This is a genomic window from Acidobacteriota bacterium, assembly GCA_016184105.1.
In the GTDB taxonomy this organism is placed as follows: domain Bacteria; phylum Acidobacteriota; class Vicinamibacteria; order Vicinamibacterales; family 2-12-FULL-66-21; genus JACPDI01.
In genome coordinates this window covers 1-57,671 of sequence record JACPDI010000007.1, presented here as the reverse complement: position 1 = coordinate 57,671, position 57,671 = coordinate 1, and the positions used below count along the sequence as shown (strand labels likewise).

Below are 57,671 nucleotides of genomic sequence, written 5' to 3'. Positions count from 1 at the left end.
CGAGCTTGGAAACCGCCGGCGCAAACGGCGTCACCGCGCCGGTCCCCACGTCGTACCGCTGAACGGAAGGGGGAGCGGTAAAGGACGTAAACGCGTAGAACAGCTCAGCGTCCGACGGTCTGCCGGACACACCATAGATGGTGCCGATTGGCGTCGTCACGTCCGCGCCGTGGCTGCCGTCGAGGTTCGTCACGCGCAGCCGTCCCGCCGCGCTGTGCAGGTACGACAGCACGAGCCGCCCGCCGGCGATCGTGGCGGTGTTCAGCTTGTCGGCCGCTTGCGCCACGACCTCGGCCGGTCGTGGCCCCGCCGCGGCGCGCGCGGCGTCCACCGCCACGACACGGCCGAGAGGCGCCTGGTCGTCGGTCTGGAAGAACAGGCGATCGCCTGCCGCGTCGATGAAGTTCCACGACGCCGAGAAGCCCGTGAAGAGCGGTGCCGGCGCGTCCGCGGAGCCCGCCGGCGCGACGAACACTTCGCTCTTCTCGCTCGATCCCTTGAAGGCCGTGACGACGAGCCAGCGCCCGTCGTCGCTGACTGACGCGGAGGGGACGATCTCGCGGTCGTCGCGCCGCTCGAACACCAGCCTGTCGCGCGCCTGGTCTTCGCCGAGCCGGTGAAGGTAGACGGCGCCGTAGTAGTTCTCGTCGCCCGCCGGCACGCGTCCCGGCTCGGGGAAGCGCGTGTAGTAGAACGCGGAGCCGTCCTTGAGCCACGCGATGCCGGTGAACTTCGCCCACAGCACGCGGTCGGGCCGATCGCGCCCGGTGTCGACCTCGCGAACGTGGATCTCCTGGCGATCGCTGCCGCTCCTCGACAGCGCGTATCCGAGCAGGGCGCCGTCGTCGCTCGGCGACATCGCGGTGAGCGCGACCGTGCCGTCCGGCGAAAGCGTGTTGGGATCGAGGAGCACGCGGCGCGCGCCGCTCAAGCCGTCCTGCACGTACAGCACCGCCTGCGGCTGCAGCCCCGTGTTGTGGGTGAAGAAGTAACGCGACCCGCGCTTGACCGGCACGTCGGTGCGCGGATAGTCGAACAGCTCGGTGAGCCGCTTGACGAGGGCGTCGCGTTCCGGCCCGCCGACAAACGATCGCGTCAGCGCGTTCTGGGCCTCCACCCACGCGACGGTTTCGGGGTCGCCGGCATTCTCGAGCCAGCGGTACGGATCGGGCACGCGGGTGCCGTGGAGGGTGTCAACGATATCGGCCTTGCGGGCCTTCGGGTACGACATCTGTGTGGATTGGGCCGCCAGCGCCCCCAGGGTCACCACGGCGGATGCGCCGAGCGCGATCGAGCCGGCGGAAAGTCGCGCGAGCATGGCTGCCATTCTATAATCCGTGGATGGTCGTCAAAAAGGTCCTCGTCGCGTCGTTCGTCTGTCTGGCCGCGCTCGCCGTGCTGCCGGCGCAGGCGCCGCTCTTCACCGGCGCGTTTCCGCCCGAGGAATTCGCGGCGCGCCGCGCGCGCGTGATGGAACGCATTGGCGATGGCGCCGCGGTCCTGCAGGGGGCCGCCGAGTCGCCGGCCTACGTCAAGTTCCGGCAGAACAACCAGTTCTTCTATTTGACCGGCGTGGAAGTTCCGCGCGCGATCGCGATCGTCGACGGCCGAACCCGCAGGACGACCGTGTTCCTGCAGCCGCGTGACGAGCGAGCGGAGCGTTCCGAGGGCCCGGCGCTCGTGCCCGGGGCGGAAGCGGAAAAGCTGACGGGCGCCGACGCGGTGCGCCCGCGCGAGGAGTTCGCCGCCGCGCTCGCGGCGCTCGCCGCGGAGGGGCGCACGGTGTACCTGCCGCACCGGCCCGAGGCGCTCGGCGCCGCCACCCCGGGCTACACGCAGATGCACGCGCAGAAGTCCGCCGCCGATCCGTGGGACGGCCGCAAGTCACGCGAGCAGGCGTTCATCGACAGCGTCCGCGCCAAGGCGCCGGCCGTCACGATCAAGGACCTCGACCCGATTCTCGACGAGCTGCGCCTCGTGAAGAGCGCGCGAGAGATTGACGTGATGCGCGAGTCCACGCGGCTCGCGGGGCTCGCGATGATGGAAGCCATGCGCGCGGCACGCCCCGGCTTGTACGAGTACGAGATCGAAGCGATCGGCGACTACATCTTCAAGAAACACAACGCGCAGGGGTTCGCGTACTTCGGGCTGGTCGCGACGGGAACGAACGCCGCCTGGCCGCACTACCACGCCGCGCAGGCGCGGCTGATGGATGGCGACCTGGTTCTGTTCGACTACGCGCCGGACTACAAGTACTACGCCTCGGACGTGACCCGCATGTTTCCGGCCAACGGCCGCTGGAGTGCGGACCAGCGGGAGCTGTACACGGTCTACCTGAAGATGTACCAGGCGCTGATGACGTCGATTCGGCCGAACGCCGAGCCGAGGGCGATCCTCGTGGAGGCCGGCGGCAGGATGCAGTCCATCGTGTCCGCGTTCACGTTCAGCAGCGAGAAGAATCGCGCGGCCGCGCAGCGATTTGCCGCCGGCTTCACGCAGCCTCGCCCCAATGCGATGCTGGGACACTGGATCGGCATGGAGGTGCACGACGTGACCGGGCCGTATACGACGTTGAAGCCCGGCATGATGTTCACCATCGAGCCGGCGCTGACGATCCCGGAAGACCGGGTGTACATCCGCCTCGAAGATGCCATCGTGATCACCGAGACCGGTTACGAGAACATGTCCGGTTTCGTGCCGGTGGATCCCGACGCGATCGAAAAGCTGATGGCGGAGGAGTCGCCGCTGGAGCGGCTCGATCGACGTGGCGCGCCAACCGCGTCGCGATAGGAACGCCGGCGGGTCGGACACTTCGGGTCCGCCCCACCAGTTGCCCGCCGCCCTCGCGGGGATCTTCGCCCTCAAGCTCGTCGTCCTCTGGCAGCTCGCGGATCACCCCCTGCTGCAGCCCGGCGGCGGGCTGGACGCGGACTACTACTTTCACCTGGCGCAACGTGTCGCGGGCGGCGACCTGCTGCTCGCGCCCGGCCTCTATTTCGTCTCGCCGCTCTACATCTACTTCCTGGCTGCCGGGCTCGCCGTGCCCGGCGGCTCGCTCTTCGTCGTCAAGGTCCTGCAGATCGCGCTTGGCGCTGCCGCCTGCGGGCTCGTGTGGCTGACCGCCCGCGAATGGTTCGGCGAGCGCGCGGCCTGGATCGCGATGGCCTTCGCGGCGTTCACCGGCGTGTTCACGTTTTACGAAGTGCTCATCCTCCAGGCGGCGCTGGATCCGTTCCTCACGGCGTTCGACCTCTGGCTGCTGACGCTCGCCCTCACGCGCGGCGGGGCGCGCTGGCCGCTCGCTGCCGGCGCCGCCCTCGCGCTGCACTCCCTGAACAGGCCTAACCTTTTCCTCGTGGGGGCAGGTCTTGGGTTGATGCTTTTTTCACGACCCGGCACCAGGCGGACGGCGCTGGCCGCCGCCCTCGGCGCGGCTCTCGTGTTCTTGCCTGTCTCATTGAGGAACGCCGTGGCCGCGGGTACGTTCATGCCGATTCCGTCGCACGGCGGCCTCAATCTGTACATCGGCAACAACCCGGCCGCAGACGGCACGTACCGCTCCGTCGAGGGGATCACGCCCAACATCGCGGGCCAGGCCGCGGACGCGAAACGCGTGGCCGAACAGGCGGAGGGGCGTCCGCTCACCGACGCCGAGGTGTCCTCCCACTTCACGAGAAGAACCCTTCAGTGGATCCGCGACCGGCCCGCGGATGCGGCCCGGCTGCTCGCGCGCAAGGTCGCCTTCACGCTCAATCATGCGTTCCTCACGCTGAATTACAGCTACCCGTTCTACCGCGATGAGTCAGCCGCGCTCCGGCTGCTCGCCGTCGGTCCGCTCATTCTGGTTCCGTTGGGGCTCGTCGGGCTGTTCACGTACTGGATCCGCGGCGAAAAACCGCGCGCAGGCTACGCCGTCTTCGCAGCCGCCGTGCCGCTGCTGATCGTTTCAATCGCGATCTTCTTCGTCGCGGCGCGGTACCGCGTGCCGCTGCTCGTGCCGCTGTGCGTCACGTCTGGCGCGCTCTTGGACGCGCTGGTTCGCGCGGCGCGTGCTCGACGCACCGCGGCCGTGCCGATGGCTGCCGCGTGCGTACTGGCGGTGGGCGTCATCGCGGGACGGGACGTGAAGCTCGATGATGCCCGCGGCGAGGAGGAGACGCGGATGGCCGTCTGGCTTGCGTCGAACGGGCGCGCCCGGGAGGCCGAAGCGCGGCTTTCGCGCATCCGTCGCGACGATCCCTCGCTGGGCGTCGCGCACGTCCGCGTCGGGCAGGCGCTTGCCGCCGCCGGCCGGCCGGACGAGGCGCTGGAGCACTACGAAGCGGCGGTGAAGATCGATCCGTCGGAGCCGGCGCCACGCACCGCGCTCGCGCGCCTGTCAGGCGAGCGGGGCGTGGCCCTCGCGCGCCAGGGGCGGGACGCCGACGCGCTGCGACACCTCGCGCGCGCCGCACTGCTCGCGGCGGGCGACGCGCCCGCGCAGTTGAACCTGGCCGTTCAACTCGCGCGGATGGAGCGGTACGCCGAGGCGCGTGCCGCCGCGGATCGCGCGCTGAAGATCGATCCCGACTACGCGCGCGCCCGGGAGTTCCTTGCCGCCCTCGACCACGCGCGCAAATAGAAAAGGGCCGCCCCGAAGAGCGGCCCCCTGAAGGCTGACGCCTGGCGCCAGACGCCTAGAAGTCGACCTGCAGCGTCAGCAGGAACCTGCGCGGCGGAGCCCAGTCGTTCGCCTGACCGAACTGCGGGTTCAGCTGGTTCGTCGTCTGCGCCGCTGAGAAGATGTCGGTCGCGCAGGCGTAGTCCGTGCCGCAGGCCGCCAGGATCGCCGCCGCCGCCGGCCGGATGCGTGGATCCCGATACTTACGATCGTTGACGCTCAGGGCTGTGAGATTGTTGAAGACGTTGAACACGCGCCCTTCGAGGCGCAGGCCGGCGCGGCCCGCCAGCGGCAAACGGTACGACGCCAGCAGGTCGAGGTTCGTCCAGAACTCGTTCCGGTTCGTGCCCGCCTGCTCCAGGTACCTGCGGAACCCGCCGTCCCAGTCCACTCCGCGCGCCGCCCACGGTGTCCCGCTCTGGGCTCGCAGGTACCCACCGAGCGTCAAGTTGTTCACCATGGGCGGTATGTACGATGCGAACAGCTTGAGAACGTGCGACCGGTCCTGGCTGAGCGGCCCGTACCGCAGCGGATCCTCCACGAACTCCCCTGGGCCGTCCTGGATCGCCGACGACGTGTTGAAAACCGCACCGGTCGAGTAGTCCAGGTCGAAGTTGCCCTCGAGTCGGCTCCACGCGTAGCTCGCCGACACACTCCAGTTGTTCAGGAGCGGACGCGACAGCTCGATCGTGAACGATCGGTACTTTCGCTCCGCGTTGTCGAGCTGCGCTGCGCGGAATGGGCCGGTCGCTGGCAGCGCCGACGGGATGTCCTCAATGAAGTCGAACGTCTCCCGTCGCATGAAGAAAACGTCGATGCTCCAGTCCGCCATGAGCGGCGTCGCGTACCCGACGAGCCATTCGTCGGTGTGCGTCGGCTCAATCCCGGCGTCGATCAGCTTGCCAGTCGTACTCGCGCGCGGCGCATCCGAGATGAGCGCGCCCGTGGCGCGGTTGAAGAACGCATCGTTAAAGAACAGCCGCTGCGGTGCCAGCGAGCGCGCGCTGCTCTTTTGATCCATGTTGTAGTAGCGCCCGAAGTTCCCGTAGACCTTGTCCCCTTTGCCCTCGCGCAACTGGTAGTTCGCGCCGATGCGAGGCTGGATCTCGTCGCCGAACCCGAAGGTCAGGAACGTGTTCTTCTCGGCCAGGACCTGGGAGAACTCATCCTTGTTCACAAGCAGGCCGGCGTTCACCACCAGGCGTGAGCCAAACGTGATGTCGTCCTGCACGAAGAGGCTGTAGGTTCGGCCCGGCGAGACCTGCGCCGGCTGGTCGGAATAGTAGGTCGACTGCACCTGCGAGCCTCCGGCGCCCACGATCGAGAGCAGCCCCCAGCCGTTCGACAGACGCTGAAGCGTCTCCTGCCCCTCTTCGATCCCGAAACCCGCCTTCAACTGGTGCGACATCCCCGGCGAGTCGAAGAACTGCGTCAGCGTGGACCGGAACTCGTCACGCTTGTAGTCGATGCGCTCCCGCCGGAGATTCCACGCCCCCCGCACCACCGTGATCGTGCCCGACCTGTCCGTGTATTGACCCATGCTGGCCAGGTTGTTGGGATTGAACGCAGGTTGGAATCCCAGATCCCGAACGGGAAGGGTACTGCTGTTCTCCTCCATGTGGATGAAACGGGCATCGATGACAGTGCGGTTCGCCGGGAACCAGTTCCACGTTACGGTCGCAATCCGGCTGTCGCTTTCGGTGTTGCGGGCCACGTCAGGCGAGTCCTGGTTGCCGATTCCGCACAGCTCGCACTTCGAGGGGCGGTAGCGGTAGCCCCCGTTGATGTACATGTTCGCGCCCGGCTGCCCGGTCAGCTTGCCGAAAATCTCCTTCGTGGTCACGGTGCTGTCAGGGACGGCTCCGAGGGCATTGGTCCGCTCCGTCGTCTTGCTGCGCAAGTACTGGCCGGAGCCGTACCAGAAGATCCGATCGCGCAGCAATGGGCCGCCGACGTTGAAGCCGCCCAGATATCGATCGGTGGTGCTGGGCGTTTTCACGATCTGCCCCTCACTGTTGATCGTGTTCGAGTCGGAGTTGAAGCTGCTCGGCCTCAGCTCCGTCTTCACCGATCCGCGAAACTGGTTTGTTCCCGACTTGCTGACCGCGTTGGTGACGAATCCCTGGGCGCGCCCGAACTCCGCGGTGATGCCGCCGCGCTTCACGTTGAACTCGGCGATGTCGAGGTCGTTGACTTCCGTGGACAGGTAGCCGAACCCGGGGTTCGTGATATCGACGCCGTCCATCAGATACTTGTTGTCCTGGCGGCTCGCTCCGCCGCTCGGGGCGAAGCTGTTGTTCTCGGCGACGCCGGGAATCAACTGGAACAATCCGGAATAGTTGCGCGCCAGCGGCAGCGCCTGGATCTCGTCGGCCTTGTAGTTGAACGCCACCTCGGTGGACTTGGTGTCCACCGCGGGCGTCGCGGCCGTCACCGTCACCTGCTCCTGCACGCCGGTCAGGCCAATCGTGATGTCCGTCTGCGTGTCCTTGCCGAGCTGCACTTCGACCGGGCGCGCCGCCTTGCCGAGTCCCGTCTTTTCCGCTTCGACGGTGTATCGCCCCGGAATCACCAACGGGAAGTTATACAGACCCGCATCGCTCGTCGTCGTCGTGCGGCCGGCCGGCAGGTTCTCGCCGGAAATTCGCACCGTCGCGCCCTGGAGCACGGCGCCGGTCTGGTCGAAAACGGCCCCCGAAACCGACCCGGTGGTCTGTTGCGCGGCCGCCGCGCCGCCGAACACGACGGTGAGCAGGGCCGCGATGAAAAAGTACCGCGTTCGCATGTTCCTCCTCTAGATCCTGGCAGAGGTGCCTGGAAGAGTGTGACCGAAGTATAAACGATGAACGGCAGGGCCTGCGGACCTAGGCCGCGCCGTTGGCGTACACGGCTGCGCCGAGCAGCCCGGCCTCCGCGTTGAGGATCACGTACACGGGAATCGCGGCCAGCAGGTCGGACATCGGCGTCTTGTCGCGGAACGCGTCCATAAAGAGGCCGGACTCGAGTGCGGGCATGATCTTCGGCGCGATGCCGCCTCCCACGTACACGCCGGCCGTCGCCACCGACCGCAGCGCCAGGTTGCCCGCCTCCGCGCCGTAGACCGAGACGAAGATGTCGAGCGCCTCGACGCACGCCGGGCACCGCCTGCCCAGCGCCGCGGCGGTCAGCGCGGGCGGGATCGCCGCCGAATCGGTCGGATTGCCGAGCGCCGGGCACGGGCCGCCGTGCGTGAACTTGAAAAGATTGATGAGACCGAGCCCCGATGCCACCTGCTCGTAATCCACGCGGCCGTACGCCCGCATGAGCTCTTCGAGCAGCTCGATCTCGCGCGGCGTGCGCGGCGCGAAATCGGCGTGCCCACCTTCCGACGGCGAAGGGATGAACCGCCCGTCCACGTTGTGCAGCAGCGCCTCGCCGAGCCCGGTGCCCGCGGCGATCAGCGCGGCGTTACCATCCGGCTGCGCCTCCCCCTCCTGCAGCACCGCCAGCTCGTCGCCCGCGAGAACCGGCACGGCGTAGGCCATCGCCTCGAGATCGTTGAGGAGCGTCACCGAGCTGACGCCGAACTCCTGCACGATCTGCGCGCCGTCCACCACCCAGGGGACGTTGGTCAGCCGCGCGATTTCGTCGCGCACCACCCCGGCGACGCCGAACGCGGCGGCTTCGATCCGCCCCGCGCCGGCGTGCCCCTTGAGGAACTCGCGCACCATGGCGCCCAACGACGCGTGTGCCAGCGTCGTGAACTCGCGAGAGGCGATCGCCTCCGGGCGTTCCGGGGCGCGGCGGTAGATGCCGAGCAGCGTTTTCGTCCCGCCGATGTCTCCCGCGAGGATCATCCGCGCCAGCATATACCGACACCGGCGCGCGAGAACCCTTGACATCCCGCGCGGACTTCCGCAAATTGAGCGTCGACAGGTGCCTGCTTCCGCCGAGCCCGCTCAGCCGTTCGTCCGCCACGTCATCGTCTTTTCCGGGAAACTCTCGTCGCTCGGCCGGCGCGAGGCGCAGCAGCTCGTCGAGCGCCTCGGCGGGGAAGTGGACGACGAGGTCACGCAGAGGACGACGCTGCTTGTCGTCGGCGGGTCCGATGCGGCGGGCGCGCGCGCCCCCGGCCACGTGCAGGTGATCTCCGAGGACGAGTTCTGCCGCCGCGCCGGCGTGCCGTCAACCTCCGATCTCCGCAAGCAGTTCCACCGCGTGCGCGACATCCGCGCGATGTACCCGACCATCCGCGAGGATCACCTCCGCTACATGGAGAAATGGGGGCTCGTCACGCCCGTGGCGCGCGCGGGCGCGGACCGCTACTACGAGTTCTCGGACCTGCTCGTGATCAAGCAGGTGAGCAACCAGCTCGAGCAGGGAACGCCGATGCGGACGGTGCTGCGGGCGATGCTCGCCGCGCGCAACGGCCAACTCACCTTCGACTTCCGCAAGGTCACCGATGGCGCCCAGCAGGCGCGCGTGATCGCGCTCGAGCGCCGGCCGGCCGCCGGGCAGAGGCAGGCGCCCAGCTACGCGGCCGATCCCCAGGAGGCGCTTGCCGCGAAGTACTTCATGCAGGCCGCCTCACTGGACGATGCCGGCGATGCCGACAAGCAGGAACAGGCCGCCGCGGCTTACCGCAAGGCGCTGGTGATCGATCCCGACCTCGTGCCGGCCATCGTCAATCTCGCGAACATCCACTACGCGCACGACGAGCTGATCGAGGCCCAGGCGCTCTACGAGCGCGCGATCATCCTCGACCCCGAGTGCTTCGAGGCGCACTTCAACCTGGGCAACATCCACCACGATCTCGGGCGGTACGATGACGCGCTGGTCTGTTACCGGGACGCGGTGGCGCTCAACGGCGGCTACGCCGACGCGCACTTCTACCTGGCAGTCACGCTGGAGAAGATGGGGCACTCGCAGGAAGCGAAGCCGCACTGGAAGGCCTACCAGCGGCTCGCGCCGGACGGGGAGTGGGTGGAGCTCGCGCGCGAGTTCAGCGACTAACCCCTAGTACTGCGAGTACTCACGCTTGCGCGGTGCACGGCGCACCTTGAAGTACTGGCAGTCCGGGCACCACGACTCGGCGACGAAGCCTGTCTTGCCGGCCATCGGCAGGACATCGCGATGCGTGCAGAATTGCCCGTCCTCCGGCTGCGCGCGCCAGCGGCACGAATGGAAGCGCGCGAGCGCCGGGGTCGGTCCCTCGGCGGCAGGCGCTCCGCCGTTGCGGGCAGGGTCGGCGGCCGCGCCGCCACCCGTCGTCTTGGCGGTCTCGTCCGCGGCAGTGCCGGGCGGGATCGGAAGTGGCTCGTCAGCAATCATCGGCATGGCAGTTAACGGGCACGGAACGTGATGATCCCGCGCACCGGGTCATAGGGCGAAACGCCCACGGTGACGCGATCGCCAGGGACCACTTTGATTCGGAAGCGGCGCATCCGGCCGCTCAACTGCGCCAATACTTCGTGGCCGGAATCGCATTGGACACGGTAGAGGCCGCCGCTGTGCACCGCGACCACCGTGCCCTGAACATCGATGAGATCGTCCTTACTCAAGCCGGTTGGTAACCTCGCGCTCTCGGTTCCGCGCACCGCGCGCGTCGCCATTCATCAATTGTGCCACACATCGACACATCGCGTATACCCCTGATTGTCTGCGCGTTATAGGGCGCGAACCGCGTCCTCCACCTTCTGCGCCAGCGCGGCATAATCTTCGCCTTCGAGCTGGAGCGGCGCGCCGAACGCCACCCGCACGAACCCCGGGCGCGCCATCCGGGCCCGCTGGGGCAGCACCTTGTCGAGGCCGTCGATCCGGACGGGCACGACCGGCACGTCCAGTCGCGACGCCATCATGGCCACACCCGGCCGGAACCCACTGATCTCCCCTTCCTGGGTGCGTCGCCCTTCGGGGAAGATCAGGATCGAATACCCCTCACTGACGAGTTCGCCCGCGTAACGCAGCGCCTGGCGCGCGCCGGTTTCGCGCTGCGGCAGCGGGAACGCGTTGAAGAACAACGCGGCAAGGTAGTAGTTCAGGCTGTTGGTCAGGTACTGCGTCCGCGTGTGCTGTGCCGGAAAGAAGTGCGCCTTGAAGAACTCTTTTGCCATCGCCGGCGCCACGCGGTAGCGCCAGCGCGGCGGAAGAGACCAGAGAATGACCGGCGTGTCCAGGTGGCTCTGGTGGTTGGCCGCGAAGACGACCGGGCCCGCCATGTCGCGAAGGTGCTCGAGTCCATCGACGCGCGTCCGCGCGAACACCCGCGCGATTGGGAGAATCCACGTGGGCAGGCTCGCCCGGCGGACGGCGCGCGCCGGCAGCGAGCGGTTCCAGCGGGGAAACGCGATGCCGCGCTCTGCGGCTTCCAATCCCCTGGAAGGCGGAGCCGCCCCGGCCCCCGCAGCCGCATGCGCGGCGCCGGGACGCGCGGCTTCGGCCTCGGGCAGGCGGCGCACCAGCTTCTCGAGCTCGGCGATCGTCCGCGCCTCGGCGAACGCCTGCTCGTCGATCGACACATCGAACGCTTCCTCGAGCGCCATCATCAGCTCGACGCGCTCGAGCGAGCTGAGGCCCAGCTCTTCGACCGTCGTCTCCGGGGCGACGGTGCGCTGCTGTGCGAATCGCGACACGACCTCCGGCACCGCCGCCGCCGCGCCGCGCGTGCGCGATCCCTCCGCCACGCTTGCGCCGCCGGCCCAGCGCTGGATCTCCTTCCGCCGCAGCTTCGCCGTTCCTTCCGTGCGCGGGAGCGCTTCGCCCGGCCACACGGAAAACGACCGCACGCGCTGGTGGTCCTCCAGCATCGCGTTGGCGCCGCGCACGATGGCGTCCGGATCGGCGCCCGGCTGCAGCACGAGCACCGCGTGCACCCGTTCTTCGCGCGCGCCCCCCGCGCTCGTTCCCACGACCGCCGATTCGACGACACCGGCCTGCGCGTCAATCGCGCGCTCGACGTCTTCGGGGAACACGTTCAGCCCCTCCGGGGTGACGATCATCTCCTTCTTGCGCCCGCGGATCGTCAGCCGCCCGGACTCGTCGATCGACCCGATGTCTCCCGTGTGCAGCCACCCATCCTCGAACGCGGCGGAGGTTTCACCCGGCGCGTTGTAGTAGCCGGTCGTGACGTTTTCGCCGCGAACGAGGACTTCGCCGTCTTCGGCGATCTTCACCTGCACGCCGGCGATGGGCGAGCCGACGGTGCCGCGCCGTGCCTTCAGGGGGTGGTTGAGCGTCACGATCGGCGCGGTCTCCGTCAGCCCGTAGCCCTGGATGACCGCGAACCCGAGCCGCGACCAATATTCCTCGAGCGCCGGATCCAGCGGCGCCGCGCCGACCACGAACGCCCAGAACTTGTAGCCGAGGAGCCGGTGCACGCGCCGATACGCCCACCAGCGCTTCGCCCAGTGTCCGGACGGAACCCCCGGCGCTTCCGCCTCCGGCAGCGTCCGCCCGACATGCTCCTTGAGCACCTCCAGCACCTTCGGCACGCACACGAGCACCGAGATGCGCCGCGCCTTGATCAGCCGCGTGATCTCCTGCGGGTTGTAGCTGTGGGAAAAGACGACGAGCCCGGGCAGCATTGGCGGGATGAAGGTCGCCATCGCCTGTCCGAACATGTGGCTGAGCGGCAGGAGATTGAGGAAACGCAGCGGCGAGACGAGCCGGATGGAGCGGCGGTACTTCGCCATCTCGCGCTCGATCGGGACGATGTTCGCGAGGATGTTGCGGTGGGTGATGACGACGCCTTTGGGCTCCGCCGTCGCGCCGGACGTGAAGATGATCTCCGCCGTGTCTCCCGCGCGGATGCCCTCCCTGGCACCCGACCTCTGACCTCTGACCTCTGAAGATGCCAGCTCCCTGATCCGCCACACGTCCACGCCCGGGCGCGCGTCGCCGATCTTCACGTCGTCTCCGGCCAGCACGAGGCGGGCGCGCGTCTTGTCCTGCACGCGCCAGAGGAAATCGACCGACACGCGGAAGTCGATCGGCACGACGACGATGCCCTCGACGAGCGCGCCCCACATCGCGACGACCCACTCCGGGCGGTTCTCGCTCCAGATGATCAGGCTGTCCCCCTTCGCGAGCCCGGCGCCGCGCAGGCGCGCGGCGAACGCCCGCGCGAGCGCGCCCACCTGCGCGTAGGTGAACTCCCGCACGCGGTACCCGTCGTCGTGGACGAGAAAGGTCCGCTCGAGGCTGGCGAAGTCGTCGAAGAAATCGAGAAGCGTCTCGCGACGCATACGTACGGGTATGATACCGGGTCGGTGCCCCGCGCAGAATGGCTTCACATCTCCCGCCCGCCGTCGCCGCTTCGGCGCTTTACGACAGCTTCCTCCAGGCGGCGCTCCGCCAGTTCTTCGCGCGCGCCGCGTTCGAGACCCAGCCGGTGCTGTCGGCCTCTTCCGACGGGCGCCTCTCGATCGAGCCGACCTCCGATCCGTCCGAGCTGACCATTCGCTGGTTCGGCATGCGGCACACGCTGCACGTGCCGGCGCGCCGGCCGTTCACGCCCCACGAGGTGCGAATGGCCAGGGCGATCGGCTCGGTGCTCGCGGCGCGGTACCGCGCGATCTTCGACCCGCGCCTCATGGCGTCGCGCGGCGACCTGTTCCGCGGCGCGATTGAGGACCGTTATGTCGGCGCGTTCCTGACCGGCGAGTACTCGCTGAACGAGCGGAACGGCCGCGCGGATACCGTCGCGACGGCGATCGAAGTGCTGCGCGTGGCGGCGCTGTCGAGCTACGAGAACAAGGCGATCTCGTCCGGTGCGCTGCTGCTCGACACGGAGGCCGACCCGGTCGCATCCGCCCGCACCGCGCCCCCGGGCGCGTCGCCGTACACGCCGGCGCTGACGGCGATCAAGAGCTTTTATCGCCTGTGCGACGGCGTGAACACGGTCTTCCTCGTCAACCGCAGCGGCCTCGTCCTCGACATCGTCGAGATCGCGCGGTGGGCGGGCGTGCGCAGCGAGGCGGCGCTGCAGATTCCTACCGCGCTGCCGTACGTGTCGCACGCCGGGGCGACGCGCCTCGGCGAGTTCTGCATCGTGCTGAGCCCGTCGCACGAGATCAAGGTGTTCGCGGAAGGCGTGCAGATGTTCACGTTCCGCAACGCGAACTGGGAGCTGCTCGACATCGGCGCGAAGTACGAGATGTGGGCGGAGGCGGTCGGCAGCCGCCCGCTCGCCGAGCGCCTCTTCCAGACGGCGCTGGACCTGTCGGACGCGCGGCGCGGCGCGCTGTTCGTCCTGCTGCGCGACCCGCAGCAGGCCGTCGGCCAGCTCGTCGCGCCGGCCGACCGGCTCGACACCATGGCGGAGCCGGTGACGGCCAGAACGTCCCCGTCGCGCCGCGACCTGATGTACCTGCTGGCGGGCCGCACCGCGCTCGACATGGACCGCACCGTCCTCGAGGCGCTCGCGACGATGGACGGCGCGACCGTAGTGGACCGCGACGGACGGCTCCTCGCGGTGGGCGCCATCCTGATGCACCCGACCATTCCGCACGAGGTCATTGTCGAAGGCGCGCGCACGACGGCGGCGATCGCGGCCGCGCAGTACGGGCCGGTGCTGAAGGTCAGCGAGGACGGGGCGATCACGTTTTATGAGAAAGAGAAGATCTGGGAGATCTAGCATGAAGCGTACTGCAGTTGCCTTCGTCGCCGCGCTTGCCGCAATCGGCGGCGGGTCGCAGGTGGTGGCCGAGCGGACGGGGTACCCGGCCGAGGAGTTCACCGCGCGGCGCGAGGCCCTGGTGAACCGCGTCCGGAGCGGCCTTATCGTGTTCTTCGGCGACACCATGCCGGACCTTGGGGTGCGGCAGCGCCAGGACAACGACTTCTACTACTTCACCGGCAACGAGGATCTGAACGCGGTAGTCGTGCTCGATGCGGGCCAGCGGTCCGCACACCTGTTCCTGCCGCGGCAAACCGCGTCGGAGATCCGGTCCGACGGGAGGAACTGGCTGGAGCAGGGGGCGGAGGCGATGGCCAGGGCGCGCGGGTTCGCATCGATCCTGCCGCTCGATCAGCTCACCGAGTTCCTCGCGCGGCGCCGGCAGGATTCGGGGCCGCAGCCGCTGTGGCTGCGCCTGTCGGAGGCGGACGAGGTCGATCAGAGCCGCGGCAACAAGACGCTGTACCTGAGCCGCCGCTTCAAGGGACCGTTCGGCGGCCAGCCGTCCGAAGACGCGTGGCGCGTGGAGCAGATCCGCGCGCGCTTTCCGTACTTCGAACTGAAAGACGTCACGCCGGAAGTCGATCGCCTGCGCATGATCAAGACGCCGCGCGAGATCGAGATCCTGAAGCGCAACGGCCGCATCAGCGCCGAGGCGATCACGGCGGCCATCGAGCTGACGGCCGCGGGCCGCTACGAGTACGAGCTTGAAGCGGAAGCCAGCTACGTGCTCTTCCGCAGCGGCGTGCAGGGAAACGGCTATCCGGCCATCGTGGGATCGGGCCCCAACGTCAACGTCTGGCACTACAACGACAACGGCAAGGCGCTCGGCGACGGGGAGCTCGTCGTCATGGACTACGGCGGATCGCTCGATTACCAGGTGGTTGACATCACGCGCACGTGGCCCGTCTCGGGCCGGTTCGACGACCTCCAGCGCCGGGCGTACCTGTGCTCGCTCGAGGCGGAAAAAGCGATTATCGCGATGATGAAGCCGGGCGTGACCCGAAACGACACGCGTGCCGTGGCCGAGGCGATCTACCGGAAGCACGGCTTTCCGGGGGGATCGTCGGCCGGGCACTTCGTGGGAATGAGCGTGCACGACGTCGGGGACTCGGGCGCGCCGTTCGAGCCCGGCATGGTCATCGCGGTCGAGCCGATCGTGGAGGACGCGACCAAGCAGCTCCACGTGCGAATCGAGGATACCGTGCTCATCACCGCCGGCGAGCCGCTCGTGCTGAGCAGCGGAGTGCCGAAGGAGATGGACGAGGTGCTGGCGCTCGTCGGCGCGCGGAGCGGCGCGCGTGTCACGCCGAGCACGCGAGTACGTTAGGTTAAGAGGATGAAGGTCTTCCTGACGGGTGCGACAGGGTACATCGGCAGCGCCGTGCTGGACGCGTTGCTCAAGGGCGGGCACGCGGTGACCGCGCTCGTGCGCGACCGCGAGAAGGCCGCGCGCGTCGGCGCGCGCGGCGTCGAGCCGATCGTCGGCTCCCTGAGTGCGCCGGACGGCTGGCGCGACGCCGCGGACGGACAGGACGCGATCATCCACACGGCGCTGGACTACTCGGGCAACGGGCCGGAGTCCGATCGACTCGCCGTTGACACAATCCTGTCGGTTGCGCCCCCGCTGTTCATCTACACCTCCGGCGTCTGGGTGCTCGGCGCGGCGTCGTCCGCCGCGGACGAATCGGCGCCGCTCACGCACCCCGCGCCGTTTTCGGCGTGGCGCGTCGAACAGGAGAGAGCCGTCCTTTCTGCGAACCGCGCCGGCCACCGCACCCTCATCGTGCGTCCCGGCATCGTGTACGGCGGCGCGCGCGGCATCGTCTCGGACATGCTGCGCGATGCCACCAACGGCATCGTCCGCGTGATTGGCGACGGCACCAATCATTGGCCGCTCGTCTACGACCGCGACCTGGCGGAGCTGTACGCGCGCCTGCTGGTGGCCCCGGAGGCGGCTGGCGTGTACCACGCGACCGATGACGCCGACGAGACCGTGAACGAGATCGTGGAGGCGATGCGCGCGGCGGTGCCGCAGCCCGCCTCGCTGCGGCACGTGCCGCTGCCGGAGGCGCGCAAGAAGCTGGGCGCGTTCGGCGACGCGCTCGCGCTGGACCAGATCGTCCGCAGCACGCGCTCGCGAGCGATTGGCTGGGCGCCGGCGCTGCGATCGGTGTCCACCAACATCCCGCGGCTGCTGGAGGAGTTGCGAAGGGGTGACGCGCAGTAGGGGGATCCGGAGGAAATCGGAGCAGGAGGAGCTGCGATGACGAAGATGGTTCTTGCCGTGTCTGTGATGTTCCTGTCTGGCGCCGCGCCCGGCTTCGCGCAGTCGGACCCGCACGCCGGTCATGCCACGCCGGCGCAGGCGGCCGCCGCGCCGGCGCAGCCCGCGCCGTCCAACCCGGCGCTGCCGCCCGGTGCGAACGCCGCGGCCGAGGCGCTGAAGCAGTCGCCGCGCCACGGCGAGTACGTGGACATCAGGGTGCCGGGCGCCAGCGCGCCGATCACGACCTGGGTGGTGTACCCCGAGCGGAAGGACAAGGCGGGTGTCGTGATCGTCATCCACGAGATCTTCGGGCTCACCGATTGGATCCGCGGCGTGGCGGACCAGCTTGCGGAGGATGGTTTCATTGCGGTCGCGCCCGATCTGCTTTCGGGGAAGGGCCCGAAGGGAGGTGGCACCGCGGAACTTGGGGAGGAGGCGACGAAAGTCATCCGGACGCTCACACCCGAAGAAATCACGAACGCGCTGAACGCCGTCCGCGACTACGCCGCGAAAGTGCCGGCCTCGAACGGGAAGAGCGCCACGGTGGGCTTCTGCTGGGGCGGATCGACCAGCTTTACGTACGCGACGAACCAGCCGGCGTTGAACGCGGCGGTCGTGTACTACGGGACATCGCCCCAGGACGCTGCCGCCTACACGCGCGTCAAGGCGCCCGTGCTCGGGCTGTACGGCGGCAACGATGCGCGCGTCAACGCGACGATTCCGCTGGCGCAGGACGAGATGAAGAAGGCGGGCAAGACGTACGAGCCCCACACATTCGACGGAGCCGGCCATGGCTTTCTGCGGCAACAGGATGGCCAGGGCGGCGCGAACATGAAAGCCACCGAGCAGGCCTGGCCGCTCACGCTCGGGTTCCTGCGAAAGCATCTCGGCTAGGTCACGCGGACGCCCGAGGCCCGGAGGACATGGCGAAGCGGACTCCCAACGTCACGTCCACCCGCACGCCGCCGCGCGATAGGGCGGTGACGGTGAAGCTGTCGCCGCAGGAGTATCAGCTCGTCTCGTATGCCGCTTCGCGGAGTCGTGCCCGCGGCATCCAGGTGTGGATGCGCGAGCGGCTGCTCGAGGCGGCACGCGAGAAGGTGCCGGAAAAGACGGCCGCCAGCATCATCGAGGGGCGCGCCACGGCGGACCTGCTCAGAGAGTCACTGAAGGAAGCGCGCGCCGCGAAGCGCTCGGGCGGCAAGGTGCTGGAGTTCGCCGGGCGCCCGCGCGAGGAGAAGTAGGAGAGTGTCCACCGCAGCGCTGGTCTCCCTCCACGCCGTCCGTGCCGCGGCGCGCCGCATTGAAGGCGTCGCGAGGCGAACACCGCTCGTGGACGTCACCGACATCGCCGGGCAGTCGCTCCTGCTCAAGTGCGAGAACCTCCAGCCGATGGGCGCGTTCAAGATTCGCGGCGCCTACAACATGATCGCGCAGCTCTCTCCCGACGAGCGTGCGCGCGGCGTCATCACCTACTCCTCCGGAAACCACGGCCAGGCGGTCGCGTACGCCGCCAGGCGGCTCGGCATTCCCGCTGTGATCGTCATGCCAACCACGGCGCCCGCCGTCAAGGTTGACGGGGCGCGCGAGCTGGGAGCGGAGGTGCTCTTCGAGGGCACGACGACGCTGCACCGGAAGGCGCGGGCGGAGAAGGAACAGCAGGCGCGCGGGCTGGTGATGGTGCCGCCCTTCGACCACGAGCGAATCATCGAAGGGCAGGGCACCGTGGGGCTCGAGATCGTCGAGCAGCTCCCCGAGGTCGGCACGGTGGTCGTGCAGGTGGGCGGCGGCGGGCTCATCGCGGGCGTTTCCGCCGCGGTCAAGCTCCTGAAGCCCGCCGTCCGCGTCGTCGGCGTCGAGCCGGCGGGCGCGCCGAAGATGACGGCATCCCGCCGCGTGGGCCATCCGGTCACGCTCGACTCCACGACGTCGATCGCGGACGGGCTGCTCGCCGTGCGCCCCGGCGAACTGACGTTCCTTCACGCGCAGCAGTTCGTGGACGATGTCGTGACCGTCGATGATGCGGCGATCGTGAAGACGACGCGCTGGCTCGTCGAGCGCGCGCACCTCGTCGTGGAACCGAGCGGCGCGGTGGCGGCGGCGGCCGTGTTCGAGGGGCTCGTGGACGGGCCTGCGCCGGTCGTGGCGGTGATCAGCGGCGGGAACGTGTCGCTGGCGATGCTCGCGTCGCTGTAAGACGGAAATAAGTGGGACAGTCACACTTTCCCAGGCTCTGCTGCGGAAAGTGTGACTGTCCCACTTATTTCCGTCCGACGAGCTCCCGCGCGACTGCGAGGCCCTCCTCGGAGGTCGCGATCTCCCCGTCGAGCTGCTTCTCGTAGATCTGCTTCAGGATTTCACCAACCGCCGGCCCAGGCGTCATGCCGAGCGCGAGCAGGTGCCGGCCGAGAACCAGCGGCGTCGGCGGCGCGTGCTCGACGCCGAGCGCGCGTGCGCGTTCGAGAAACCAGTCCATCGCGCTGCAGTCGAAGAGGCCCGTACGGCCCGTGCAGTCCGCCTTTGCCATGCGGGCGAGCAGTTCCAGATCCACCTTCTGCGCGAGCCGCCGGAAGGCGCCGTCGCTCACCGTATCGCGCGCCTTGTAGAAGGCACCGGGCTTCAGGTGGTGCGCCACCATGCCGAGCACCTGCCGCCGGACGTCGTAGCCGTCGATCGTGTTGACGTTGAGGCGATCGAGGACGGCTGACGCCGGCGCCACGCCCATCGCCTCGTGGTCGAGCGATCGAATCCGGCCGTCGATGTGCGCGGTCGTTGCCGGCTTGCCGAGATCGTGGCAGACCGCTCCCAGCATCAGCGCCACCTTGCACGCGTGCGCGAGGTCGTCGATCCTGGCGCGCGCCTGGTCCACTACGAGCAGCGTGTGCGCCCAGACGTCCCCTTCCGGATGCCACTCGGGCTCCTGCTCGCATCCGGCGAGCGCGTCCAGTTCGGGAAGCAGTTTTGCGGTCACGCCGAGATCGCGCGCGTACGCGAGGCCGATCGACGGGCGCCCGGCACGAAGCAGGAGCTTCTCGACCTCTCCCCAGATTCGCTCGCTCGGCAGGTCGTCGAGCGCGATGTCGCGGCACAGGCCGGCGGTGGCGGGCTCGATCGCCAGCGAAAAGCGCGCGGCGAACTGCAGCGCGCGGAGCACGCGCAGGCTGTCGTCGCCGAACGTGTCGGGATCGACGACGCGCAGGACGCGTCGCTCGAGGTCGACGCGCCCGCCATAGGGATCGACGTACCGATCGGCCAGCGGATCCCACCCGATCGCGTTGACCGTGAAGTCACGCCGGCGAAACGCCTCCTCGCAGGAGAGGCCGGGGTCGCCGGTGACCGCGAACCCCTTGTGACCGCGGCCGATCTTCGACTCGCGCCGCGGCAGCGACACGTCGAGGCCGCCGACCTTGTAGACGGTGAAGCTCTCGCCCACCGTGTCCACGCGCCCGAACGAGGAGAGCAGCTCGCGCAGCCTGGGGGCGGGGACGCCGTAGACCTCGATGTCGATGTCCTTGGACGCGAGATTCAGCAGCCGGTCGCGCACCCATCCGCCGACGATCAGCGCGCGAGGCGCAGTCGACTGGCGAGGAGCCCGCGGTGGCTCCGCGGCGACGGCCCGCGCGATTTCCAGCGCGAGGGCGAGGGATTGTTCCGTCTCGGTCACGCAGTCTCCCCTCTGGGGCGAGCGCCGTCTCCCCCTTGGGGCGGACTTTCAGGTCCGCCGCGCGAGCCTGCGAAGGCTTGCGCCACGTCAGCGACGCCGGCCGTACTTCTGCACGAGGCGATCGGTCAGGCCCGGCGCGATCGCGTTGAGGATCACGAGGCCGCGCGACATCGCGTGGGGATACACCTCGGCGCGCGGCCGCTGCAGGCAGGCGGCGACCGATCGCGCCACGTCCGCGGCGTCCTGCTTCGGGCCGAGGCCCGACACGGCGTGCCCGAAGTCTCGCTTCATCGCGTCGTGGAACTCGGTCCGCGTGGAGACCGGGATGATCACGCTGACATGGATACCCGTGCCGTGCAGCTCCGCGCGCAGCCCCTCGGCCAGGCCCACCTGTGCCGCCTTCGTGGCGGAGTACGCGCTCGTGAAACCGATGCCGCGCTTTCCGACAATCGACGACACGATCAGGATGTGGCCGGAGCCCTGCCGGCGGAACACGGGGAGCGCCGCTTCGATCGCGTTGAACGTGCCCATGAAGTTCACGTCCATGAGCCGGCGCATGACGTCCTCCGGCGTGTCGTCGATGGCGCCGTGAAACCCGATGCCTGCGTTGCAGACGATCGCGTCCAGGCGGCCGAAGGCCGACATCGCGCGCGTGACGAGCGCGTCCATGTCCGCGCGCCGCGTCACGTCGCCCGGGACGATTTCCGCGCGCCCGCCCGCGGCGGCCACGCGCGCGGCGATCTCGCCGAGCCTGTCGGTCCGCCGCGCGCTCAACGCGACCGCCGCCCGCTCCCGCGCGAGCGCCTCGGCGCAGGCGGCGCCTATCCCCGCCGAGGCTCCCGTGATGGCCACGGCGCGTCCAGCCAGCCCATGCATCCCGCGATGATATACGCCGCCGCACGCGACGGTCGACGGGAAGAAAGCAGAAAGGCCGGGGGTCGCTCCCGTCGGAGCCACCCCCGGCCTGTGGCAGCAGGGTACAACCGTTTCCGCGCTTATGCCGTGCGCCGCAGCCCCATCTCCTCGGGGCGCAGCAGGTGACGCTCGGCGTCACCCTCGAAAACCACGCGGGGCCGGGCCTGTCCCACGTCCCAGCCCGGCGAGTCGTGCCCGCACGAAGTGCAGCGCAGCATGACTTTGTTCTGCTCGAAGTGCAGTACCGAATCATGTCCGCGCAGCGAGCAGAACGCCTGCCGCATGGATTCCACCATCCGCCCGAGGAGCGAATCGTCCTGCGCCTGGCCGCTCTCGCCCGTCATGCTCGACGCCGTGAGTTGCTGAGGATAGTTGGTGACCATCTGGGCGTGACCCGGTGCTCCCGGTTCCTTCTTTCTTTGCGGCCTGTTCAGTTGGACGCGCCAGACACCTCGCGCGGTTCGTCCCACAGCCGGGCCGCGGCGGCTGCCGACGGGCCGATAATCCAAAGCGTGTGCCACGGCTGTATTGGTCCAGGCGAACTACCGGGTGGGAAAGGAGTTAGGACCGGGTTGCTGACGAGCTACGCGACCTCATCTGGGTAGATTTCGCCACACCCCGGCCCGGCCGGGGCGTTCAATTACATATCAGCGACCGTCCAGCTACCCAACACTCAGGGGGACAGTCACACTTTCCTGGGCGGCTGCTTCGGAAAGTGTGACTGTCCCCCTTTCTACCGCTCCGCGACGATTCCCTTCAGCACCCAGCCCACGTTTGCGGGGCGCTCGCCGAGGCGGCGCATGAAGTAGGGGAACCACTCCGGTCCGAACGGGATGTAGATTCGCATGCGGTACCCCTGGGCGATGAGCGACGCCTGGAGGTCCCGCCGGATGCCGTACAGCATCTGGAACTCGTACTGGTCCTTCCCGATGCCGAGGCGCGCCGCGATCTCGTTTGTCGCACGGATCATCGGCTCGTCGTGGGTGGCGATGGCCGGGTACGCGCCGTCCTTCAGCAGGATTTCCGTGATGCGCACGAACGCCGCGTCCACCTCGTGCTTCTGCTGATACGCGACGGTCCGCGGTTCCTTGTAGGCCCCTTTCACCAGGCGCACTCTCGCGCCGAGCGCGTTCACGCGCCGCGCGTCCTCTTCGCTGCGCCTCAACGCCGATTGCAGCACGACGCCGATGTTCCGGTGGTCGTGCTGCCAGAGCGTCTCGAAGATGCTCAGGGTGACCTCGGTGTACGGCGAGTTTTCCATGTCGATGCGCACGAAGAACCCGAGCGCGCCCGCCTTCTCGAGGATCTTCCGGAGGTTGTCGACGCAGGTGGCGCGGTCGATGTCCAGCCCGAGCTGCGTCAGCTTCAGCGAGATGTTCCGCTCGATGCCTGATTCGGCCACGCGGTCGATCACGTTGAGGTAGGCGCGTGTCGCGGCGGTGGCCTCCGCCGTGTTGCGCACGCTCTCCCCGAGCTGGTCGAGCGTGATCAGCATGCCCGCGCCCTCGAGCGCGCGGGCGGCGGCGATGCCTTCCTCGAGGGTTTCCCCGGCGATGAAGCGTCGGGCGAACCCGGCGCCGTTCGGGCGCACGCCGTAGCGCGACGCCATCTTCTTCAGGGTATGACTGCCGGCCAGTGCATGGAAAAAGCTCTTGGAAACGACGTCTATCATCAGTGTGTCGCTGACTTTCTCGACGCGATCAGGTGCTGGATCGTTCGGGCGTAGTAGCGAAGGACGGTCCGGTCGCGAACACGGAACCGCGAGCCCCGCTCGATGACGATGACATTGCGCGCGGCCAGGAGGGAGGTGCCCTCCGTGACGGCACGCGCCGGCTGCGAGATGAGGAGATTGGCGCCGTTGGCGCGCAGCACCTCGATGACCGCGGCCGCGCGGTCCTCGAGCTGCCGGCGGCCGATCGACGGGCGCATCGCCGCGGCCACGATCGCGGTCGGCAGCACCTTATGAAGCCGCCCGATCGAATCACGGATGCGATGCGCGAGGTCGAGCACGTCGCGGCGCGAGTGAGGGTCGTAGTCGCTGAAGCGGATCGCCGGCCCGAACGACACGAAGGCCCGCGACTCGTAGCCGACCGCGTAACGGACCATGTCCGCCAGCGCGCGCGTGAACGGCTTCGACCGCCGTTTCTGCGCGAGGTGCGGGAGGATGTGGTCCTCCAGCACCAGGTCGTACGCGACCGCCGTGGGCACGATCACGATCGAGTCCACGTGTGCCTGCAGCGTCGCGTGCAGCAGTCCCGTTTTCGGCGGCTTCAGCTCGCCGGTATAGCTCCGCCCCCCCTCGATATAAAAAAGCAGGTCGTGCTGCCGCAGCAACTCCGAGACGTACGCCTTCAGCGTGACGAGGTACGCCGGATCTTTCATGTTGCGGCGAATGGGGATGGCGCCGGTGACATGCTTGTGCAGCAGCCCGAGCGGGCCGCCGAACAGGTTGATGCCGGCCGCGATGACCGGCGGCCGGATGTCATGATCGTCGAGCACGAGCGGCTCGACCAGGTAGTCCAGGTGGCTCTTGTGGTTGGAGATGTAGATGACGCGCCCGGCGGCGGTGGCCGCCTGGACGATCTGAATGTTCTCGTGCAGACGCTCGACCTTGCGCAGGATCGGGTAGAGCGGGTGTTTCAGCGCGCGGTAAAACGAGTAGCGCTGCGTCGTCCGCAGCTCGTCGAGATACGCCTCGACGCGCTCCCTGACCTTCGCGTCAGGCTCGCCGCTGGCGTCCCGGAGATACCGGGCCACATCTTCGCGCGCCAGGACGGCCTGTGTGATGTCGTCCAGCTGCATGGGCGTGAAATGCGACTATACCACGCGCATCCGCCTGGTACCTGGCCTCTGCTACCCCGTCTCTACGCGGCCTTGTCCATGGCGCGGCAGATCGCGTCGGTCAGCTCGGAAGTCGTCGCCATGCCGCCCATGTCGCGCGTGAGCACCTGCCCCTGCTCGAACACGCGGTACAGCCCGGCGCGGATGCGCGCGGCGGCGTCACGCTCGCCGATGTAGTCGAGCATCAACAGCGCCGAGAGCAGCAGCGCCGTCGGGTTCGCAAGATCCTGCCCCGCGATGTCGGGCGCCGAGCCGTGCACCGCCTCGAACATCGCCGCCTCCAGCCCGATGTTCGCGCCGGGCGCGAACCCGAGCCCGCCGACGAGCCCCGCGCACAGGTCCGATACGATGTCGCCGTACAGGTTTGGCAGGACGAGCATGTCGAACTTCTCGGGGAACATCACGAGCTGCATGCACACCGCGTCCACGATCCGCTCGTCATAGCGGATCTCGGTGTAGTCGCGCGCTATGGTGCGGACGCTGTCGAGGAACAGGCCGTCCCCGAGCTTCATGATGTTGGCCTTGTGGATCGCGGTCACGCGCTTCCGCCCGTTGGCTTTCGCGTATTCGAACGCAAATCTGCCAATGCGCGTGGACGCCTTCTCGGTGATGATCTTCAGGCTCTCGACGATGCCGGGGACGATCTCGTGCTCGAGCCCCGAGTACAGATCCTCGGTGTTCTCGCGGACAATGACGAGGTCGATGCCCTGGAACCGGGTCTTCACGCCGGGAATGTTGGTGATGGGCCGCAGGTTCGCGTACAGATCCAGCGCCCTGCGCAGACCCACGTTCACGCTCGTGAAGCCTTCGGCGATGGGCGTGGTCACCGGCCCCTTGAGCGCGATCTTGTTCCGGTGAATGGACTCGAGCAGTTCGGCGGGAAGCGACGTCCGGTACTTTTCGAACGCGGTCACGCCCGCGTCCATCCGCTCCCAGTCAATTCGGACGCCGGAGGCGTTGAGGACGCGGACGACCGCTTCGGTCACTTCAGGCCCGATGCCGTCGCCCGGGATCAACGTAATGGTATGCGTCATGAGTTACGTATTTCGTAAAAAGGGGTCGGGAGCCATTTTCCGCGCGAGCGCGGCGGCGACGCGCTCCAGCAGCACCCGATCGCGTTCGCCGAACGCCGCGCGGCGGTCGCTGTCGATGTCGATCTCGCCGAGCACCCGCCCGTCGCGCATGATCGGCACCACGATTTCCGACTGCGTCTCGATGCTGCACGCCAGGTACCGCGCGTCCGCGTTCACATCGTCGACGATGATCGTGCGCTCTTCGGTGGCGGCCGCGCCGCAGATGCCGCTGCCGAGCGGGATGCGCGTGTGCGGCGACGGCTTGCCGAGAAACGGCCCGAGGACCAGCTCGTCGCCCGCGAGAAGATAGACGCCCACCCAGGTGTAGTCAGGCACGTGCGCCTTGAGCAGCGTGACCGCGCGCTCGAGCGCCGCGGCCGCGTCGGGCTGCGCGAGCACCTCGCGCTCGATGAGTGCCGCACGATCAGTCATGCGCGCGCGCCTCCCAGAACAACAGCGCGAGGCCCCCGGCCGCCGTCACGCCAAGCAGAATGGTCGAGAGCCCGTGCAGCCGGCCGAAGGTTGCGCGGCGCGGGTCCGTCTCGGGCAGCGACGCGACCGGCCCGCCGACTTCGCGCTGCATCCGCGCGATGCGGGGGCTCACGACCAGGCCGGAATAGGCCGTCAGCGCAAGCATCGCGACGACGATGCCGAGCCGCACCGCGAACCGCACCGGCCGCGGGCCGAGCGCGGCGATCGCGACGAGTGAAACGATCATGATCGCGGCCGAGACGTACGCGGCGAGGTGAAATCGCCGCAGCATCGCCCCGAACGCCAGCCCGGCCATTTCGCGACCGGCCATACCGTGTGCGCCGGTCAGCGCCGAAAACGTGGCCGGCGCCGCGACACCGCCAAGCGCCAGCAGCCCGCCGACCCAGAAGACCAGCGCCAACAGGTACGCGTACCGCAGCGTGACCATCAGATCATTATAATTTGCCCCCGTGCATTGGCGTCCATGGTCTGAAGAGGCGTTCCGCGCGTCGGCGGAAAGCGGCCGGCCGATCCTGCTCTTCATCACGGTGGGATGGAGCCGCGCGTGTTCGAGCATGGCGCGCACCACATTCGGCGACTCGAAGGTGTCGGCGCTCGCGGATCGCGAGTGCATCCCCGTACGCGTGGACGCCGACCTGCGGCCTGACGTCGCGGAACGCTACGCGCTCGACGGCTGGCCGACGACGCTCCTGCTGACCGACGACGGAGAGATTCTCCAGGGGGGCACCTACTTCGAGCCCGAGCCGCTGGCGCAGCTCCTGCAGCGGACCAGCGCGTCCTACCGCGCCGCCCGCGCCGAGATTTCGCGCCGCGCCGGCGTCGCGCGCCTGGACCGGGAGTCGCATTCGGGACCGGCACACGCGCCGGGATCCCCGGACCCTGTCGAAGACATCGCGGCCTTTCTCCTCGGACGGTCCGACCCGACGTTGGGCGGATTTGCCGGCGCGCCGAAGTTCCTCCACGCGGACACCGCCATCTTCTTCCTTCGCTGCGATGCGCCGGAGACACGCGCCGCCGCGCGGCTGGCGCTCGACGCCGCCGATCGCGCGCTGTGCGGACCGGACGGTGCGATGTTCCGCTTCGCCCTAGGCGAGGACTGGTCCTCCGCCGTGAGGGAACTGACGGCGGAGAACCAGGCGGCGGCGATCCGGGCGTTCGCCGAGGGCTCCGTCAGGCTCGACCGGCGGTATCTCGGTGCGCTCCGCCGGGCGTCGGACTTTGCGCGCCAGGCGTGGTTCGAGGAGGCGGGCCGCAGGTCGCACATGGCACGTCGCACGCCGCACCTGGCGCATAGCCCCGCGCTGCAGACCGATTCGGGCGCGGACCTCGCGGGCGCGTGCCTGGCGGCCGCGCGGGTTCTCGACGACCCGGAACTCGGGCGCGCTTCGCTCGCGCTGCTCGAACGCATCGCGCTCGAGACGTACCTGCCGGGGCGTGGTGTGCGGCATTTCGACGATCCGAGCGCGCCCGTCCTGCTGGCCGACCACGTCGCGACGGTCTCGGCATTACTCGACGCGCACGACGCCACCGGCGAGCTGCCGTATTCAATGCTGGCCGAGGAACTCGGCCGTTACCTCATCGCCGCGTTTTTCGACGAGGAGCGCGCCGCATTCCGCGATCGCGTGCACGACGCGCACGATGTCGGCCGGCTGTCCGAACCGGCATATCCGTACCGGCTCAACGCGCGCGCGGCACAGGCGCTCGGCCGGCTCGGAGCCGCGTCGTCGGACCCGGCTCTGCGCGAGATGGCCGGGCGCGTGTTGACCTGGACCGCAGCCGGGTGGCGCGAGCACGGGCTCGATGCAGCTTCGTGCGGGATCGCCGCGCTCGATTTGATAGACTGGCCCAACTCATGAACTCGATTGATACCCTGAGAAATATCGCCACCGAGCTTCGGATCGATTCGATCCGTTCAACGACGCAGGCCGGCAGCGGTCACCCGACGACGTGCCTGTCAGCAGCCGAAATCATGGCGGCGCTCTTCTTCGCCGAGATGCGCTACGACCCCCGCAACCCGCGGGACCCGCACAACGATCGCCTCGTGCTGTCGAAGGGGCATGCGGCGCCGATCCTGTACGCCGCATGGGCGCAAGCGGGGCTGTTCCCCCGCGAGCAGCTGAAGACGCTGCGCGAGATCGGCTCCGATCTCGAGGGACATCCGACGCCGAGGCTGAGTTTCGTGGACGTGGCGACCGGCTCGCTCGGCCAGGGGGCGTGCGCGGCGGTGGGCACCGCGCTCAACGCGCGCCGCATCAAGTCGGATTACCGCACGTACATGCTGCTCGGCGACGGTGAGTCCTCCGAGGGTTCGGTCTGGGAGGCGGCGCAAGCCGCAGCGCACTTCAAGCTGGACAACCTGTGCGGTATCACCGACGTGAACGCGTACGGCCAGAGCCGCCCGACGCCGTGGGGCCACGACCCGCGCCCGCTCGCCGAGCGATGGCGCGCGTTCGGCTGGCATGCCCTCGAGGTGGACGGCCACGATCTCCAGGCGTTGCTTGACGCCCTGCGCGACGCGCGCGCGCAGAAGGGCCGGCCCACGATGATCCTGGCGCGCACGCTGAAGGGCAAAGGCGTCAGCCTGTTCGAGGACAAAGACAACTGGCACGGCAAGCCGCTCAGGAAAGGCGACGAGGCGGACGGCGCCGTGAGAGAGCTCGAGGCGCAGCTCATCACGGGAGCGCCGAAGGCCGAACCACCCGCATCGCCGGCCGCGCCGGCCGCGCCCGCCGAGAAGGTTGGCAATCCGGGTCTGATGCCGCCGCCCGCCTACAAGATGGGGCAGGAGGTGGCGACGCGCGAGGCCTACGGCACCGCGCTGGCCGCCCTCGCCCGCATCGATTCGCGCGTGGTGGCGCTCGATGCCGACGTCAAGAACTCGACATTCAGCGATCGCTTCGAAAGGGAAAGCCCGGATCGCTTCTACCAGATGTTCATCGCCGAGCAGGTGATGGTGGGCGCCGCCATGGGGCTCGCCGCGCGTGGCGCGATCCCGTTTCCGTCCACGTTCGCGTGCTTCCTGTCGCGCGCGGCGGACTTCGTCCGCATGCTCGGCATCTCGGACCTCAACGTGAAGCTCGCCGGCTCGCACGCCGGCGTGTCGATCGGCGAGGACGGGCCGTCGCAGATGGCGCTCGAGGACCTGGCGATGATGCGGGCCGTTCCGAATTGCCACGTGCTGTACCCGTCCGATGCCGTCAGCACCGAGCGCCTCGTCGCGCTCGCCGCATACACGGCGGGCCCTGCCTACATCCGGACGACCCGGCCGAAGACGCCGGTCATTTATGAATCGGGCGAGACGTTCCCGATTGGCGGGTCCAAGGTGCTGCGCGAATCCGGCGATGATGCGATCACGATCGTGGCGGCCGGCGTGACGGTCTTCGAGGCGCTCAAGGCCCACGACGTCCTCGCGACGGAGGGGATTCGCGCGCGCGTGATCGACGCCTACTCGGTGCAGCCGATCGATGAGGCCACCCTCGTGCGCTGCGGCCGCGCCACGCGCAATACGATCGTGACGGTCGAGGATCACTACATTCATGGCGGCCTCGGCGACGCGGTGAGCGAGGCCGTGTCTCCCGAGGGCATCACCGTCCACCGCCTCGGCATCCGCGAGGTGCCGCGCAGCGGCAGGCCCGACGAGCTGCTCGATCGCTTCGGCATCTCGGCGCGGGCGATCGCCGACAAGGTCCGCAGCCTTGTGGCGGTGCAGGCCCCCTGACATCATGCTGGCCGCGATCGCATGGTGCGCGCTCGGGGCCGTGCTCGTCATGCCGGCCGAGGCCTCCGGCCAGGAGCCGCCGCCGGCAACGCGCGAGGCGGCGCTCCGCGCCACGCGCGAAGCGAAGGCGCAGCGGGTCACCCCCTACAAGCCGGGCAACCTGGAAACGTGGATCGAAAAGCTCGAGAACGATCGCATCCTCGAGGACTGGCTCAGCATCGGTAACGGGCGCTACTACTTGAAATTCGGTGGCATCACCACCGGCGCGGGATTCGGGCTCGGCCCGGGCGTCCGCCTGCGGCGGCTTGCCGGCGGCGCCATCGACGTGAACGGGTTCGCCGTGTTGTCGCACCGCCGGTACCTGCTGGCCCAGGGCTCGGTTGTCGCGCCGCGGCTGGCCGACACGCGCGTGCAGATAGGCGCGCTGGTGCGGCGGAAATATTTTCCGCAGGAGGACTTTTTCGGGATCGGGCCCGGCTCGCACCGGCCGGATCGCGTCAACTACACGTACAAAGAGGGCGCCGTGGGCGCGTTCGCCGGGTTCGACCTGGTGCCGGCGCTGCACGGCGAGGCGCGGGTCGAGTACCTCATGCCGGGCGTCGCGGGCGGCAAGGACACGCTGATGCCATCGATCGAAGCGCGCTTCGACGATGCGACCGCGCCGGGCCTGGCCGCGCAGCCCGATTTCCTGATGTCGCGGGCGTCGCTGGATCTGAACTACGCCACGCCGTCCGGCAACCCCCGGCACGGCGGCCGCTACACGGCGGCGGTCTCCCGTTTCAGCGATCGCTCCACCGGCCGCTACACGTTCAACAGGTTCGACATCGACGTCCGCCAGTACGTCCCGTTCCTCAAGGACCGCCGCGTCCTGGTGTTCCGCGCGCTCGCGTCGCTGTCCGATACGCCGCCGGGCCGCGACGTGCCGTTCTACTTCCAGCAGACGCTCGGCGGCAGCACGACGCTGCGCGGCTTCCGCGATTACCGCTTCCGCGATCGCAACCTGCTGCTGCTCCAGGCGGAGTACCGGTGGGAGATCCTGCCCGCGCTCGACGCGGCGTTGTTCTACGACGCGGGCAAGGTGGCGCCGCGCCCGTCCGGCCTCGATATCGACGACCTTCAGAGCGACTACGGGTTCGGGTTCCGCTTCGGCACCAACCGCGGCGTGTTCCTGCGCGTCGACGCCGCGTTCGGCAGCCGCGACGGCAAACGCTACTTCATCAAGTTCGGCCATGTGTTCTAAGCGCGCCGCCCTCCTCCTCGTCGGCGTGCTCGCCGGATCGATGGCGGCCCGTGGCGCCCCGCCGGTGTTCTATCCCGACGATCCCATCGCGCGTGACGACGATCGCGCGGTCGACGTGGCGATCGCGGCGGAGATCGAGGCGAGCGACTACTACGACTTCGTCGAGAACACGTTCTTCACGCCGGGCGAGGAAGCCGACGTGAAGGCGGTGAACGTCAACACCATCGACGAGGTGCCGGACTCGAGCTGGTTCACCAACCGCATCGGCGTCCGGCCGATGGATGACGAGGAAATCGTGCGGGGGCCGGACCGCGTGGCGCGCCTGTCGATCGACGGCTGGCCGATCGTGCGCGACAAGGGTGAGGGGCTGCAGCCCGGATTCCGGGTGGCCGATCCCGCCAGCGGGAAGATTTACCAGATTGAATTCGATCCGCCGGCCAATCCGGAGATGGCCACCGGCGCCGAAGTGATCGGCACCGAGTTCTATCACGCCTTCGGCTACAACGTGGTGGACGTGTACGTCGTGGAGTTCGATCCCGAGCGGGCGACGATCTCGCCGAAGGCCACCATCATGGATCTCGGCGGCCGGCGGCGTGCGTTCAGGCGTGCGGACCTGGACGACCTGTTGCGCCGCGCGGCGCGGCTGCCGAACGGCCGGTACCGCGCGCTCGCGAGCCGGTTCGCCGACGGCAGACCGCTGGGGCACTTCCGCTACTACGGCACGCGGCCGGACGATCCCAATGACATCTTCCCGCACGAGCACCGTCGCGAGCTGCGCGGCGCCGCCGTGTTCGCCGCGTGGCTGAACCACGACGACTCGCGCGGCGTGAACAGCCTCGACATGCTCGAGACCGCGAACGGCCGCCGCTACGTGAAGCACTACATGTTCGACTTCGGGTCGATCATGGGGAGCGGCACCGCCTTCGCGCAGACGCCCCGCGCCGGCAACGAGTACATCCTCGACTGGAAGCAGGCGTTCCTCACGCTGTCCACCCTCGGGTTGTACGTCAGGCCGTGGCTGCTGATTGACTATCCGGGCGTCCCTCCGTCGGTAGGACGATTCGAGGCGTCGGCGTTCAACCCCGAGCGCTGGAAGCCCGAATACCCCAACCCCGCCTTCCGCAACCTCCGTGATGACGATGCGTACTGGGGGGCGAAGATCGTGTCGAAGTTCTCGGACGCGACGATCCGGAAGATCGTGGAGAAGGCGCGCTACAGCGATCCGCGCGCCACCGAGTACATCACGCGGACGCTGATCGAGCGGCGCGACAAGGTGGTGCGCGCGTGGCTCACGAAGGTGCTGCCGGTCGATCGGTTCGCGATGGCCGCGGACGGGTCGCTCACCTTTGAGAACACCGCCGCCGCGGCGGGGCTCGTGTCTCCGGGGATGCAGTACCTGCTGTCGTGGTATCGCTTCGACAACGCGACGGGGGAGCACGCGGAGGTGGGGGGCGAGCAGACGTTGAGCGCCGGGCGGGGGATGCTGCCGCAGGAGCTCGCGGGATCCGAGTACGTCGCGCTCTCGCTGCGCGCCGTGTCGCGCGACTATCCGGGCTGGCGGCGCCCGACACGCGTGTACTTCAGGAAGAGCGGCGCCGCGTGGCAGACGGTCGGCATCGAGCGGCTGGGGGAGCTGCCGGGGGCGCGGAAGTGAGGACGGGAAAAGGGGGACAGTCACACTTTCCGGGACTGTTGCTACGAAAAGTGTGACTGTCCCCCTTTTCCCTCTCCGCGATCGATCAGATCGAACAGCGACGCGAACACCTGCTGCGCCAGCGCCGGATGATGACCGAGCTGATCGATCAAGTCGTCACGGTCGATCTTGAGCGCGACGCCGTCGCGCGCGGCGTGCAGCGTGCGGCCGATCGGCCGACCGGCGAGCGTCTCGAAGATCCCGACCGCGTCCCCTGGAGCCGCGGGCTGGGGCAGGCTCCGCGCCCCCGGATCCCGCGGGTCCTGCGCGGAGGGGACCGCGGACAGCTCGCCGTCGAGCACGTAGTAGATCGCCGGGGCCTCTCCTTCCGCCGCCACCTCCTTGCCCGCCTCGAGCGCCCGCTCTTTCGCGATCGCCGCCACGTACAGCATCTGGTCGGCTGACACCATCGAGAAGAGCGGCAGCCGCTGCAGCAGCAGCACCTTCTCCACCGGCAGCACGCCACCGGCGCCAAGCGCCAGCAGATCCGCGGGCGCGCCGCCGCGGACGATGAGGCGGCGCGTGTCGCCGGTCAGTTCCTCGCCTGCAAGCGTGCGGAGCAGCCCGTCGATCAGGTCCTGGTTGTCGGCGATGAGCGTGCGCACGTCCTCGGGCGGCAGCACCAGCGTGACCGCGGCGCTTTCCGTGCGGACGGTTGCCGCCGCCGCGCGTCCTTCGAGGGTTTCGCGCAGGCCGAGCGCGGCCGGCGCCTGGACGGCCTCGTCCGGCGCGCCGCGCCGGCGGCAGACGACCTGCCCCTCCAGGAGGATGTGCACCGCCTCGGGCGCGCTGCCTTCCTGCAGCAGCGTGCGCGCCGCCTCCTGGCGCAACTGCCGGCCGGTGCTCGCCAGCCGAAACAGCTCGTCGATCCAGACCGATCCAAACAACGGCAACTTCCGCAGCCGCGAGGCCAGTACCGTGGCGGGCAGCGGCTCGCGCCACAGCTCCTGCCGCCGCGCGTTCCCCACGCGGTGGACCGCGAGCGTCCACGAGGCGGACTCGAACACGTACCAGTCGCGCACGTCGCGGTGCGCGAGCACGTGCTCGATGTCGTCCTTCAACCTCCATTCGCCGATCTCGCTGACGAGATCGATCGCGCAGGCAGCGATGACCGGGTCCTCGTCGTTGATGAGCTCGAGCAGCGTCTCTTCGGTGGCGCGCGGCCGGGAGCGCAGCAGCACGTAGCCACGGCGGATGGTTTCCTCGCGCGGCAGCGCCTCGAGCGCCGGCATCACGGCCTTCCGCACGGCGCCCGTCAGCACGTTGTCCAAGTACTCCGACGCGCTCGACTTCGCGCGGGCGTCGCCGTGCGCCAGCGCCCAGCGCACGGCGTCCACGTCCTTCCACGGGTAGAGGAGCGACAGCAGGCGGTAGATGCGGTCGCGCGTCCGCTGCGCCCTCTCCTCGAGCGCACGCGCCAGGATCGGGAGCCCGTCGCCGGTCACGTGCTGCCGCACGAAGAGACTGTCGTGCGCGGTGAGCGCCGCGAAGTAATGACGCGCCTCGCGAACGAGCAGCTTCTCGACCGGCTCCCGCGGGCACGCCAGGCCGGGCCGTTCGCGCCGAAGCCATTCCAGCGCCTGTATGGCCTTGTAACGCAGGAAGCCGTCCGGGTCGTCGAGCGCCCTGACGAGAATCTCCACCGCGCGCGGTGTGCCGATGCGCGCGATAGCCGCGGGCAGGTGCCGGCGCACCCACGGATCCTCGTCGGGATCGGCGAGGAAATGCGCCAGCGGGTCGAGCGCCTCGGGGCCGTAGCCGACGAGCACGTCGCGTGCGGCCGCCTTCAGGCGCCGGTTCCGCAGCAGCGCGACGAGCGTCGGCAGGTAGATGAATTCGCTCGTGCCGAGCGCGCCGACCGAGCGCATCGCCTCTTCCGCGACGGACACATCGCCGTCGTAGAGGAGCGGCACGAGCAGCGGCCGGAAGCTGGTGTTGGCGATGTGGCGGAGCGCGACCGCGACGTCGCGCCGCGCGCGCGCCGCTTCCGCGCGCGTGTCGGCGGCGACAGCGGCGAGCGCGCTTTCCGCCGCGCGCACGTCCGCCGGCTCGTCGCTGTCGGCAAGGACCGTCGCGGCCGTGACGACGAGGTGGCGGTCGGGATCGGTCAGAAGCGGCCGGGCGAAGTCGGCGGCACATTCGCCCCGGCCCGCGGCGAGCGCCGCCACCGCCGCGGCGCGCACGTCCGCGTCGGTGTCCGCGAGCATCCGCTCGACCGACGGCTGCCATCGCCGCACGGTCTCCGGCTTCGTCCGGGCCAGCGCGCCCAGCGCTCGCGCGCGCACCGCGGGAGACTCGTGCCGCAGGAGCAGCGGGGTGACGAGATTGCGCTTGTCGAGCGACTCGAGCACGTCGATCGCGTACAACACGCGATGCTCGTCGGGGTGCGCCAGCTCCTCGACGAGCGTCTCGACCGTCGAGAGGTCCGCCGCCACCAGGCGCTGCTCGGCGGTCTCGACCTCGCGCCGCTCGATGCTGCGCCGGAACGCCGAGAGGTACTCCCGCTTCGCCCGCAGCGCCATCACGATCCACAGCGCCATGATGGCGAGGCTCGCATAGGAGAGACGCTGCCAGTCGAGGGCGAAGCCCCACGGCTTGATCAGGACGAGCAGCAGCGCGGCGGAAATGCCCTTGGCGAACCGGTCCACGGTGACGTCCACAAACGGCTTCGCCCGGTACTTCACCTCCCCCGGCAGCGGCAGGAACAGGATCTCGCGCGTCGTCTTGTCCACGGTGTACCGGAACGACTGGTCGAGCACGCGCGCGAAGCCGGGCGCCCACAGCGAACGGTTGAACAGCATCACCAGCGCGCTGGTGCCGAGGCCGACCGGCAGGATCATCAGCGCGAAGCCGATCCCCAGGAACCGGTGGATGCGGCTGGTGAGCGAGACCTGAATGACGAAGCCGATGAACGAGGTCCAGAGCTGGACCTTCCCGAGAAACACCGTGATGGCGTCGGTGGCCTGCTGTCCCTTGGCCACCTCGGCGGCCATGTTCAGCTGCTGCTCGATGATCGCCGCACCGATCGCGGCAAAGCTGATCACGAGCGCGATGATCTGGAGGTGACGCGAACGGCGAAGCAGGCGCAGCGCCTCGCCGCTGCTGACGGTGTCCTCCTCGCTCGAGAGGTCGATGGCCTGCCTGCGCTCGCGGCCGATGATGATCGCGGCGACGATGGCGGCGATGCTCAGCGTGACCCCGCTGACGATCAGCAGGTTCGTCGTCCCGATCCGTCCCGCGTAGCGCGTGAGGATGAACGAGCCGAGAATGCCGCCAAGCGGCGCGCCGCCGCCGATGAACCCGAAGAGCCGCTTGGCCTGCCGGGCGTCGTACACGACGTTGGCGAGCGTCCAGAACTGGCTGATCAGGAGGATGCCGAGCAGCAGGCCGAGGAAGTAAAACGCGATCGACACCCACTCGGCGTCGGTCCGGAACAGGAACCAGAACGCGACGAGCACGACGGCGAGGGAGAACTGCACGATCGGCAGCCCCCATCGCTTCGGCATCAGGCCCATCAGCCGCGTGTAGCCGGCCATGATGACGCCGATGAGCACCGCCGCGCCGATGAGGACGTACGGCAGGTTGTCCGCGCCCAGGTCGGAGATGAATTTCGACCGGGTGATCGGCTTGAGGATGTTGTACGCCGTCATCACGAGCAGCGCGTAGGCGAACATCAGCACCGCGGTGGTGCCTTCCTCCTCGCGGAGCTCGGCCACGGGCGAGAGCAGTCGCGTGAGCATGGAGCACGCGCAGTCTATCGCAGGCGTGGTAAATTGCGGGCGCCGCCTCTATGGTGCCACGGATACGGCGGTTCTTCGACATCCGCCGCGGAGAGCTCGCCCCGGTCGTCTTCAGTTTCGTCTACGTCGCCGTCGTCGTCGCGTCGTTCCTGCTGGCCAAGCCCGTTCGAAACGGCCTGTTTCTGCAGGATTACGGCCCGTACGCGCTCGTCTACGTGTATGCGGCCGTGCCGGTCGTGCTGTCGCTGCTGGTGCCGCTGTCCGCCCGGGTCGCCCGGCGCATCGGCCAGCGCGCGATGATCGTCTTCAGCCTGTGGTTCTTCTGCGGCAACGTGCTGCTGTTCTGGGCGCTGTTTACCTTCGCGCGCATCTGGAGCCTCCCGGCGATCTTCTACGTCTGGGTGAACTGTTTCGGCGTGATTGCGCCGGTGCAGGCGTGGAGCTTCGTCAGCACCCTGTTCGACACGCGGCAGGCGAAGCGGCTGTTCGGCCTGGTCGGCGCGGGCGCGTCGCTGGGAGGGATCGCCGGCGGCGCCCTCGGCCGGCTGCTGATTGGGCCGATGGGGGGCACGGTCAACCTGCTCCTCGTGCTCGCCGTCCTGATTGCCGCGGCCGCCCTGATCGTCAGCGCCGCGGTGCGTCGCATGCCCAGACGGCCCGCCGCGAGCGCGCTCGGGCAGGCGCTGCCGTCATTCCGCGGATCGCTCCAGACCATCGCCTCCAGCCGGTATCTGCGCCTGATCGCCGCGATGGTGTTCCTCGTGGCGATCGCGACCCAGTGGATCGGCTTCCAGTTCAGCATGGAGGCGACCGCGCGCTATGGCGGCGACGCCGACCGCCTGACCGCCTTCTTCAGCGGGTTCAACGTGTCGCTGGGCGTCGCCGCGTTCGCGATGCAGTTGTTCCTGACCGGACCCGTGCTGCGCCGGTTCGGCATGACCTACACGCTGATGCTGCTGCCGCTCGCGCTCCTCTCGGGCAGCGGGCTGATCCTGCTCGTCCCGGTGTTCTGGCCGGTCCTCTTCACCTTCGGCGTGGACCAGGGGCTCAGGTTCTCGGTCGACAAGGCCAGCTACGAGCTGCTGTATCTGCCGCTCGCCGGGCGCGGCCGATCGCAAATCCGCGCCGCGATCGACATCGTCGTCAACCGGGTGGCGGATGCGATTGGCGCCGTCATACTGGGCATCGCGACCAAGGGGTTCTTCGGGCTCGGTGGGTTCGGGTGGGGCTTGCGCGGCACCGCCGCGATCAACGCCGTCGTGCTGGCCGCGTGGGTGTTCGTGGCCTGGCGGCTCCGGTCGGAGTACGTGGCGGCGATCGGCGAGAGCATCCTCCATCACCGGATCGAGACGGAGCGCGCGGCCGCGGCCGCGGTGGAGCGGACCGGGGCGCTCGCGATCGACGGCCAACTGCGATCGAGGGACGAAGCCCGGGTGCTGTACGCGCTGGGCGCGCTCGAGGCGCAGCGCGACGCCCAGTCGCTGCCGGCGCTCCGCGCGCTGCTGCGTGCCCACAACCCGGACATCCGCCGCCGCGCGCTGCGCCTGCTCAACGAGTCGGGGGACACGGGCGCGGCATCGGACGTGGAGCTGCTGATGCACGACGCGGACCTGGAAACGCGAGCCGAGGCGCTGCTGTACCTGAGCCGCCATGGACGGCTCGATCCGCTCGCCGCGATCTCAAACCTGGAGGAGTTCCCCGACCTGTCGATCCGCGCCAGCACCGCCGCCTTTCTGGCGGCGCCCGGACCCGCGCAGAACGTGGATGCCGCGCGCCTGATCCTGCGCGCGATGATCGACGAGACCGGCGCGGACGCGCCGCGGGTGCGCCACGAGGCGGCGCGGCTCGTCGAGCTGCGGCCCGAGGCGTTCGAGGACGAGCTGCCGCTGTTCCTCGCGGCGCAGGAAGAGGACCCCGACGTCCTGTCGCATGCCGCCCGGGCGGCGGGGAAGCTCGGGAGCGCCACGCTGGCGCCGTCGCTGATTCCGCACCTGGCCAGCGCCGGCGCGGCGCCGGCCGTCATCGACGGCCTGTCGCGCATCGGCGATCGCGCGCTGCCGTACATCAAGGCAGGGCTGCACGACGAGCGCCTGCCGCTCGAGGCGCGCCGCGAGCTGCCGATCGTGCTCGCGCGCATCGGCACGCCGGCTGCCGAGCAGGTCCTGGTCGATGCGTTGCTGCAGGGAGACGCGGCGCTGCGCTACCGCATCATCGCGTCGCTCAACAAGCTGCAGCTGGCGCATCCGGACGCGACAGTCGATCCCGGCGTGATCGAGCTGGTGCTGGCCGCCGAGATTACCGGGCACTACCGGTCTTACCAGGTGCTCGCGGCGATCGAACAGGCGAAGGAGAGCGAGGAGGTGGTCAGGGGGCTGCGGCACTCGATGGAACACGAGGTCGAGCGCATCTTCCGGCTGCTCGCGCTCCTGGCGCCGGCCGTGGATTTCGAAAGCGCGTACGTCGGCGTGAGCGCCGCGGACCGCGCCGTGCGCGCGAACGCCGTCGAGTTTGTCGAGAGGTCGCTGCCCCCGGCGCTCGCGCAGCTGCTGCTGCCGCTGATTGACCCGCAGGTCACCGCGGACCAGCGCGTGAGGCTCGCGGACCGCCTCGTCGGCGCGGAGATTGATTCGGTGGAAGCCGCCATCACGACGCTGCTCGCGAGCGACGACGCCTGGCTGCGCGAGACCGCGCTCGCCGCCCGCGAACGCCTCTGGCGCCCGGCACGGGAAGCGCTCGCCGGACAGGAGACCGAGCCCGCCGTCCTTGGCGCGGGGTTGTGAGGGGGCATGGGCGGTGGGCGTGAACCGAACGTGTCTACTCCCCCGGCACCGGTGTCGGCGCGCGCTTGTGATCCGACGCGCGCGCGAGCCGCTGGATCTTCACCGCCACCGCCGGGGGGACAGAGCTGGCGCCGTCGCTGAGATACCGCTCGAGATCGGCGTACGTGAAGCCCATCTCCGCCTCGTCTGTCTGCCCGAGCCAGAGCCCTGCACTCGGCGGCTTGTCGATTACGCGCTCGGGCACTCCCAGCTCGCGCGCCAGCGCGCGCACCTGGCTCTTCACCAGATTCGCGAGCGGCAGCAGGTCCACGCCGCCGTCGCCGTATTTCGTGAAGTACCCGATCGTGAGCTCGCTGCGGTTCCCGGTGCCGACCACGAGGTGGTTGAACGTGTTGGCCACGAAATACAACGTCGTCATGCGCAGCCGCGGCTTGAGGTTGGCGACCGGCAGCCGCGCGCGGATGTCATCCGGCGGATGCTGCTCGTGCTCGAGCGCGAGGAGCGGGGCCACGCCGTCGCGCGCGCCGCGCAGCAGCGCGTCGTAGGCCGGCGCGAGATCGATCCGGACCGCCGGCAGCGCGAAGTGATCCGCGACGTGCCGTGCGTCCGCCTCGTCCTGCGGGTCGCTGTGACACGGGAGCAGCACGCACACCGTCGTGTCTGGCCGCACCAGCTGGCACAATCGCGCCACCACGGCCGAGTCGATCCCGCCGCTCAGTCCCACCACGAACCCGCGGGCGCCGGAGGCGGCGAGCTGCGTGTCCAGCCATTTCACGAGACGTTCAGCTGTGTCGGTCATCAGGAAGTCACCGGCGACCGGCTCGATTCCATCACGCGAAGGAACGCCTCCGCGACGCGCGGGTCGAACTGCAGCCCGCGCTGCCGCTCGATTTCGGAGATCGCCTCGGACAGCGGCCAGGCCGGCTTATACGGGCGCTGCTGCATGAGCGCGTCGAACACGTCCGCCACGGCGACGATGCGGCCGGGCAGCGGGATGGAGTCCTGCTTCAGCCCGGGCGTGTAGCCGCCGCCGTCCCAGCGCTCGTGGTGCGACAGCGCGATCTGTTCCGCCATCTGCAGCAGCGGGAAGCGGCTGCCCGATAGAATGCGCGCGCCGATCAGCGTGTGGGTCTTGATCAGATCGAACTCGTCTTCGGTGAGCTTTCCCGGCTTCAGCAGGATCGTGTCGGGGATGCCGATCTTCCCGACGTCGTGCAGCGGCGCCGCGCGCCGGATCAGGTTCACCTGCGTGTCGGGCCACCCGAGCTGCTGCGCCACGAGCGCCGAGGTCTGGCCCACGCGCTGCGTGTGCTGGCCGGTGTTGTCGTCGCGGAACTCGGCCGCCATCGCGAGCCGCTCGATGATCTCGATCTGCGCGTCCTCGAGCGCGCGCGTGCGCTCGCGCACCTTCGCCTCGAGAATGTGGTTCTGCGACTGGATGCGCAGGTAGAGGAAGCGCGTCTCGAGCAGCGTCCGGATGCGGAGCTGCACCTCGATCGGGTCGAACGGCTTGTAGACGAAGTCCTTGGCGCCCATCGACAGGGCGCGCTGCTTGGTCTCGGGGTCGAGGTCCGCCGTCATCACCAGGATCGGCAGGTAGGTCGCTTCCGCGATCTGCGACAGCTGCTCCATCACCTCGAACCCGTCCAGGTGCGGCATGTGGAGGTCGAGCAGGATCAGATCCGGCCGCTGCCGGATGTAGAGCTGGCGGGCTTCGCGCGAGTCGCACGTCGAGAAGAGGTGGCGGTATCCCGCCTGCACGAGCGTCCGCGACAGCACGCGGATGTTCGGCTCCTCGTCATCGACCATCAGGATGCGCGCGTTCTGCACGAAATCCGGCATGGAGACCAGCAGGATAACAAAAAAGTCGCCGGCCCGTGCCGGCTCGGCCGGCGCCCGTCCTAAATTTAGACCCGCGGCGGCGGGGCGGGCGCGGGGCCCAGCGCCTCGACGATCGGCGGTTCCAGCGCGCGCTGTTCGGGGAGCGCGGCGTAGCCCGCATGCGCCAGGCGCGACTGGAACAGCGCGATTTGGGACGCCGCGAACACGAGCTTCGCCCACACGCGCGCGACGATGTACGCCTGCGCGATCGCGAAGGCCACCCACATGCCCGGGCCGCGCCATTCCGCGCCGGGGGCGGCGAGCCGATACGCGACGAGCACGGCAACGAACACCAGCGTGTTGAGCACGTACAGGCCCACCGCCGCCCGCGGGTGGCGGGCCACGAACCGCGCGCCTGCCGCGATCGCGCCGATCATCGACCGCCGGTCCTCCACGACGGCGCGCACCTTCGCGTAGTCGATGACGATGTTGACGAGCGCGAGGAGCGCGGCGAAGACGAGATAGAGGCCGAGGCGGATGAAGAAGGCGTCGCGCTCGACCGGGAGGTCCCTCGTCCAGCGCGGGTACACCGACACGAACAGCCACCCGTGCACGAAGCGGAAGAGCAGCCAGTAGGCGAAGGCCGCGATCGCGCCCAGCCGCAGGAAGCGGAAAAAGAAGACGCCGCACGCCGCGAAAAACGCGGGCGTGTGCGTGGTGCGGGCGCGCGCGTACCGGTCGAACACGCCGCCGGCGATGAGCGCCCACACGACGAGCCACGCGACGACCACCGAGGTCAGCGTGGCCGCGAGCGGCACGTTGTCCATCACGTCACTGAGGTTCCGGAGCGGCGCGGCGAAGCCGATGATCGACGGAACGAACGTCGTGCCGATCCCGCCGGTGGCCTGGAGGAATTCGTTCCACCAGTCGTAGTTCACGCCCTCCGCCGCCGCATCGGCGGCGAGGCTGCTGCCGAGCGAATCGCGGATCAAGCCGCGGAGGACGACGCCGAGCGGAAGCGCGAGCAGCAGCGACAGCGCCCAGACGCCGAAGACGATTGACGGCGCGCCGGTGACCCGCCGCGCGCCATCCCGCCAGCACGAAAGGATGCCGAACCTGGCCTCCAGCCTCTGGCCTCCGGCCTCTGTCATACGAAAAACCCGTACGTCATGAGCAGATCCTGCGCCCACGCCACCCACGTGAGCATCCACTTCCGCGACGCTTCCCCGGCGCGCGGCACCAGCGTGCGGCTGTTGTTGGTGTAGTTGAGATCCAGCAGCAGCACGCGATCCGGATCCACCACCGCCTGCTTCGCCTTCGCCGCCCGCGTGTAGCGATACATCGTCCAGCGGTCGCGTCCGTCCCAGCGCTCGCGCGCCGTGCTGCCGTCCTCGAACGTCACGAGCACGTCAACGGGGAAGATCGCCTCTCCATAGCGGCGGACGGCGACGACCGTGTCGTGCCGGTCGCGCTCCCGGTCGTGCTCGCTCCTGAGCAGCTGGATGCCGTAATCGAACACGTGCGATCCGCGCACCGCCTCATCGAAAAACCACGTCAGGTCCCGCCCGCTCACCTCGTTGGCCACCGCGAAGAAATCCTCCGGAGTGGGGTGCCGGAACGCCCAGCGCTGGAAGTAGGTCGTCATGATCGTCTGCAGCGTGTCCCAGCCCAGGAGCCGCTCGAGCGTGTGCAGCCAGGTCGCGGTCTTGTTGTACGTGATCGCGCCCGCGGTGGGCGGCCAATAGCGAAACGTCGGCGTGATCTGCGCGTCCATGCGTGCGGCCGAACGATAGCCGCCGAGGCGGTTCCCGTCGGTCGCCCGCGAGATCGCGATGTCGCGGAACACCCACGGCACGAACCCGCCGAAGTAGCGTTCCGCCAGGTAGTTGGGCGTGAAGGCCTGCTCGATCGCGCGCGCCGTGGAGAAGGTGTTGAACCCCTCGTCGAGCCACGCGTGCTCGAACTCGTTGTTCGCGACAATGCCGTACCAGAACTGGTGGCCGGCCTCGTGCACCGTCACCCCTTCGGGCGAGGCCACGCCGCGCGGGGCCATCCACCGCGACCCGGCGGTGAAGAGCGTCGGGTACTCCATCCCTCCGGCGCCGCTCTGCCAGGCCGGATCGATCACCGTCACGTGGCCGTACGGATACGCGCCGTACCATTCGCCGTAATACCGCAGCGCGGCGATCGTCGCGTCGAAGTGACGCTGCTCCTGCCCCTTGTGTTCGGGTTGCAGCAGGAGGCGCATCTCCACCGCGGGAAGCGTCGCGTGCCGGAACGTCTGCCTGAACTCCACGTAGTCCGGGCTCGTCGTCCAGGCGAAGTCGTGCACGTCGTCCTGGCGGTAGCGGTGCGTCGCGGTGCCGTCGCCGTTCGCCTTGCGGCTCTGCTCTCGCCCGGTGGCGCCGACAATCCAGCCGTCTGGCACCGTGAGGCTCACGTCGTACGTGCCGAAGTCGGAGAAGAACTCGGTCGCGGCGTGGAACTGGTGACAGTTCCAGCCGGTGTCCTGCAGGACGCCAAGTTTCGGAAACCACTGCGCGAGGAAAAAGTAGTCCGCGATGGCGCCCGTGCGCGCGTACGTGCGCGGCACGTGGGCGCGCCAGGTGACGCGGATGTCCGCCGCGCCCCCCGGCGGTACCGCGGCCGGCAGGGCGACACGAATCACCGTCCGGTCGTCCGTGTTCCCGTCGCCGGGCGCGATGTAGGTGAAGGGGAGCGTGGTGCCGTTGACGGCAATCGACGAGATGTCCATCGACGCGCGGTCCTGCGGCGGGCGGTCTGCCAGGTCGCGTCCGCCGGCAAGCAGGCGCTCGCGCATCCAGCTCGAACGCGTGTCGCGCCAGGCGTTCCAGTACAGGTGGAACTGCAGCTCGCCTGTTGCAGACGCCGTGATGTTGCGCCACGCAATGCGCTCGGTGCCGTCGATCGTCCGTCGCGCGGGATCGAGCCGCGCGGCGATCGTGTAGCTGGCGTTACGCGGCGAAAGCGCCCCGGGGGCCGCCTCCTGCGCGACCGGCGCCGCCACGGCCAGGATCACTCCACCGCTCACCAGCAGTCGCTCAATCATCGTACCTGGCCTCTGGTCACTGCCCACTGCCCACTGCCCACTGCCCACTGCCCACTGCCCACTGCCCGCGCATTATAATGGCGTGTTCATTCCGTTACAGGAGTCTTTCTCGATGGCATTCAAGAAGCTGCCGATTCGTGTGCTGCACTATGGTCTCGGCCCGATCGGGCAGGCGGTCGTGCGCCAGGTCGCCTCGCGCGACGGGTTCAAGATCGTGGGCGCGGTGGACATCGATCCCGCGAAGACCGGCCGCGACCTCGGCGAGGTGGCCGGCGTTGGGCGCCGGCTCAGGGTGAAGGTCGGCGCCGACGCCCGCAAAGCGATCAAGGCCGCGAAGCCCGACGTCGTCGTGCACTGTACGAACTCGTCGCTGAAGACCGTCTGGCCCCAGCTCGAAGGCATCCTCAGCCTGAAGGTGCCGGTGGTGTCGACCACCGAGGAGCTGTCGTATCCAGCAGGCGCGAACCTGAAGATCGCCCGCAAGATTCACGAGCTGGCGAAGAAGAAGAGGGTCGCGATCGTCGGCACCGGCGTCAACCCGGGCTTCGCCATGGACGCGCTGCCGATCGCGCTGACCGCGATCTGCGAGCGAGTGGATTCGATCCGCATCGACCGCATCCAGGACGCGCGAATCCGTCGCCTGCCGTTCCAGCAGAAGATCGGGTCCGGTCTCACGCGCGAACAGTTCCAGAAGAAGGTCGATGAGGGCACCGTCCGCCACGTGGGGCTCACCGAGTCGGTCAACATGATTGCCGACGCGATGGGATGGAAGCTCGATCGCGTGACCGACGAGATCCAGCCGAAGATCGCCGACCAGCCGGTGGCGAGCGAGTTCCTCGCCGTCGACCCCGGCTACGTGTGCGGCATCGTCCAGGATGGCTACGGGGTCAAGAACGGCAGGACCATCATCCATCTCCACATGGAGGCGTACCTCGGATCTCCCGAGACCTACGATTCGGTGACCATCGAGGGCTCGCCGCGCATCCAGCAGAAAGTGGGCGGGGGCTTCCACGGCGACGTCGCGACGGCGTCGATCGCGGTGAACTCGATCCCGAAGGTGCTGGTCGCCTCGCCGGGGTTGCACACGATGCGCAGCCTGCCGCTGCCGTCCTACTTCGGCGGGAAGATCTGAAACGGCCGAAGCATCGATTCGATAATCCGCCCACGATCCACGCGACAAACGATCAGACGCGCGGATGGCTGTACTTCAACCTCGTGCTGGAAGGGGCGGGCATCGCCGCGTCCGACCGTACGGACGCGGCGCTCGAGGAGCTGAAGGTCTATCACACGCAGACCAACCTCTGGGAGGCGGTGACGCCCGGCGCGCGCGACGCCCTCGCGCTTCTCCGGGAGCAGGGGCTGACGTTGATCGTCACGTCGAACGCCAACGGGCGGCTTCATGCGCTGTTCGATCGCCTCGATCTCAGCCGGTTCTTCGACGTGATCGTGGATTCGTACCTCGAGCGCGTCGAGAAGCCGGACCCGCGCCTGTTCCGGATCGCCGCGGAGCGGGCCGGAGCGCGTCCGGAAGAAACCCTCCACGTGGGGGACCTGTACCACGTCGATGTTGCCGGTGCCCGCGCGGCCGGTATGTACCCGTTGCTGGTGGATGCCGCCGACCTCTACCGGGACGCCGACTGTCCTCGCGTCCGCGCGATATCGGATCTTCCTAAACTGCTGCGCTCGGGACACTTACGATTCTGAACGCCCCTTGAGGGGGGCACACGTTGTGCAGTCTGCGGTCGCCGCCGGGGCCTGTGCCTGCGAAATGTGCCCCAAGGGTGTAAGTTTGGGATCCGAGAATCGTATTCAAGAACTCAACCGCGAGTTGCGCGAGCTGGCGATCGCCACGCGGCGCGAGCGCGAGGAGTTCCGCGATTCGACGACGCGAAACCGGCGCGGCCGGTACGTTTCGCAGCCGCGTACGAAGGCCGACGACCAACCCGCCGATCGTAAGTCCGACGAATAGCCGCCCTCAGAGCAGCCACCAGACGGCGAGCGCGACGGCGTACCCGGCGAGCGCGTCCGCCGCATAGTGATACCGTCCGAATACCGCGCCTGCTGCAATCGCCGCGGCATTGAGCAGCATCCACGACACAACCGGCATCGGCGCGTCGAGCATCAGCAGCGCGACCGCAAGCGCCTCAGCCGCATGGCCGCTTGGAAACGTGTTCACTCCGATGCTGGCGGCGCCGAGCAGCGCCGTGTTCAGGCGGCGGACCGACGACCGCCAGGGCGCCCCGTCCTCGAGCGCCCTGGGTGGCCGCGTTTGAATCAGCGGCAACATCGTGAAACAGATGAAGTCGGTGATGAGAATCACCGTCCAGAATCGGTCCGGGTCCGGCCGCGGCGTCATCGTCAGGTGCAGCGCGAGCGCGACCGGGATGAGCGGGTAGACGCCGGCATACGCGATTTCGAGCAGTTCCGCGACCACGCGGGGCGCGCGCGCGGATCGACCGCGAATGTCGAGCGCCTGATCCAGCGCCATCAACCGCGCTTCCCAGCGGCGCGATGGAGACGTGAACAGCGCGCCGCTCGTCCAGTACGCCACGAGCAGCACGATCGGGGGCATCAACCAGTCGTGCGGGATCGTCCATGGTTCGACCATCGCCCACGCCCACACGCACAGGAGGCCGACGGCCGCCCCCGCCAGGACACGATTGCGGCGGCGAGGTCCCTGCGCGGCGGCGGTGGCCGCGCAGTAGACGAAAAACAGGACGCCGGCGACGAGCGCGGGAGCGGGCCGCATCACTCGGTAATGCGCAGGATACCCGCTCGCGGGCTCAGCCGGCGCCGGGCGCGGGCGTGTGCTATTCAGCCCTGAGTGTTTCCGAGGGATTCAGCCCCAGGATGCGCAGCGCAGGGACCGTGCTGGGATGGCCGTGAACGCGAAACCTGGGCTCTTGCGCAGGACACGCGTCGCGTACCGGAGATCCCGCCAGAGAACGTCTGCCATGCTGATTTCATCAGACGAGACGAAGGGGCGATTGGTCGACTTTACTAAGATATGGGGATGCCCGAGACCCACGACGCCCGCATCGCCCGGGCCACCGGCGATTTCGATCGTGCGATGGAGCGGTTCCTGGAACGCCTGTCCCGCGCCGGCGCGCGGGGCGAGGCGGTGCCGGGAGACGGGGACTGGAGCGCGGCGCAGATCGCCTGGCACGTGGCGCTGGTCAACGAGACGTTCGCCGGGCTGATCTCGGGCGCCATCAAGGGCCCGGTGCCCGCGGCCGCCGGCTTCGTCGAGCGCGACTGGGGCACGATTCGGAGCGGCGCGGCGCCAAAACTCAAGGCCCCGGCGCAGCTGCAGCCGCCGTCGCACGTGACGATGGCAGCGGCGATCGAAAAGCTGCAGGCGTCTGCAGAATCGATCCGGAGTGCGCTCGCCTCGCTCGCTCCGGAGCGCGGCGGCTACACGCTGAAGACATCCGCCGTCGGCGAGATCTCGGTCTACCAGATCGGGGAATGGGCGACCGTGCACGTCATTCGCCATAACGCGCAGGCCAAGCGCGTGCTGGGAGGTTGAGCTTTTCCATGTTCGCCATCCGCCGCGCCACCACCGCCGAGGAATTCGAGATCGCCCGGCAGCTCTTTCGCGAGTATCGGCGCGCGATCAGCCAGTTCGGCCCGGACATCTGCTTTCAGTCCTTCGATCGGGAGCTGGACGTTCTACCGGAAATGTACGGGCATCCGCGCGGCGCGCTCTTCCTCGCGACGCGATCCACCGACGGTGAGACGGTCGGCTGCGTCGGGTTGCGGGCCCTGGAGCCCGGCGTGTGCGAGATGAAGCGCCTCTACGTGCGCGAGTCGGCGCGCGGCCATGGCCTCGGACGCCACCTCGTGGACGCTCTGCTGGCGGAGGCCCGCAAGCTGGGGTACAACCGGATGCGGCTGGACACGCTCGAGCCGATGACGGCTGCGCGCGCCCTCTACGCGTCGCTCGGCTTCAGGGAGATCCCTCCCTACAACGAACATCCAGTCAACGGCACGTCGTTCCTCGAGCTGACGCTCTGAAGACACAAGCGGTGCACAGGTTCTGGGTGCTGGCCTTTCAGGTCCGCCGATGCAACCGCAGCTTCACGGGTCACCAATCCGTTCAAACACCCATGCCGGATCGTTCGGGTCCGGAAAACGGCCGACGCGCCGAAGCCTCGGGTGCAGCTCGAGCCGCTGCAGCGCGTCTGCGGCGCGCGCGGCGGGCATGTCGCGCTCGTGAACGACGATGTAACGCGCGCCCCGGCCGAGCAGGATGTCGATCCAGTGGCCCCCGGGGAACACCGAGATGTAGAAGAGCAGGGCGTTGTGCGAAATCGGGTAGTAGCCGCTGTAGCCGTTGAGGAGCGGCTGCCAGTGCACCGACGAGTAGTACTCGCGTTCGGCATCGCGGCCGGGAAGCTTGTCGATGAGCGGCATCGGCAGCTCCGCGACCGGCCCGCGCGGCTGCGTGGCGAGCCATCGGTACACGGTCCCCGGCGGCTCCACCGCTTCGAGCCGCACGGCGGTGCTGTACTCGACGAGCATGGCCGCGCCGAAGGCGAGCGCGATGGCGCGGCGCAGGCGCGACGACCCGATCGAGGAAAACAGCGATGCGGCGCCCATCGCCGCGAGCACCGCCAGCGCACACAGCACGACGGCGCCGAATCGGGCCGGCACGCGCAGCATCGTCACCAGATCGGACGCGCCGCGTATCGCGGGGAAGAACGGCGCGTTGGTGCCGAGCGACGCGGCGAAGGCGAAGGCCAGGATGGCCGCGTACACGAGGGCGCAGCGACGCGGCCGCAGCAGCGCGCCGACGACGAGCACGAGTGAGGCGAGCCCGGGAAAGAGGCGAAGCTCAGGGCCGCCGACGCCACTTGTGAGCGATCCGTATACACGGTTCTCGGGCGGGGCGGCGAGATAACTTGAAAGCGCGGCGCTGTAGCGCCCGGCCTCCGCCTCTTCGCGCGGGACAACCTCGTTGCGTATCGTCAGCAGCGGCTGCACGTACACGGCGACCGACAGCACGGCCGCTGCCGCGCCGAGCGCGAGGCCGGTGAGCGTGCGCGCCCGATCGCGATCCCGCCACCGCACCAGGAGCGGCCCCGCCAGCATCAGCGTCATCCCCAGGTACACCGCGTAATACAGGCACGAGAGCGCCTGCGCCATCACCACCAGGCCCGTACGCAGGCCGTCCACGAGCCTGCCGCGCTCGCACGCGCGGTGGAGCGCCAGGAGCGCGATCGGGATCCAGAAACCCCAGAGGATCTCCAGGTGGAAATAGTGCTCGAATCGATACGGGGCGAACGCGTAAATGATCCCCCCCAGACATCCCGCCGCCGGCGATCCTGTGAGCCGCGAGGCGAGCATCCACATCGCGACTCCCGACAGCACGAAGCTCAGCAGGATCAGCAGGTTGTATGTCGTGACCGCCTCAACTCCTGCCCAGAGCAGCGGAGCGGCGACGACGCCGGGCAGCAGGATCGGATCGGACAGCGCGAGCGCGAATCGCTGAGGGTAGAAAATGTTGCCCTCGAACAGCTCGGTGGGAGCGAGCGGCAGCTGGTGCGCGATCCACGCCAGCCGCCACATGCTGAAATACGAATCGAAGTGCGCGCCCACGTGCGTCCCCAGCTTCGCCGCCTGTGGCCAGGTCATCACGACGGTGAGCAGGGTAAAGACGAGTACAGCCAGCAGGGTTTCGCGCGCGCGGGACATCCGACCGAGCGTAACACGTAGGCGCGGGAATATTTACGGCGCGCCCCGAGTCTCATCCGGTAAGCGCCCTCACGGGCGGATGACTGAAAGGGGAAACGACATGAAGCTCGTTCAGACGTGGCGCGGCCGAATGCAGGCAGCGGCCCTCGCGGCGGTTGCCGTCGCGCTGGTCTCTGTCGGCGTATCAGCCCGTCAGCCGGACCAACAGCCTCGCGGTCCGCGCATGCGCGGCTCGATGCCGTTCGCACATCTCAATCTCAGCAACGAACAGCGCGAGCGCGTGAAGGCGATCGTCACCGAGACGCGCGAAAACCACGAGGCCACGCAGCAGGCGCTGCGTGCCGCGCACGGCGAGTTGCGGAAGGCGATCTTCGGCGCCGCAACGCCGGACGCGGGCCAGATCGAGGCGCTCACCACGCGCATCGCCGGACTCGAGTCTGACGCGCTTCGCGCCCGCGTGGCGACGCAGGTCAAGCTGGCGTCGGTGCTGACCGACGAGCAGCGCCAGCAGATGGCGACAATGGATCCTCCGCGTCGCGGCGGCGGTCGCGGCCGGATGCGCTGAACACGCTGTTCGAGCAGGCGATTGCGGCTGCGCGCGTTCTCCGACGGCCGCCGGCCCGACCGGCCGGCTCGTAACACTGGCGGCAGCCTCCAACAGGCCGGTTGCCGCCAGCCTTCACTCCCGCTGACGCCGCCGACGCGCGACGAACGCCCGCCGGCACGGGAATAGACTCGGCCGCGCCGCGGTCTGAAGTGACGAGGGCCAATCACGCATGAAAGCCATCGCGGTTCTTCTGGCCACGGCACTCGCCGGGCCGCTCATCCTGGCCTCTGAGGCGTCCGCACAGGGCGCGCCGGTCGATCTGACCGGGCGCTGGCGCCTGAACCCGGAACTCGGCGACGCCGCGCCGAAAGCGCCCGAACCCGGGGACAGCGCGCCGGACGAGGATCAAGGACAGGTCGGCCGTCGTGGCGGTCGGCCTGGCGGCAGGGGTGTTCCCGGTGTTGGCGGCGGGCGCGGCGGTGGCGGTGGCATGCGGGGCGACCGGCCGAATCCCGAGGACATGGCGAAGATGCGCGGCGCCATGCGCTTCGTGATGCAAGCGCCGGACGGGATGATCGTCACGCGTCACGACGACGAGCTGGTGTTTACCGCCGACAACGGCGACATCACTCGCGTGCTCGTGACAGGAACGACGATGAAGACCACCGCGGGCGGCGCCGAGCACGAGGTGAAAGCGACGTGCAGAGGCGGCGCCCTGATCATCGAATCCACGTTTGGGCCTGCGAAGGTGTCAGACACGTACCGGGTGAGCCCGGACGGGTCGCGGCTCGAGCGCGTCACCAGGGTGGAGGGGTCTCGCGGTCCGCGCGGCGCGGGTGAGCCAAAGCCACTCCGGCGCGTCTACGAGCGCGTGCGGTAGCGGATACGCATACACTGAAGGTCTCCGGAGTCTGTACACTTCGGGAGCCTTCACCGGTGCCGCTTGGCTGACTTTCTTTCCGGCGATCCTGACGCCCCTCTCGTGACGGCCGCGGCGGAAGGAGATGCGGACGCGTTCGAGGCGCTGGTGCGGCGCTACCAGGCGCGCATCATCGGCCTCGCGCGCGGCCAGACCGGCAAGGCCGCCGACGCCGAGGACCTGGCCCAGGAGGTGTTCGTGCGCGCCTACCGCTCGCTGGGAAAGTTTCGCGGCGAGAGCACGTTCCGGACCTGGCTCTACCGGATCGCGCTCAACGCGTCGCGCTCCCACCGCGCGCGCAGCGCCAGGCATCAGCCGGTGTGGGGTGACAGCGGCGCGGACGCCGTCACGCCGTTCGACCCGCCGGACGCAAATCCCGATGCGGAAACCACACTGGTGCGCCGCGACGCGATCGCGCGCGCGATGGGCGAGCTGCCGGACGATCTGCGCGAAGCCGTGACGCTGCGCGACGTGCACGGTCTCGACTACCGCGAGATTGCGGAGGCGACCGGCGTGCCGATGGGCACCGTGGAATCGCGAATCTTTCGCGCGCGGCAGCGCCTGCGGCGCGCGCTTGCGCCGCTGCTGAACGACGCCGGATGATGGAGGGCACACCATGGACGACCTGAAGGCCTGCGACCGGATGGTGCCGCTGATCGTGCGGCGCGCGGACGGCACGCTTGCCGCCTCCGATCGCGCGACGCTCGACGCGCACGCCGTGTCGTGCCCCGGGTGCCGCCAGGCCATCGCCGGCCAGTCGGCGATCGCGGCGCTCCTCGGCGAGCTGCCGATGGGGGAGGCGCCGCGGGACTTCGCCGCCCGCGTCCGCGCGCGCGTCGCCCCGGGCGGCGGCGTGCTGGATCTCCTCAACTGGCGCGCGTGGACGCTCCGGCTCGCGCCCGCGGCCGCGCTGCTCGCGCTCCTCGCGTGGCTGCCCTCACGGATATCCGTGACGGCAGCCAGCCCGATTGACGCGCTGGCTTCCGCCACCGCGCAGACCGACACCGAGGCGATGCTGGTCAGCTCCGAGACGAGCGGGGCCGACCTGCTCGCGGCGGCTTACGAGGAATACGTGCGATGAAGGATCTCACCACGCGTCGGATCTGGTTCGCGGTGTTCGTGCTTGCCGTGTTCTCGGTAGGGCTGACCGCGGGCATCGCCCTCGATCGGCACCTGATCTTCGCGCGCCGTCCTGCGTTCGCCCGCGGCGGCGGCCCGGGCCCCTTCGGCGGCCCAGGCCTCTTCGGCATCCGGCGCCCCAGCCCCACGGACATCGCGGATCGCCTGGCGCGCGAGCTGGATCTGAACGGGGATCAGGAGCGGAAGCTGAAAGAGATTCTCACCCGTGGCACCGAGCGGATGGAGGCGTTTCAATCCGGCAACCGCCGCCAGTTCGACGGATTGCGGCAGCAGCTCGATGCGGAGATTTCCGCCATCCTCACGCCGGAACAGCGCGCGAAGTTCGAGAAGCAACAGGAGAAACGGCGCCGCGAGCGCCCTCGACCGGGCGGAAGCGGCCCCGGCGTGCCGCCGGGGCCGCCACGCTGAGACTACGATCCCCCCAGGCCGAACTGCACCATCACGCTGCCCGTCGCGCCGTTCAGGCGATCGCCGAACCCGGATCGACCGCCGTCTCCGGTGAATCGATACCCGGCGCCCACGCCGAACCGGATCCGGTTCGTGGCCTTCCAGGTCACCGTCGCCTGCGGCTCGAACACGAAGAACGCGTCGGTCAGCTCCACGCGCGGGTCGCCGGGAAGCAACGGCATGTTCGTGTCGAACGATGGCCGCGCGCGGAATGGCGCCACATTCATCGTTGGCCAGTCGCGATGCCCGGTCAGCCCGGTGATCGTCGCCGTCCGCGTCGCTTCGCCGATACCGACCAGCCCCTTCACGCCGAATGCGATGCGCCGGTCCTGCGGCATCTGCATCCCGAGGACGACGCCGCCGTAGTGAAGGTCCCACTCTGACGCGCCGCTGGCGAGCCAGTAGAACGCGCCTCCGAGGTAGAACAGCTCCTCGCTGAGCCATCCGCCCGATACAACCGCGAGGTGGCCGGTGTCGCCGTCGAGCTCCGTGATCTTGTAATCAGGACCCGCGACGAACCGGCTGTACACGCGTTGCACGGTCGGCGCCTGCTGCGCCCCCGCCGTCGTGGCGGTCAGAAGAAGTGCGGCGATTGCCGCGATCGCGCGCATCGCTACTCCTCCCTCGATTGCAGCAGGACGTTGACCGGCGTCGTCTCGCCGCCGCGCACGTTCACTTCGGTGGTGTAGGTGTCGTAGCCGTCGCGCCGCAGCTCGATGCGGTGGCGCCCGGCCGGCACCTGGATCAGGATTTCTCCGTCATCATCCGCCGCGCCGCGCCACTCGGTGCCGTCCACCACCACGACCGCATCGGGCGGCTGCACACGGATGGCAATTGAGCCGAAGCGCGACTCGCGTGCCGGCCTGTCGCGATCGTCACGATCGCGACCGCGCGGCCGCGCCGGCGGCACGCGCCGGTCGTCCACGTACGGGTCGCGATCCCCGCGTTCCGGCGACAACTCCTCCACGCGCCTGGCGGCTTCGGGATCCGGCTTGGGCAGCGGCTCCTCGGGCGCGCCCGCCGCCAGCGGCTCCATGCGGTGCTTGATGTTGTACGTCGATCCGACCGGGACGTACAGCTTCTGCGTCACATTGCGATGCCCTGGGAGGTGCAGCACGATCTCGTGCCCGCCCGGCGCGACGCGCAGCCGCTGGAACGTTCCGTCGAAGTCGTCGACGATGCCGACGAAGTAGCCGTCCAGATACACCTGGGTGTGCCGCGGCTCCACCTGGATGCGCAGCGCCCCGGTGGCCGGCAGATAACGCCGGTACGGATATCCGTCGTACCACGGCCCGTACCAGTACGGCCACGGGCCATACCAGGGCGACCAGTACGAGTAGTACGGCCGGTGCGAGTAATAAGGTGTGACGTACACGTGGCCGTAGGCGGCCGTGCGCCGCACGCGCACGCCACGTCGCTGCGCGTGGGCGTCGCCGATCCACGTGCCGGTCAGGATCGCGACGAGCCCGGCGATGAGAGTTACCTGTCTGATGCGGGTCATACGTGCCTCCGAAAACAGGCCAACGGTACGGAGGGCAACGGTTGTGCCAAACGCCAGAGCTGGATTCAGGCTGCGATTCGCGAACGGCGCAGCAACAGGGAAGGGACACCTGTCCGCGGTACTGGACGGTGCCCGAGAGCTGTGCGCTATGCTGTCGCGCATGGCAACACAACGCCCGCAGACGTTCGCAAACCACGCGCGCATCGTGCCGCTGTACCACGGACTGACCTTCGGGCTGCTCCTGGTGAACCTGTTCTGGTGGGTTTACCGAGTGGTCACCGGTCTCTCAGGGGACGCGCTCGTCAGCCTGCTGCTGGCGATCGCCTTGATCGTCCTCTACTTGTTCACGCGCATCTTCGCGTTGACCGTGCAGAATCGGATCATTCGCCTGGAGATGCGGCTCCGGCTGCGCGAGGTGCTGCCCTCGCCGCTCGCCGCGCGCATTTCCGAGCTGTCTGTGCGGCAACTGATCGCGCTCCGCTTCGCCAGCGACGCGGAGCTTCCCGCCCTCTGCTCGAAGGTGCTCGACGATCGCATCACCGATCAGACAACCATCAAGAAGATGATCCGCGACTGGCAGGCGGATTACCTGAGGGTCTGAGCGCGATGCGACACGTCGTCCGTGCACTCTCCACGATCCTCCTGGTTGCCGTCACGGTCGGCTGCGCGAGCGCGCCGGCGCCCGCCCGCCCGGCGGGCGCAGCGGCCGCGCCCGCGCTGCCCGGACCGTCTCACGTCATCCTCGTGTCGTTCGACGGCCTCCGCGCCGACTATCTCGACCGCTACGCGCTGCCGGCATTCGAGCGCGCCATGCGCGAAGGTGCGCGGGCGAGCGCGCTCGTCCCGGTGTTCCCCACCAAGACGTTCCCGAATCACTACACGATCGTCACCGGCCTCTACACCGAGCACCACGGCATCGTCGCGAATGTGTTCTGGGATCCGGCGCGCCATGAAAGCTATGCGCTGGGAGATCAGAACGCGGTGACCGACGGCACGTGGTATCGCGGCGAGCCGATCTGGGCAACGGCCGTGAAACAGGGAGTGAAGGCGGCGTCGTTCTTCTGGCCGGGATCGGAAGCGGCGATCGGCGGCGTCCGTCCGACGTATTGGAAAACGTACGACGGCCGGATCCCGAACGCCGATCGCGTGGACGCCGTGCTCGAGTGGCTGCGGCTCCCGCCCGACACGCGCCCGCGCCTGGTGACCTTGTACTTCAGCGACGTTGACGGCGCCGCCCACCGCTCCGGTCCCTGGGCTCCCGAAGTGCGCGACGCGCTCTCGCGCGTGGACGCGTCGCTCGGCCGGCTGCTCGACGGGATCGAGACGCTGTCGATCCGCGACCAGGTGTACGTCGTGCTGGTGTCGGACCACGGCATGGCGGAATCGAGCCGCGACCGCACGGTCGCCCTCGAGACGCTCATCGACATGAAGGACATCATCGCGCTGGACGCCGGCCCCACCGCGAGCCTGCACGTGAGCGGCGGCCCCGAGCGTGCGCGGCAGGTGCGCGACGATTTGAACGCACGCCTGCGGCACGGCCGCGCGTACCTCCGCGAGGACGTGCCAGAGCGGCTGCACTATCGCGCCGATCCGCGGATCGGCGACCTCGTCGTCGTGATGGAAGAGCACTACATGGTGTCCGCGCGCGAGCGTGACGGAGAACGGTTCCCCGCCGGCATGCACGGATGGGATCCGGCGCTCCTTTCGATGCACGGCATCTTTCTCGTCACGGGACCCGGCATCCGCAAGGGAGCCAGGGTGGATGCCGTTGAGAACATCGACATCTATCCGTTTCTCGCCGAGCTGCTGGAGATCGAGCCGGCAGGAGAAATCGACGGAAGGCGGGGCCGGATCAGGAACGCCGTGAGCGAGCCCGCCGTCGCCACCCGGCCCACGCGGCGCCCGCGCATCCCAGCGATTCTCATGCGCCGGTAGTGTAGGCAGTCGTCGCGCCGGCGTGCTTGTAGGACGAACACCGACAACGCGGCTTTTGCTTGCGGCCGAGGTGTCCGGGGCCATATCCTCTTGCCCCTCGATGAAGCGCGTTCGGAAGAAGGTGAAGTACGCGGTCGGCCGGGGTGACGTGCGGCTCGCCGTCACGATCGGCTCGGGCCAGATCGGCTCCATCGCCGTATTTCGCGACGACGCCGAGCTGGCGGCCGGCGCGTCGATCCTGTCGGTGCCGCTCGGGCCGGGAGCGGCGCTCGTCGGATCCACCGTCACGATCGAGTCGTTCGTGCAGGATGTTCTCGCGACAACCAACCGCGTGTCGGTCGAGTACGTGCTGACCGGCGGCGCGGAGAAACTCACCATCGCGTCACGGGCGGCCGTCGCGAGCCACCTCGATGCGGCGCGCTTCACCACAACCGTGACGTTCGTGAAGCCGTCGTGAGCCGCAGCGCCTCGCTTCCGCCGTGCGCCTGCCTGCTGCTGTTCGGCCTCGCGGCGCCGGTTTCAGCTCAGGCGGTGGCGCCCGCGCCCGCACTGGACGACCTGAAGGCGCCCACCGCGGCCGCGATCACGCTCCTCGGCGTCTCGCCGAGCGCCATCGAACGTCCCGACAGCCCGCAGGCCTTCGTCGTCAACGTGGTTTCTCAGCTCGCAAAAGACGACGGGCTGCCGAAGAACTTCGGCGTGTTGCTGACGCCGTACTGGATGCGATGGCACCCGCGGCTCACGTTCGACTCGTACGCGAAGCCGACGTTTGCGCAGCGCCTTGCGCGCACCGTCGCGGTTTCGATCGCGTCGGCGGACTGGAAGGCGGGCGAGGGGAAAACGGCAGAGGACAGGGGCAGCCGCCTCGCGCTCGGCTTCAGCGCCACGGCGTTCCAGGGGGCGATGGATCCGAAGGGGCTCGAGCTTGCCAGGGAGCTCGCGGCCGCCTTGAGGGAACTTGGCGACGCGGTCATCGCGAAAGAGGAGGGGCCGGCGCTCAAGGCCATGCGCGCGCGCCGCCGCGAGCTGGCGCGTGCGCTCGCATCGGCGGCCTCGCCTGACGAGATCATCGCGGCGTGGCGCGCGCTCGACGATGCCGACGGTGCGTTGAACGCGCTCGTCGCAGCGGCCGACGAGGAGATCGCGCGGCTGGAGGTGAGACGGAAGAGCCTGGCGAGGGAGATCGAGCAGATCGATACGGACCGCTACGGCGCGCGCCTGGCGGTGGCGGGCGCCTGGTCGTGGGCGGTGCCGTCCGACGTCCTCGGACAGGCACGGTTCGATCGCGCGGCGTTCTGGATCACGCCGTCGTATCGTGTCCGCCTTGGCGGCGGCGATGTTGGAGATGCGGGCGAGGAGCAGGACGGCGTGGCCCGATCCGTCATCGAGCTGGTGGGCGTTGCGCGGTATCTTCGCGAAAGCGAATCGTCGATCGGTGTTTCGTCGCAGGCCTGGGATCTCGGCGGCCGTTTCGTCTGGCAGATCGGGGCGGACGTTGCGGTGTCCGCCGAAGCCGTGCGCCGCGCCTGGGAGGCGGGTGACCGCGAAGACACCTACCGCGCCGCGGGCATCTTCGAAGCGCGGCTGGGCAGAGGGCTGCACTTCTTCGCCGCGTTCGGCCGCGACTACGAGGAGAGGACCTCGCGCAGCACGCTGCTGTCGCTCGTGGGCGTCAACGTCGGCCTCGGCCCCAGGCCGCTGCTCACGTATTAACCTGAATAATTCATCACGGACTGCGATTCAGTAGAAATACAAACGCCCCCGCGTGGTACAAAGGCCGTGCTTATGGACCTTTCCCCACGACGGAGGCGTTTGCGTTGAGCGACGACACGATACCACAGACTGTTCTCTTTC

At 68.9% G+C, this 57,671-nt stretch carries 51 protein-coding genes (1 of these 51 running past the window's edge); 28 read left to right on the top strand and 23 right to left on the bottom strand.

All coding sequences use genetic code 11. The features are described from left to right. Positions 1-1,327 carry the 5' portion of a S9 family peptidase gene (locus tag HYU53_01755; protein ID MBI2219915.1) on the bottom strand. 824 nt of this gene lie to the left of the window's left edge, so 1,327 of the gene's 2,151 nt are visible here — the first part of the coding sequence; it begins with the start codon at positions 1,325-1,327; its stop codon lies beyond the left edge, outside the window. Positions 1,328-1,341: 14 nt separating this feature from the next. On the opposite strand from HYU53_01755, the gene HYU53_01750 reads away from it, so the two are divergent. Further along, on the top strand, positions 1,342-2,790 hold the full coding sequence (locus HYU53_01750) for an aminopeptidase P N-terminal domain-containing protein (GenBank protein ID MBI2219914.1): 1,449 nt from the start codon (positions 1,342-1,344) through the stop codon (positions 2,788-2,790). A gap of 40 nt (positions 2,791-2,830) precedes the next feature. Beyond that, positions 2,831-4,621, top strand: a complete 1,791-nt coding sequence (locus HYU53_01745) for a tetratricopeptide repeat protein (protein MBI2219913.1) — start codon at positions 2,831-2,833, stop codon at positions 4,619-4,621. 55 nt (positions 4,622-4,676) lie between these two features. Here HYU53_01745 and HYU53_01740 read toward each other — a convergent pair whose 3' ends face one another. Continuing rightward, positions 4,677-7,445: a TonB-dependent receptor gene (locus tag HYU53_01740; protein ID MBI2219912.1), complete on the bottom strand. Its 2,769-nt coding sequence runs from the start codon at positions 7,443-7,445 to the stop codon at positions 4,677-4,679. Between the two features lie 79 nt (positions 7,446-7,524). Next, positions 7,525-8,496, bottom strand: coding sequence for a glucokinase (gene glk, locus HYU53_01735; GenBank protein ID MBI2219911.1), 972 nt, complete (start codon positions 8,494-8,496; stop codon positions 7,525-7,527). Positions 8,497-8,575: 79 nt separating this feature from the next. On the opposite strand from glk, the gene HYU53_01730 reads away from it, so the two are divergent. After that, positions 8,576-9,652, top strand: a complete 1,077-nt coding sequence (locus HYU53_01730) for a tetratricopeptide repeat protein (protein MBI2219910.1) — start codon at positions 8,576-8,578, stop codon at positions 9,650-9,652. A gap of 3 nt (positions 9,653-9,655) precedes the next feature. Here the strand turns inward: HYU53_01730 and HYU53_01725 are convergent, their stop codons facing one another. From HYU53_01725 to HYU53_01715, 3 genes are all read right to left on the bottom strand, one after another. Then, positions 9,656-9,976 (bottom strand): hypothetical protein, encoded by a 321-nt coding sequence (locus HYU53_01725; protein ID MBI2219909.1) that lies wholly within the window; start codon positions 9,974-9,976, stop codon positions 9,656-9,658. A gap of 5 nt (positions 9,977-9,981) precedes the next feature. After that, entirely contained in the window at positions 9,982-10,200 is a 219-nt protein-coding gene (infA, locus tag HYU53_01720; GenBank protein MBI2219908.1) for a translation initiation factor IF-1, read from the bottom strand. A 105-nt stretch (positions 10,201-10,305) separates the two neighbouring features. Then, positions 10,306-12,882 (bottom strand): AMP-binding protein, encoded by a 2,577-nt coding sequence (locus HYU53_01715; GenBank protein MBI2219907.1) that lies wholly within the window; start codon positions 12,880-12,882, stop codon positions 10,306-10,308. A gap of 38 nt (positions 12,883-12,920) precedes the next feature. On the opposite strand from HYU53_01715, the gene HYU53_01710 reads away from it, so the two are divergent. The 6 genes from HYU53_01710 to HYU53_01685 are packed head-to-tail and all read left to right on the top strand — an operon-like array spanning position 12,921 to position 18,780. Next, the gene (locus tag HYU53_01710) at positions 12,921-14,273 is read left to right on the top strand and encodes a hypothetical protein (GenBank protein ID MBI2219906.1); all 1,353 of its coding nucleotides are present in this window, start codon (positions 12,921-12,923) and stop codon (positions 14,271-14,273) included. A gap of 1 nt (position 14,274) precedes the next feature. Beyond that, a complete protein-coding gene (locus HYU53_01705) occupies positions 14,275-15,645 on the top strand; it encodes an aminopeptidase P family protein (GenBank protein MBI2219905.1) in 1,371 nt (456 codons plus the stop codon). A 9-nt stretch (positions 15,646-15,654) separates the two neighbouring features. Then, positions 15,655-16,545, top strand: coding sequence for an NAD-dependent epimerase/dehydratase family protein (locus tag HYU53_01700; protein MBI2219904.1), 891 nt, complete (start codon positions 15,655-15,657; stop codon positions 16,543-16,545). Positions 16,546-16,581: 36 nt separating this feature from the next. Then, on the top strand, positions 16,582-17,478 hold the full coding sequence (locus HYU53_01695; GenBank protein MBI2219903.1) for a dienelactone hydrolase family protein: 897 nt from the start codon (positions 16,582-16,584) through the stop codon (positions 17,476-17,478). Between the two features lie 29 nt (positions 17,479-17,507). After that, positions 17,508-17,828 (top strand): hypothetical protein, encoded by a 321-nt coding sequence (locus HYU53_01690; protein MBI2219902.1) that lies wholly within the window; start codon positions 17,508-17,510, stop codon positions 17,826-17,828. Positions 17,829-17,847: 19 nt separating this feature from the next. Beyond that, the gene (locus HYU53_01685; protein ID MBI2219901.1) at positions 17,848-18,780 is read left to right on the top strand and encodes a threonine/serine dehydratase; all 933 of its coding nucleotides are present in this window, start codon (positions 17,848-17,850) and stop codon (positions 18,778-18,780) included. A gap of 64 nt (positions 18,781-18,844) precedes the next feature. Here HYU53_01685 and HYU53_01680 read toward each other — a convergent pair whose 3' ends face one another. The 8 genes from HYU53_01680 to HYU53_01645 all read right to left on the bottom strand — a co-directional run bounded on the left by HYU53_01680 (position 18,845) and on the right by HYU53_01645 (position 25,996). Next, the gene (locus tag HYU53_01680) at positions 18,845-20,248 is read right to left on the bottom strand and encodes a polynucleotide adenylyltransferase (GenBank protein MBI2219900.1); all 1,404 of its coding nucleotides are present in this window, start codon (positions 20,246-20,248) and stop codon (positions 18,845-18,847) included. A gap of 87 nt (positions 20,249-20,335) precedes the next feature. Next, the gene (locus tag HYU53_01675; protein ID MBI2219899.1) at positions 20,336-21,124 is read right to left on the bottom strand and encodes an SDR family NAD(P)-dependent oxidoreductase; all 789 of its coding nucleotides are present in this window, start codon (positions 21,122-21,124) and stop codon (positions 20,336-20,338) included. 119 nt (positions 21,125-21,243) lie between these two features. After that, positions 21,244-21,546 (bottom strand): hypothetical protein, encoded by a 303-nt coding sequence (locus HYU53_01670; protein ID MBI2219898.1) that lies wholly within the window; start codon positions 21,544-21,546, stop codon positions 21,244-21,246. 350 nt (positions 21,547-21,896) lie between these two features. Further along, on the bottom strand, positions 21,897-22,835 hold the full coding sequence (locus HYU53_01665) for a proline dehydrogenase family protein (GenBank protein MBI2219897.1): 939 nt from the start codon (positions 22,833-22,835) through the stop codon (positions 21,897-21,899). Further along, positions 22,835-23,965, bottom strand: a complete 1,131-nt coding sequence (locus tag HYU53_01660; GenBank protein ID MBI2219896.1) for a 1-acyl-sn-glycerol-3-phosphate acyltransferase — start codon at positions 23,963-23,965, stop codon at positions 22,835-22,837. Before HYU53_01660 ends, HYU53_01665 begins: the two co-directional genes overlap by 1 nt. Before the next feature lie 62 nt (positions 23,966-24,027). Beyond that, positions 24,028-25,038, bottom strand: a complete 1,011-nt coding sequence (locus HYU53_01655) for an isocitrate dehydrogenase (NAD(+)) (protein MBI2219895.1) — start codon at positions 25,036-25,038, stop codon at positions 24,028-24,030. A gap of 3 nt (positions 25,039-25,041) precedes the next feature. Continuing rightward, on the bottom strand, positions 25,042-25,509 hold the full coding sequence (locus HYU53_01650; protein ID MBI2219894.1) for a GAF domain-containing protein: 468 nt from the start codon (positions 25,507-25,509) through the stop codon (positions 25,042-25,044). Next, positions 25,502-25,996 (bottom strand): DUF4149 domain-containing protein, encoded by a 495-nt coding sequence (locus HYU53_01645; protein MBI2219893.1) that lies wholly within the window; start codon positions 25,994-25,996, stop codon positions 25,502-25,504. The genes HYU53_01650 and HYU53_01645 overlap by 8 nt, the downstream gene beginning before the upstream one ends. 22 nt (positions 25,997-26,018) lie before the next feature. Between HYU53_01645 and HYU53_01640 the strand changes: the two genes are divergently transcribed. Genes HYU53_01640 through HYU53_01625 form a run of 4 tightly spaced genes read left to right on the top strand, consistent with a single transcriptional unit; the run spans position 26,019 to position 32,181 of the window. After that, positions 26,019-27,425 (top strand): thioredoxin domain-containing protein, encoded by a 1,407-nt coding sequence (locus HYU53_01640; GenBank protein ID MBI2219892.1) that lies wholly within the window; start codon positions 26,019-26,021, stop codon positions 27,423-27,425. Continuing rightward, the gene (locus HYU53_01635) at positions 27,422-29,287 is read left to right on the top strand and encodes a transketolase (GenBank protein ID MBI2219891.1); all 1,866 of its coding nucleotides are present in this window, start codon (positions 27,422-27,424) and stop codon (positions 29,285-29,287) included. Before HYU53_01640 ends, HYU53_01635 begins: the two co-directional genes overlap by 4 nt. A 4-nt stretch (positions 29,288-29,291) precedes the next feature. After that, on the top strand, positions 29,292-30,527 hold the full coding sequence (locus tag HYU53_01630) for a BamA/TamA family outer membrane protein (GenBank protein ID MBI2219890.1): 1,236 nt from the start codon (positions 29,292-29,294) through the stop codon (positions 30,525-30,527). Next, positions 30,517-32,181, top strand: a complete 1,665-nt coding sequence (locus tag HYU53_01625) for a hypothetical protein (protein MBI2219889.1) — start codon at positions 30,517-30,519, stop codon at positions 32,179-32,181. The genes HYU53_01630 and HYU53_01625 overlap by 11 nt, the downstream gene beginning before the upstream one ends. A 41-nt stretch (positions 32,182-32,222) precedes the next feature. Here the strand turns inward: HYU53_01625 and HYU53_01620 are convergent, their stop codons facing one another. Then, a complete protein-coding gene (locus HYU53_01620) occupies positions 32,223-35,960 on the bottom strand; it encodes a HEAT repeat domain-containing protein (protein ID MBI2219888.1) in 3,738 nt (1,245 codons plus the stop codon). A 50-nt stretch (positions 35,961-36,010) separates the two neighbouring features. Between HYU53_01620 and HYU53_01615 the strand changes: the two genes are divergently transcribed. Further along, the gene (locus tag HYU53_01615; GenBank protein MBI2219887.1) at positions 36,011-38,740 is read left to right on the top strand and encodes a hypothetical protein; all 2,730 of its coding nucleotides are present in this window, start codon (positions 36,011-36,013) and stop codon (positions 38,738-38,740) included. Positions 38,741-38,774: 34 nt separating this feature from the next. Here the strand turns inward: HYU53_01615 and nadE are convergent, their stop codons facing one another. The 4 genes from nadE to HYU53_01595 form a co-directional block, all read right to left on the bottom strand. Then, the gene (gene nadE, locus HYU53_01610; GenBank protein MBI2219886.1) at positions 38,775-39,539 is read right to left on the bottom strand and encodes an NAD(+) synthase; all 765 of its coding nucleotides are present in this window, start codon (positions 39,537-39,539) and stop codon (positions 38,775-38,777) included. Next, complete coding sequence (locus tag HYU53_01605) at positions 39,539-40,582, bottom strand: response regulator (GenBank protein MBI2219885.1); 1,044 nt, start codon at positions 40,580-40,582, stop codon at positions 39,539-39,541. Before HYU53_01605 ends, nadE begins: the two co-directional genes overlap by 1 nt. Before the next feature lie 65 nt (positions 40,583-40,647). After that, a complete protein-coding gene (locus tag HYU53_01600; protein ID MBI2219884.1) occupies positions 40,648-41,712 on the bottom strand; it encodes a hypothetical protein in 1,065 nt (354 codons plus the stop codon). Further along, complete coding sequence (locus HYU53_01595; protein ID MBI2219883.1) at positions 41,709-43,631, bottom strand: M1 family metallopeptidase; 1,923 nt, start codon at positions 43,629-43,631, stop codon at positions 41,709-41,711. The genes HYU53_01600 and HYU53_01595 overlap by 4 nt, the downstream gene beginning before the upstream one ends. 112 nt (positions 43,632-43,743) lie before the next feature. On the opposite strand from HYU53_01595, the gene HYU53_01590 reads away from it, so the two are divergent. From HYU53_01590 to HYU53_01580, 3 genes are all read left to right on the top strand, one after another. Next, a complete protein-coding gene (locus HYU53_01590) occupies positions 43,744-44,763 on the top strand; it encodes a dihydrodipicolinate reductase (protein MBI2219882.1) in 1,020 nt (339 codons plus the stop codon). A gap of 83 nt (positions 44,764-44,846) precedes the next feature. After that, entirely contained in the window at positions 44,847-45,335 is a 489-nt protein-coding gene (locus tag HYU53_01585; GenBank protein ID MBI2219881.1) for an HAD-IA family hydrolase, read from the top strand. Positions 45,336-45,360: 25 nt separating this feature from the next. Next, positions 45,361-45,600: a hypothetical protein gene (locus HYU53_01580; GenBank protein MBI2219880.1), complete on the top strand. Its 240-nt coding sequence runs from the start codon at positions 45,361-45,363 to the stop codon at positions 45,598-45,600. A 6-nt stretch (positions 45,601-45,606) separates the two neighbouring features. Here HYU53_01580 and HYU53_01575 read toward each other — a convergent pair whose 3' ends face one another. Then, the gene (locus HYU53_01575) at positions 45,607-46,383 is read right to left on the bottom strand and encodes a phosphatase PAP2 family protein (GenBank protein MBI2219879.1); all 777 of its coding nucleotides are present in this window, start codon (positions 46,381-46,383) and stop codon (positions 45,607-45,609) included. 261 nt (positions 46,384-46,644) lie between these two features. On the opposite strand from HYU53_01575, the gene HYU53_01570 reads away from it, so the two are divergent. Both HYU53_01570 and HYU53_01565 read left to right on the top strand, forming a co-directional pair. Next, positions 46,645-47,160, top strand: a complete 516-nt coding sequence (locus tag HYU53_01570) for a DinB family protein (protein ID MBI2219878.1) — start codon at positions 46,645-46,647, stop codon at positions 47,158-47,160. 8 nt (positions 47,161-47,168) lie between these two features. Beyond that, positions 47,169-47,648 (top strand): GNAT family N-acetyltransferase, encoded by a 480-nt coding sequence (locus tag HYU53_01565; protein ID MBI2219877.1) that lies wholly within the window; start codon positions 47,169-47,171, stop codon positions 47,646-47,648. Between the two features lie 63 nt (positions 47,649-47,711). Here the strand turns inward: HYU53_01565 and HYU53_01560 are convergent, their stop codons facing one another. Beyond that, positions 47,712-49,271: a hypothetical protein gene (locus tag HYU53_01560; GenBank protein ID MBI2219876.1), complete on the bottom strand. Its 1,560-nt coding sequence runs from the start codon at positions 49,269-49,271 to the stop codon at positions 47,712-47,714. Between the two features lie 157 nt (positions 49,272-49,428). On the opposite strand from HYU53_01560, the gene HYU53_01555 reads away from it, so the two are divergent. The 5 genes from HYU53_01555 (at position 49,429) to HYU53_01535 (ending at position 52,342) form a co-directional block, all read left to right on the top strand. After that, positions 49,429-49,893 carry a Spy/CpxP family protein refolding chaperone gene (locus HYU53_01555; GenBank protein ID MBI2219875.1) on the top strand — a complete coding sequence of 155 codons (465 nt, stop codon included), beginning with the start codon at positions 49,429-49,431 and terminating at the stop codon, positions 49,891-49,893. 211 nt (positions 49,894-50,104) lie between these two features. Next, a complete protein-coding gene (locus tag HYU53_01550; protein MBI2219874.1) occupies positions 50,105-50,755 on the top strand; it encodes a hypothetical protein in 651 nt (216 codons plus the stop codon). Positions 50,756-50,857: 102 nt separating this feature from the next. Further along, entirely contained in the window at positions 50,858-51,397 is a 540-nt protein-coding gene (locus HYU53_01545) for a sigma-70 family RNA polymerase sigma factor (GenBank protein MBI2219873.1), read from the top strand. A gap of 13 nt (positions 51,398-51,410) precedes the next feature. Next, positions 51,411-51,875 carry a zf-HC2 domain-containing protein gene (locus HYU53_01540; GenBank protein ID MBI2219872.1) on the top strand — a complete coding sequence of 155 codons (465 nt, stop codon included), beginning with the start codon at positions 51,411-51,413 and terminating at the stop codon, positions 51,873-51,875. After that, the gene (locus HYU53_01535) at positions 51,872-52,342 is read left to right on the top strand and encodes a hypothetical protein (GenBank protein ID MBI2219871.1); all 471 of its coding nucleotides are present in this window, start codon (positions 51,872-51,874) and stop codon (positions 52,340-52,342) included. The genes HYU53_01540 and HYU53_01535 overlap by 4 nt, the downstream gene beginning before the upstream one ends. Before the next feature lie 2 nt (positions 52,343-52,344). On the opposite strand, the gene HYU53_01530 is transcribed toward HYU53_01535, so the two are convergent. Together HYU53_01530 and HYU53_01525 are read right to left on the bottom strand one after the other, a co-directional pair. After that, a complete protein-coding gene (locus tag HYU53_01530; GenBank protein MBI2219870.1) occupies positions 52,345-52,992 on the bottom strand; it encodes a hypothetical protein in 648 nt (215 codons plus the stop codon). A gap of 2 nt (positions 52,993-52,994) precedes the next feature. Next, positions 52,995-53,882 (bottom strand): PEGA domain-containing protein, encoded by an 888-nt coding sequence (locus HYU53_01525; GenBank protein MBI2219869.1) that lies wholly within the window; start codon positions 53,880-53,882, stop codon positions 52,995-52,997. 160 nt (positions 53,883-54,042) lie between these two features. On the opposite strand from HYU53_01525, the gene HYU53_01520 reads away from it, so the two are divergent. The 4 genes from HYU53_01520 to HYU53_01505 all read left to right on the top strand — a co-directional run bounded on the left by HYU53_01520 (position 54,043) and on the right by HYU53_01505 (position 57,530). Next, entirely contained in the window at positions 54,043-54,483 is a 441-nt protein-coding gene (locus HYU53_01520) for a hypothetical protein (GenBank protein ID MBI2219868.1), read from the top strand. Positions 54,484-54,488: 5 nt separating this feature from the next. Next, positions 54,489-55,817 carry an alkaline phosphatase family protein gene (locus tag HYU53_01515; GenBank protein MBI2219867.1) on the top strand — a complete coding sequence of 443 codons (1,329 nt, stop codon included), beginning with the start codon at positions 54,489-54,491 and terminating at the stop codon, positions 55,815-55,817. 100 nt (positions 55,818-55,917) lie between these two features. Beyond that, positions 55,918-56,274, top strand: coding sequence for a hypothetical protein (locus HYU53_01510; GenBank protein ID MBI2219866.1), 357 nt, complete (start codon positions 55,918-55,920; stop codon positions 56,272-56,274). Beyond that, positions 56,271-57,530 (top strand): hypothetical protein, encoded by a 1,260-nt coding sequence (locus HYU53_01505; GenBank protein ID MBI2219865.1) that lies wholly within the window; start codon positions 56,271-56,273, stop codon positions 57,528-57,530. The genes HYU53_01510 and HYU53_01505 overlap by 4 nt, the downstream gene beginning before the upstream one ends. The last annotated feature ends 141 nt before the right edge of the window (positions 57,531-57,671 follow it).

Bases quoted from the DNA above. Each gene is read 5' to 3' on its own strand.
- HYU53_01750 (MBI2219914.1), top strand. From the start codon at position 1,342: ATGGTCGTCAAAAAGGTCCTCGTCGCGTCGTTCGTCTGTCTGGCCGCG.
- HYU53_01740 (MBI2219912.1), bottom strand. From the start codon at position 7,445: ATGCGAACGCGGTACTTTTTCATCGCGGCCCTGCTCACCGTCGTGTTC.
- glk (MBI2219911.1), bottom strand. From the start codon at position 8,496: ATGATCCTCGCGGGAGACATCGGCGGGACGAAAACGCTGCTCGGCATC.
- HYU53_01725 (MBI2219909.1), bottom strand. From the start codon at position 9,976: ATGCCGATGATTGCTGACGAGCCACTTCCGATCCCGCCCGGCACTGCC.
- HYU53_01715 (MBI2219907.1), bottom strand. From the start codon at position 12,882: ATGCGTCGCGAGACGCTTCTCGATTTCTTCGACGACTTCGCCAGCCTC.
- HYU53_01710 (MBI2219906.1), top strand. From the start codon at position 12,921: ATGGCTTCACATCTCCCGCCCGCCGTCGCCGCTTCGGCGCTTTACGAC.
- HYU53_01705 (MBI2219905.1), top strand. From the start codon at position 14,275: ATGAAGCGTACTGCAGTTGCCTTCGTCGCCGCGCTTGCCGCAATCGGC.
- HYU53_01700 (MBI2219904.1), top strand. From the start codon at position 15,655: ATGAAGGTCTTCCTGACGGGTGCGACAGGGTACATCGGCAGCGCCGTG.
- HYU53_01695 (MBI2219903.1), top strand. From the start codon at position 16,582: ATGACGAAGATGGTTCTTGCCGTGTCTGTGATGTTCCTGTCTGGCGCC.
- HYU53_01690 (MBI2219902.1), top strand. From the start codon at position 17,508: ATGGCGAAGCGGACTCCCAACGTCACGTCCACCCGCACGCCGCCGCGC.
- HYU53_01675 (MBI2219899.1), bottom strand. From the start codon at position 21,124: ATGCATGGGCTGGCTGGACGCGCCGTGGCCATCACGGGAGCCTCGGCG.
- HYU53_01670 (MBI2219898.1), bottom strand. From the start codon at position 21,546: ATGGTCACCAACTATCCTCAGCAACTCACGGCGTCGAGCATGACGGGC.
- HYU53_01665 (MBI2219897.1), bottom strand. From the start codon at position 22,835: ATGATAGACGTCGTTTCCAAGAGCTTTTTCCATGCACTGGCCGGCAGT.
- HYU53_01660 (MBI2219896.1), bottom strand. From the start codon at position 23,965: ATGCAGCTGGACGACATCACACAGGCCGTCCTGGCGCGCGAAGATGTG.
- HYU53_01655 (MBI2219895.1), bottom strand. From the start codon at position 25,038: ATGACGCATACCATTACGTTGATCCCGGGCGACGGCATCGGGCCTGAA.
- HYU53_01650 (MBI2219894.1), bottom strand. From the start codon at position 25,509: ATGACTGATCGTGCGGCACTCATCGAGCGCGAGGTGCTCGCGCAGCCC.
- HYU53_01645 (MBI2219893.1), bottom strand. From the start codon at position 25,996: ATGGTCACGCTGCGGTACGCGTACCTGTTGGCGCTGGTCTTCTGGGTC.
- HYU53_01635 (MBI2219891.1), top strand. From the start codon at position 27,422: ATGAACTCGATTGATACCCTGAGAAATATCGCCACCGAGCTTCGGATC.
- HYU53_01630 (MBI2219890.1), top strand. From the start codon at position 29,292: ATGCTGGCCGCGATCGCATGGTGCGCGCTCGGGGCCGTGCTCGTCATG.
- HYU53_01625 (MBI2219889.1), top strand. From the start codon at position 30,517: ATGTGTTCTAAGCGCGCCGCCCTCCTCCTCGTCGGCGTGCTCGCCGGA.
- HYU53_01620 (MBI2219888.1), bottom strand. From the start codon at position 35,960: ATGCTCACGCGACTGCTCTCGCCCGTGGCCGAGCTCCGCGAGGAGGAA.
- HYU53_01615 (MBI2219887.1), top strand. From the start codon at position 36,011: ATGGTGCCACGGATACGGCGGTTCTTCGACATCCGCCGCGGAGAGCTC.
- nadE (MBI2219886.1), bottom strand. From the start codon at position 39,539: ATGACCGACACAGCTGAACGTCTCGTGAAATGGCTGGACACGCAGCTC.
- HYU53_01605 (MBI2219885.1), bottom strand. From the start codon at position 40,582: ATGCCGGATTTCGTGCAGAACGCGCGCATCCTGATGGTCGATGACGAG.
- HYU53_01600 (MBI2219884.1), bottom strand. From the start codon at position 41,712: ATGACAGAGGCCGGAGGCCAGAGGCTGGAGGCCAGGTTCGGCATCCTT.
- HYU53_01595 (MBI2219883.1), bottom strand. From the start codon at position 43,631: ATGATTGAGCGACTGCTGGTGAGCGGTGGAGTGATCCTGGCCGTGGCG.
- HYU53_01590 (MBI2219882.1), top strand. From the start codon at position 43,744: ATGGCATTCAAGAAGCTGCCGATTCGTGTGCTGCACTATGGTCTCGGC.
- HYU53_01570 (MBI2219878.1), top strand. From the start codon at position 46,645: ATGCCCGAGACCCACGACGCCCGCATCGCCCGGGCCACCGGCGATTTC.
- HYU53_01565 (MBI2219877.1), top strand. From the start codon at position 47,169: ATGTTCGCCATCCGCCGCGCCACCACCGCCGAGGAATTCGAGATCGCC.
- HYU53_01555 (MBI2219875.1), top strand. From the start codon at position 49,429: ATGAAGCTCGTTCAGACGTGGCGCGGCCGAATGCAGGCAGCGGCCCTC.
- HYU53_01550 (MBI2219874.1), top strand. From the start codon at position 50,105: ATGAAAGCCATCGCGGTTCTTCTGGCCACGGCACTCGCCGGGCCGCTC.
- HYU53_01540 (MBI2219872.1), top strand. From the start codon at position 51,411: ATGGACGACCTGAAGGCCTGCGACCGGATGGTGCCGCTGATCGTGCGG.
- HYU53_01535 (MBI2219871.1), top strand. From the start codon at position 51,872: ATGAAGGATCTCACCACGCGTCGGATCTGGTTCGCGGTGTTCGTGCTT.
- HYU53_01530 (MBI2219870.1), bottom strand. From the start codon at position 52,992: ATGCGCGCGATCGCGGCAATCGCCGCACTTCTTCTGACCGCCACGACG.
- HYU53_01525 (MBI2219869.1), bottom strand. From the start codon at position 53,882: ATGACCCGCATCAGACAGGTAACTCTCATCGCCGGGCTCGTCGCGATC.
- HYU53_01520 (MBI2219868.1), top strand. From the start codon at position 54,043: ATGGCAACACAACGCCCGCAGACGTTCGCAAACCACGCGCGCATCGTG.
- HYU53_01515 (MBI2219867.1), top strand. From the start codon at position 54,489: ATGCGACACGTCGTCCGTGCACTCTCCACGATCCTCCTGGTTGCCGTC.
- HYU53_01510 (MBI2219866.1), top strand. From the start codon at position 55,918: ATGAAGCGCGTTCGGAAGAAGGTGAAGTACGCGGTCGGCCGGGGTGAC.